This is a genomic window from Providencia rettgeri (genome assembly GCF_001874625.1).
GTDB lineage: Bacteria > Pseudomonadota > Gammaproteobacteria > Enterobacterales > Enterobacteriaceae > Providencia > Providencia huashanensis.
In genome coordinates this window covers 3,747,267-3,804,937 of sequence record NZ_CP017671.1, presented here as the reverse complement: position 1 = coordinate 3,804,937, position 57,671 = coordinate 3,747,267, and the positions used below count along the sequence as shown (strand labels likewise).

Sequence of the window (57,671 nt, the reverse complement as noted above, 5' to 3'; positions counted from 1 at the left end):
GTGACACGATAAAAATCTTTCATCATTCGCTCAACAGGTTGGTTTTTATCACCTTGATAACCCAATAGATTGGCTACACTAAACTGGCGGTCAAATAACAGTCTATTATCATGGCGTTTAACCACTAAGTGTAAGGCGAAGCGAATTTTCCATAAAAAGACTAAACATTCTTTGAGTTCTTGGTGTTCCTCTTCGGTTAAAAAACCAAAACCCACCATTTCATCGACGGTTGTTGCCCCAAAGTGACGCCTACCTACCCATAGTAAGGTATGTATATCCCGCAAGCCACCAGGGCTGCTTTTAATATCAGGTTCTAAGTTGTAGCTAGTGCTATGGTAGCGTTGATGGCGTTCTTGTTGTTCTTCAATTTTAGCGGCAAAAAAGACAGCGGAAGGCCAAAATTCATCACTGAAAATCGTTTTTTGTAACTGTAAAAAGAGGGCGATGTCACCACAAATTAGCCTTGATTCAATTAAATTTGTTGCGGTTGTGAGGTCTGCATTGCCGGCTTCTATACATTCAGATAAAGAACGAACGCTATGACCAATATCAAAGCGAAGATCCCACAATAAAGTAATAAATTGCCCAATTTGAGCTGCTAATGTCTCAGGTAGTGGCTCTTTACTTAACACTAAGATATCAATATCAGAAAGTGGGTGCAGCTCATGACGGCCATAGCCACCAACCGCAATCAGTGACATCCCTGACTGTTTTTCAAATTTAAATGATTGCCAGAGACGAGTCAGTAAAGCATCGAGGTAGTCACTGCGAATATGAACTAGGTCAACGACATCTTTACCTTGGTTGAATGCTTCCTCTAGCCAATGGTCAAAATCATCGACATGTTGCCTTAAGGCACTGAGTTCAAGGTCGTGGGGACCAAATTGGTTTGGTGAGAGATAGGGAGTAGGAAGTGCCGTCATCTTTATCTTTCCGTAGTGATATCGATAGAAAAACTTATATCAGCTTACGGTTTTTTAGTAAAAATGAACAGAAAAAGAACCCCCTAATGTGAGGGGGTCTTCTTGGAATTAGGCGTTAACCAGAACCGCTGAGATAAATGGCTCTTCTTCTTTACGTAATGTTAAGATTTCACAACCGTTATCAGTAACGACTAAAGTGTGTTCATACTGTGCTGACCAACCTCGGTCTTTGGTTTTGACTGTCCAACCATCTTTCATGGTACGGATGCGGTGATCGCCAGTATTAACCATAGGTTCGATGGTAAATGCCATGCCTTTTTGTAGCACCACTCCACTATCATCAGCATCATAATGTAGAACTTGTGGTTCTTCATGGAACCCTTCGCCAATACCATGGCCACAATATTCACGTACAACTGAAAAGTCTTGTTTTTCAACAAACTCTTGGATGGCCTTTCCTAGGGTGCGTAAGCGAATACCCGGTTTAACCAGACGTAGGGCTAAGTACAGGCTATCTAATGTGACTTGGCAAAGACGCTCGCCTTGGATAGTCGGTTTCCCAACAATGAACATTTTAGACGTATCACCGTGGAAACCATTTTTGATCACCGTAACATCGATATTAACGATATCACCATCTTTTAAAATTTTATCTTCACTAGGAATTCCATGACAAATGACATCATTGACGGAAATACAAACGGATTTAGGGAAACCGTGATAGTTAAGACAGGCAGGGATAGCTTGCTGCGTTTCAACGATGTGTTGATGACAGAGGCGGTCCAATTCACCAGTGCTGACGCCCGGCACAACATGTGGCGCAATCATTTCTAACACTTCCGCTGCTAGCCTACCCGCAACACGCATTTTCTGAATATCTTCTTCAGTTTTGATAATAATAGCCATGAGTTTAATCCATTCATGCCACATATATTAATGGCATGTTTAATAAAGGGGGGTGAAAATAGGTTTGGTACCTTTTTTACATCAATAACACTTATGGTAACAGCCACCGCATTTCCTGCCAACTAGCTATCGATAGGAACCGATAGATTAAGTGTTTTTTAGATAGGTGAGTAGGGCGCTGAGGCTATACGAACCTAAGTGTTTTATAGCACAAAATGCACAGTAATGATGAAGATATCTTGAACGGAGAAATAACACCGATAGAAAATAAGATTTTTACTCTACCAGCGTTTTTACCCTGCCCAAATAGCGTCTATAATTGATTAATGGGAATATCATATTTCCCGAGTGAACCGCTTTTTAATCAATCTTCTTTTTTGTCATTTTTGTTAGCGAAAAAAACAACAAAAGTTGGCTTCTAAGTTGGATTTATGGTATAAAGCGCGCCGGCAATCCATATTATTTCTTCTCACTTTTTTGTGCATCAATGAATGCTGCTCAAATGTTGTTAGTCGGATAGAAAATTGGATATGCGATAAACTTAAACTCAATTGTGTAATAACACACACAAATCGACACGTGCTCCGGGGTGCTCTTATGCGTTTAAACGCAGCCATAGAGTCGGTAGCATGGGATTTGTGGAGGCATAACCCCAATTACTTATATACAGAGGTATTAAATGGCAACTGTTTCCATGCGCGATATGTTACAAGCGGGCGTACACTTTGGTCACCAGACTCGTTACTGGAACCCAAAAATGAAACCTTTCATTTTCGGCGCTCGTAACAAAGTTCATATCATCAACCTGGAAAAGACTGTTCCAATGTTCAACGAAGCTTTGGCTGAGTTAACTAAAATTGCTTCTCGTAAAGGCAAAATTCTGTTTGTCGGTACTAAACGTGCTGCAAGCGAAGCCGTTCAAGAAGCTGCTAACAGCTGTGATCAGTATTTCGTTAACCACCGTTGGTTAGGTGGGATGCTGACTAACTGGAAAACTGTTCGTCAGTCAATCAAACGTCTGAAAGATTTAGAAGTTCAGTCGCAAGACGGTACTTTCGATAAACTGACCAAGAAAGAAGCGCTGATGCGTACTCGTGAACTTGGTAAGTTAGAAAACAGCTTAGGCGGTATCAAAGATATGGGCGGTTTACCTGACGCTCTGTTCGTTATCGATGCAGACCACGAACACATTGCTATCAAAGAAGCAAACAATCTGGGTATCCCAGTATTTGCTATCGTAGATACTAACTCTGATCCAGATGGTATCGATTTCGTTATCCCTGGTAACGATGATGCAATCCGTGCAATCAAACTGTATCTGGGCGCTGTAGCAAGCACCGTTCGTGAAGGCCGTTCACAAGATCTGGCTGTTCAAGCAGAAGAAAGCTTAGTAGAAGCTGAATAATAAGGCTTAAGTCCTTATTTATAGGTATTGCTATACAGGTACTGCTATATGTTAGAAGGGGCCTGATAAAGGCCCCTTTTATATATGAATCAGAACTATCCACGTGAGGAAGACTCTCACGGGGAATATCGAGGAATAAATCACATGTCTGGAATTACCGCTGCATTGGTAAAAGAACTGCGTGAACGTACTGGCGCAGGTATGATGGAATGTAAAAAAGCACTTGTTGAAGCTAATGGCGACATCGAATTAGCGATCGATAACATGCGTAAATCAGGTCAAGCAAAAGCGGCTAAAAAAGCAGGTCGTGTTGCAGCTGAAGGTGTTATCCTGACCGAAGTTTTCAACGATGGCAAAACAGGCGCTCTGATCGAGCTGAACTGTGAAACTGACTTCGTTGCTAAAGATGCTGGTTTCTTAGCATTTGGTAAAGAAGTTTTAGCATCTGTTGTTGCGGACAAAAATGCAGATATCGAAGCGCTGAAAGCAAAATTCGAAGAAGCTCGTACAACTTTAGTTGCTAAAATCGGTGAAAATATCAATATCCGTCGTGTTGATATTCTGGAAGGCGCACAAGTAGGTAGCTACCTGCACGGTGCTCGTATTGGTGTTTTAGTCGCTGGCGAAGGCGCAGACGAAGAATTACTAAAACACATTGCTATGCACATCGCTGCAAGCAAACCTGAATATGTGACTCCAGATGATGTACCTGCGGATGTTGTTGCTCATGAGCATCAAATCCAGTTAGACATCGCAATGCAATCTGGTAAACCACGCGAAATCGCTGAAAAAATGGTTACTGGTCGCATGAACAAATTCACTGGCGAAATCTCTTTGACTGGCCAGCCTTTCGTAATGGACCCAAGCAAATCTGTTGGTGACTTACTGAAAGAAAAAGGTGCTACTGTTTCTAACTTCATCCGTTATGAAGTTGGTGAAGGTATCGAAAAAGTTGAAACTGACTTTGCAGCAGAAGTTGCTGCAATGAGCAAGTAAGCAACTTAAGGGCCGCCGATTGGCGGCTCTGTTTTATACACGTTATATTTCAAGCTGTATTAGCCTTGTTTTACGACTGCAAACGGAGAATAACTCCGCCCTCGGAGCCGTTGGCATAACAGCAACATGTAGCTCGAACTATTTAGTGTATAACTGTCGTATTCTAATTTTAAATTTAGGTACGTAGAAAACCATTATTCTACGTGTGTTACCCCAATAAATAATCTGTTAGGACAGAACACCATGGCAACCAATGCAAAACCCGTTTATCAACGTATTCTGCTTAAATTAAGTGGCGAAGCCTTACAAGGTGCAGAAGGTTTTGGTATCGATGCTAGCGTTTTAGATCGTATGGCTCAGGAAATTAAAGAACTCATAGAACTGGGTATACAGGTCGGTGTGGTTATTGGCGGTGGTAACCTGTTTCGTGGTGCTGGTTTGGCACAAGCTGGTATGAACCGTGTTGTCGGCGACCACATGGGGATGTTAGCGACAGTGATGAACGGGCTCGCTATGCGTGATGCGTTACACCGTGCATATGTGAATGCAAGGTTAATGTCTGCAATTCCACTAAACGGTGTCTGTGATAATTATAGCTGGGCTGAAGCAATCAGCTTATTACGCCACGGCCGTGTTGTTATTTTTTCTGCCGGAACAGGGAATCCATTTTTTACAACGGACTCAGCGGCATGTCTACGTGGGATTGAAATTGAAGCGGATGTGGTATTAAAAGCCACTAAAGTTGATGGTGTATATTCAGCAGATCCAGCTAAAGACCCTGAAGCAGTTCTTTATGAAACCCTGAGCTATCAAGATGTTCTGGAACGTGAACTTAAAGTGATGGACTTAGCTGCCTTCACTCTGGCGCGCGATCATAACTTACCTATTCGTGTTTTTAACATGAATAAGCCGGGCGCATTACGCCGTGCCGTAATGGGTGAAAATGAAGGTACCCTGATTTCTCACAATTAATACTCAGAGACATAACCTGAGTTTAAATGTATTATCTAACATAAATTCAGACTATTTAAGCGAGGTCGCATCGCGGCCTTTAATAACCAGTTCTTAAGGGTTGAAAACGTGATTAATGAAATCCAAAAAGATGCTCAAGACCGTATGGAAAAGAGCCTAGAAGCATTTAAAAACCAAATTAGCAAAGTCCGTACAGGCCGTGCATCTCCAAGCCTCTTAGATGGCATCACTGTTGAATATTACGGTTCAGCAACACCTCTACGTCAGTTAGCTAACGTGACGGTTGAGGACTCCCGTACATTAGCAATTTCTGTTTTTGACCGTAGCATGTCACCGGCTATTGAAAAAGCGATTATGGCTTCTGATTTAGGTTTGAACCCTTCATCAGCAGGTACAGTTATCCGTGTTCCACTTCCTCCATTAACGGAAGAACGCCGTAAAGACTTAATCAAAGTGGTTCGTGGTGAAGCAGAACAAGGCCGTATCGCAGTTCGCAACGTTCGCCGTGATGCTAACGATAAAGTCAAAGCTTTACTGAAAGATAAAGAAATTAGTGAAGATGACGAGCGCCGTTCACAGGATGAAATCCAAAAGCTGACTGATAGCTACATCAAGAAAGTTGATGAGTCATTAGCGCAAAAAGAAACGGAATTGATGGAGTTTTAATCCATCTTGATATAAAGCCACCAAAGCATACCGTAAAAAGTATGTGTTAGTGTGGCTTTGTTGTTTTCATATCTATTAAAAAATCCTTTCTAACCTCTAAGCTGATATAATCTCAGTATTGATTTAATACAGAGTAACCAATCACTATGAAACGTCTGACAATCCTAGGTTCCACAGGCTCAATTGGTACAAATACACTTTCTGTTGTTCGCCAAAACCCCGAAAAATTTCAAATTCTTGCTTTAGTCGCAGGGCAAAACGTTGCTGAAATGGCTAAACAATGCCTTGAGTTTAATCCGAAATATGTATCAATGGCGGATGAGTCTTCAGCCAAAGCATTACGGGCTATTTTGACTGAAAATAACAATAAAACGGAAGTGTTGTCAGGAAACCAAGCTGCAATTGAGCTCGCAGGGCTTGACGATGCTGACCAAGTTATGTCAGCGATTACTGGTGTGGCGGGCTTACTTCCTACTTTAGCCGCGATCAGAAAAGGCAAAAGAATATTATTAGCGAATAAAGAGTCTCTGATTACGAGTGGCCGTTTATTCTTTAATGAGATTCGTCAACACAATGCGACAGTTTTTCCTATTGATAGTGAGCATAACGCTATTTTTCAAAGCTTACCTGAAGTTATTCAGCTTAATTTAGGGTTTGCTGATCTATCTGCTTCTGGTATATCAAGTATTGTTTTAACTGGCTCAGGCGGCCCTTTTAGAGATACCCCATTATCTCATTTTGATAACGTGACACCTGATGAAGCCTGCAATCACCCGAATTGGTCGATGGGAAGAAAAATTTCAGTAGATTCGGCGACAATGATGAATAAAGGGCTAGAATATATTGAAGCTTGTTATTTCTTCAATGCGAGTGCTGAGCAGATGGAGGTCATTATTCACCCTCAGTCAGTTATCCATTCAATGGTACGGTATAAAGATGGCAGTGTGATTGCTCAATTGGGTACGCCTGATATGCGCACACCAATTTCATATAGTATGGCTTATCCTCAACGTATAATGTCTGGTGCAGAACCTCTCGATTTTGCCACTCTTTCATCATTAACGTTTGTTCAGCCAGACTATCAACGTTATCCTTGTTTGAAGTTAGCTATAGATGCTTGCCATGAAGGCCAAGCGGCAACAACTGCATTAAATGCAGCAAATGAAGTGGCCGTTGCTGCTTTCCTTAACGGTAAAATTCGTTTTACAGATATAGCAAAAATTAACCACAAAGTACTAGATGCACAAGTTTTTTCTGAACCAGTTTCTATTGATGAGGTCTTAGAAATCGATGAGCAAGCCCGCAAAAATGCGGTAAAAATAATCGCTCAGGCAGTTTAACCTCAGTATGTGATTTATTTAGTTGCTGATAGCCACATTATATCTTTAATATGTGATGTGTTTAAAAAAAGAAAGATAACATAGTATTTTGTAGCGAATTAAGGATGTGTCTTATCAGCAAACTTAATAATAGTGGTTATTATTGGGCTGTATTTTTAAAGCAGTACTCACAAGGATTAACATTTAATGAACTCTAGTGGTGAAAATCTCTCTGATTCGATGATACCTAAGCATGTCGCTATCATTATGGATGGTAATGGGCGATGGGCTAAACAGAGAGGAAAACTCAGAATTACAGGTCATAAGGCAGGTGTTGAATCTGTTCGTAATTCAGTGCGTTTTGCGGTAAAAAATAAAATTAGCTCCCTTACACTGTATGCATTTAGTAGTGAAAACTGGAGACGGCCAGAAAAAGAAGTGAGTTCTTTGATGGAATTATTTGTTTTTGCTCTCGACAATGAAGTTAAAAACCTGCATAAAAACAATGTAAAATTAAAGGTTATCGGTGATGTAAGTCGTTTTAGTGATCGTCTCAAAAAAAGAATCGATAAGGCAGAGGCACTCACGCAAAACAATACAGGTTTGAAACTGAATATTGCCGCAAATTACGGTGGCCGTTGGGATATAACCAACAGTGTGAAACAGGTATTTTCGAAAGTACAAAATGGTGAACTCTCTATTGATGATATCAATGAAGAAACCATTAATAGTGAAATTTGTATGCATGACCAAGAAAATGTCGATTTGGTTATAAGAACAGGAGGGGAGCATCGCATCAGCAACTTCCTGTTATGGCAAGTCGCTTATGCGGAATTTTATTTCACCAACGTTTTGTGGCCAGATTTTGATGAAATGGTGTTTCAGGATGCAGTTGATGCTTTTAGTAAGCGCGAGCGTCGTTATGGTGGAGCTGAATCAGATGATGAACTCGTCAAATAATAGGGGAAAGATGTGCTGAAATACCGTTTACTTACTGCAATAGTATTAATACCAATCGTTATTGCAGCTTTGTTTTTGCTTTCTCCAGCAAATTTTGGTTTTGTCGTGATTGCAGTTTGTGCATTAGGTGCTTGGGAATGGGCGCAGTTCGCAGGCTGGCATTCGCAAGTTAAACGTATAGGGCTAGCTATTGTTTTTGCAATAATATTACTTGCGGTTCAATTAGCTGTTCCTGATATAACATCATTTTCCTCTGAGCCGATGATCCTCTACGGCTTGTGGGCCGGTCTGGCATGGTGGGTTGTCGCAATTCTTTTAGTCGTGACTTATCCTGCATCGGCATCGTGGGGTAAATCGGTCATTGTCCGCTTGCTGTTCGGTGCATTAACTATTATTCCATTTTATTGCGGCATGATGGTACTTAGAACTATTGGTTATCAAAGTGATACATCCTTTGGTGCATGGTGGTTATTGTACGTTATGTTACTTGTTTGGGGGGCTGATTCAGGTGCTTATGCATTTGGCCGCACCATTGGGCGGAATAAAATGGCGCCGAAAGTTTCTCCTGGGAAAACATGGGAAGGTTTAATTGGGGGCTTGATTACCGCAGGGGTGATATCGTGGTTGTTTAGCACATTTGCACCAATCCCTGTGATGCCTGATTATTTGCTAGTGACTTCGATTATTGTTGTTGTAGTATCTGTGTTTGGTGACCTAACAGAAAGTATGTTTAAACGTCAATCAGGTATTAAAGACAGTAGCCACTTAATTCCGGGGCATGGCGGTATTCTTGACCGAATTGATAGCCTGACAGCAGCGATTCCAGTTTTTGCTGGGCTAAATTTGTTAGTTTTTAACGGTTTTGGTCTTTAGGAAGATAAATGGGATTTATTTGGAGCTTAGCGGCGTTTATTATTGCGATTGGTGTGCTGATTACAGTACATGAATTTGGGCACTTTTGGGTTGCTCGCCGTTGTGGTGTTTATGTTGAGCGTTTCTCCATTGGTTTTGGGAAAACGTTATGGCGTAAGGTAGATAAACAGGGTACTGAGTTTGTATTAGCAATGATCCCGCTAGGGGGCTATGTCAAAATGCTTGATGAGCGAGTTGGCGAAGTTTCTCCTGAGCGTCGGCACCAAGCATTTAACAATAAAACGGTTGGGCAGCGGGCTGCCATTGTTAGTGCAGGGCCAATTGCGAACTTTTTACTTGCTATTGTTGTCTACTGGGTAGTATTTATGATTGGTGTTCCTTCGGTGAAACCAATTATTGAGGATGTAAAAAGCGGTTCTATCGCCGCCATAGCAAATTTTGAACCAAAAATGGAACTAAAAGCCATTGATGGTATCGAAACACCTGATTGGAATTCAGTGCGTTTGGCATTGGTCGGTAAAATTGGTGATCGTGAATTAACGGCTCAAGTATTGCCACAGGGCTACAGTGAGCCGATTACAAAAACGGTTGATTTAACCAATTGGCAATTTGATCCAGAAAAACAAGACCCGATACTGTCTATTGGCATTATGCCAGTATCTGTGAGAATTGACCCTGTTATTCAAAAAGTCACTGAAGGTTTGGCTGGTGAACGTGCGGGTTTACAGCCGGGTGATAGAATTGTTAGTGTTAACGGGGAGGCATTGGGTCTTTGGAATCCAGTGACGCGTATTATTCGTAATAACCCTGGAATACCATTGAAACTTGAGGTAGAGCGGTCACAACATTTGATCCCTCTCACTCTAACCCCTGACAGCCAAAATGGTCAGCGTGGTGAAAAAATTGGGTTTGCGGGCGTTGAACTTTCAGTGTTACCGTTAGCGGATGAATATAAAATGGTACAGCAGTATGGGCCATTTTCTGCGTTTTACCAAGCCAGTGATAAAACGTGGCAGTTAATGAAATTAACGGTCAACATGATGGGTAAACTGGTTGTTGGGGATGTCAAACTCAATAACTTAAGCGGTCCGATATCTATCGCAAAAGGTGCGGGGGTATCAGCCGAATCAGGCTTGGTGTATTATTTGATGTTTATTGCGCTTATTAGCGTCAATTTAGGTATCATCAATCTGTTTCCACTGCCTGTTTTAGATGGGGGGCACTTGCTCTTCTTGTTAATTGAAAAAATTAAAGGAAGTCCAGTGTCTGAGCGAGTACAAGACTTTAGTTTTCGGATAGGTGCAATGGCATTGATTCTGTTAATGGGACTTGCACTTTTTAATGATTTCTCTCGCTTCTAATTTTTATAAGCTGGGGACCAGTAAGGAATACGCATAACAACGATGGCGATGAAAAAGTTGCTCATAGCGTCGCTGCTTTTCAGCAGCGCCACTGCATACAGTTCAGACGGATTCGTAGTTAAAGACATTCGTTTCGAAGGTCTACAACGCGTCGCCGTTGGTGCAGCATTATTGAACATGCCAGTTAGGGTCGGTGATTCGGTTGATAACGAAGATATCAGTCGTTCGATTCGTTCCCTATTTTCAACCGGTAACTTCGAAGATGTTAGGGTCCTGCGTGATGGAAACACGCTGATCGTTCAAGTTAAAGAGCGCCCAACTATCGCAAGTATCACTTTTACAGGTAATAAATCTGTCAAAGATGACATGCTTAAGCAGAACTTGGAAGCTTCAAATATCCGTGTTGGTGAGGCGCTTGACCGCACAACAATTGCGAATATTGAAAAAGGCTTAGAAGACTTTTACTACAGTGTAGGTAAATATAACGCGACAGTAAAAGCGGTTGTAACGCCTTTACCACGTAATCGTGTTGACCTAAAATTTGTTTTCTCTGAAGGTGTTTCTGCGCAAATTCAGCAAATTAACATTGTTGGTAACAAAAATTACACGACTGCAGAATTAGTCAATAAACTGCAATTGCGTGATGATGTACCATGGTGGAACCTTGCTGCTGACCAAAAATATCAGAAACAAAAATTGGCGGGTGACTTAGAAACACTTCGCAGTTTTTACCTTGATCGCGGTTACGCTCGTTTCAATATAGATTCAACCCAAGTTAGTCTGACACCAGACAAAAAAGGAATTTATATTACGATTAACATTACCGAAGGCGACCAGTATAAAATTTCTGGTGTTGAGGTTAATGGTAATACAGCAGAACACTTAGCTGAAATCCAAGAGCTAATCACTATCACTCCGGGTGAGCTGTATAACGGTGCGCAAGTGACACGCATGGAAAACCAAATTAAAGAAATGTTTGGTCGCTATGGCTATGCTTATCCTCGGGTTATGACTCAACCTGAAATCAATGATGAAGATAAAACAGTTAAGTTGCATCTCAACATTGATGCTGGTAACCGTTTCTATGTACGTGAAATTCGTTTCCAAGGGAATGATACCAGTAAAGATACTGTTCTGCGCCGTGAAATGCGTCAGATGGAAGGCGCTTGGCTTGGTAATGACCTTGTCGAATTAGGTAAAGAACGCCTCAATCGTACTGGTTTCTTTGAAACTGTTGATGTTGAAACTCAACGTGTACCAGGAAGCCCTGACCAAGTTGACGTTATCTACAAAGTTAAAGAACGTAATACGGGTTCTATGAACTTTGGTATCGGTTTTGGTACTGAGAGTGGTGTAAGTTTCCAAGTCGGTGTAACACAAGATAACTGGTTAGGAACGGGGAATGCGGTTGGTATTAACGCAAGTAAGAATGACTATTCAACAAACGTTGAATTCTCATTTACTGATCCTTACTTCACCGTTAACGGTGTGAGTTTAGGTGGGCGCATTTTCTATAATGATTTTAGTGCGAAAGATGCAGATCTATCAGGCTATAACAACAAAACGTATGGTTTAGATAGTTTCTTAAGTTTCCCATTCAATGAGAATAACTCTTTCCGTGTTGGTGCCGGTTATGTACATAACCGACTTTCTGATATGCGTGCACAAGCTGCGATGTGGGATTACCTTGATTCTATGGGTAAAAACCCACCAGTCACAGAAAATGGGCGTAATAAAGAAAGTTTTGATGCAGATGACTTCACGCTTAACTTAGGTTGGACTTACAACTCGTTAAACCGCGGTTTCTTCCCGACATCAGGTAATAAAACTAACTTGTCTGCTAAAGTGACTATTCCTGGTTCTGATAACGAATACTATAAACTGCGTTTTGATACAGCACAGTATTACCCATTGGATGAAGACGAATCGTGGGTGGTTCTTGGCCGTGCACAAGCGGGTTATGGGGATGGTATCGGTAGTAAGCAAATGCCATTCTATGAAAACTTCTATGCGGGTGGTTCTAGCACCATTCGTGGTTTCCGCTCGAACAATATCGGTCCGAAAGCGGTTTACCTGAAGAAAATTAATGGTAAAGATCAACCTGAACCTGGAAGTCCATCAAGTGATGCGGTCGGTGGTAATGCTATGTACGCAGCATCATTTGAGTTAATTACCCCTACACCATTTATTGACGAGAAATATTCGAATTCTGTTCGTACTTCTTTGTTTGTCGATGCTGGTACGGTATGGGACACAAATTGGAACAGTATTCCCGCTGCTTGGCGTGCAGGTATGCCTGACTATGGTAAAGCAAGTAATGTCCGTGCTTCTGCGGGTATTGCTTTACAATGGATGTCTCCTCTTGGGCCATTGGTATTCTCTTATGCGCAGCCAATTAAGGACTACGAAGGGGATAAATCAGAACAGTTCCAATTTAATATTGGTAGAACGTGGTAATCTACTCTAGTTTCTATCTATGAAGGCTCCCATAATTTTGTGGGAGCAACCAAAATTTCCAGCCATACATATGGGTTAAGGAGTTTAGTGTGAAAAAATTGTTGTGTGCAGCGGGTGTTAGTATTGCTTTAGCAATGTCTGCGGGTGCTTATGCTGAGAAAATCGCTATTGTAAATGTTGGTGAAATTTTCCAAAAAATGCCTGCACGTGAAGCCGTTGCTAAACAGCTTGAGAGTGAGTTCAAAAGTCGCGCAACTGAGTTACAAAATCTAGAGAAAGATTTACAAGCTCGAGTTGATAAATTGCGCCGTGATGGTGCAACTATGAAGAAAACTGAACGTGAAAAACTTGAAGCAGAACTCATGACTAAACGTGACCAGTTCGCTGAAAAAGCTCAAAAATTTGAAGAAGACAACCGTCGTCGTCAAGGTGAAGAGCGTACTAAAATTTTAACACGTATTCAGGATTCTATTAAATCTGTAGCTGCTAAAGAAGGCTATGATGTTGTTATCGATGCAAATGCAGTTGCTTATGCAAAAGATAGCGTAGACATCACCAGTCAGGTTCAAAAACAGGTTAAATAATAGATGTCTTCAATTCGATTGGCTGACCTTGCTCAGCAGTTGAATGCGCAACTACATGGTGATGGCGATATTGTCATCACCAGTATTGCTCCAATGCATTCAGCGAATAATCAACAGATTACTTTTCTATCTGATAGCCGTTATAGTGATAAATTGGCTGATTGCCAAGCTGCAGCGGTTGTTCTCACAGCAAAAGATCTTGCAGCCTGTAAAGTCGCAGCATTGGTTGTGGATAACCCATACCTTGCTTATGCGCACATGGCTCAAATTATGGATACAACTCCGAGCCCAGCTGAAAATATCCATCCCTCCGCAGTGATTGCAGAAGACGCAAAACTCGGTGAGAATGTGGCAATAGGTGCAAATGCCGTTATCGAAAGTGGTGTAATCCTAGGCGATAACGTGGTGATTGGCGCAGGTTGCTTTGTGGGTAAAAACACACGTATAGGTGCAGAGACCCGCTTGTGGGCAAATGTGAGTGTGTACCACAATATTGAAATTGGCGAGCAATGCTTGGTTCAATCCGGAACAGTGATTGGTTCCGATGGGTTCGGCTATGCAAATGATCGTGGTAATTGGGTCAAAATCCCCCAATTAGGCACCGTAATTATTGGTTCACGAGTAGAAATCGGCGCAAATACAACGATTGATCGTGGTGCATTGGATAACACAATAATTGGCAATGGGGTTATCATCGATAATCAGTGTCAAATTGCACACAATGTCATTATTGGTGATAATACAGCAGTTGCTGGTGGTGTCATCATGGCGGGCAGTTTAAAAATTGGCCGTTATTGTATGATTGGTGGTGCCAGTGTAATCAATGGCCATATGGAAATTTGCGATAAGGTAACGGTAACGGGAATGGGTATGGTCATGAGACCAATCACTGAGCCGGGAGTTTACTCTTCAGGTATTCCTTTACAGCCTAATAAAGCTTGGCGTAAAACAGCTGCTTTAGTCTTAAATATCAATGAGATGAATAAACGGCTGAAACATGTTGAGCGTGAATTAGATAGCCAAAATCAAAAAAATCAGTAATCATTTTGTAATTCAGGCTAAAATAGTCATCTGAGTTACGTTTTCCGGCCTGCCAGTTAACCTAATTTATGGTTAAAGCGGGCCGATTCATTAATTAAACCGTATTAATAGACAGGAAGAGTATTTCGATGAGTGATAATCATACTCTGAATATAGAAGAAATTTTAGAACTGCTTCCGCACCGTTATCCATTTCTTTTGGTTGACCGTGTATTAGATTTCGAAGAAGGCAAATCTTTGCGCGCAGTAAAAAATGTCTCATTTAATGAGCCATTTTTCCAAGGCCATTTTCCAGGCAAACCTATTTTTCCTGGCGTGTTAATTTTAGAAGCAATGGCTCAAGCCACAGGTATTCTTGCGTTTAAAAGCGCCGGTAAATTAGAACCTGGTGAACTGTACTATTTTGCTGCGATTGATAATGCACGTTTTAAACGTCCGGTTCTACCTGGAGACCAAATGGTCTTAGAGGTTGAATTCATTAAAGAACGCCGTGGTGTAGCACGTTTTAAAGGTGTTGCAAAAGTTGATGGAGAAGTGGCCTGCGAAGCAGAAATGATGTGCGCCCGTCGTCGTGAGGTCTGATATGATTGACAAAACAGCCTATGTCCATCCCTCATCTATCGTAGAAGATGGGGCTAGTATTGGAGCCAATGTTAGAATTGGCCCTTTTTGTTATATTGGCGCGAATGTTGAAATTGGCGAAGGTACAGAGCTGAAATCCCACGTTGTGGTCAATGGCCATACAAAGATCGGCTGTGATAATGTCATTTTTCAATTCGCATCAATTGGCGAAATAAACCAAGACCTTAAATACCAAGGTGAACCAACACGTGTTGAAATTGGTGATAGAAACCGTATTAGAGAAAGCGTAACTATTCACCGAGGCACTGTCCAAGACGTAGGGCTGACCAAAATCGGTGATGATAACCTGTTAATGGTTAACGTCCATGTTGCTCATGATTGCCTGATTGGCAATCGGTGCATCATTGCCAATAATGGGACATTAGGTGGTCATGTTACATTAGGTGATTACGCCATAATTGGTGGGATGACAGCTGTACATCAGTTTTGTAAAATTGGTGCACATGTTATGGTCGGTGGCTGCTCTGGTGTTGCACAAGATGTCCCTCCTTATGTTATTGCGCAAGGGAATCATGCGACCCCATTTGGTTTAAACCTTGAGGGTTTAAAACGTCGCGGTTTTGAAAAAGACTCGTTGCATGCAATTCGTAATGCATACAAAACGTTATATCGTTCAGGGAAATCGTTAGAGGAAGCTCGTGAAGAAATCGCGGAAGCTGCAAAGCTTAATGAGTACGTTAAAGTATTCAGCGATTTCTTGGAAGATTCTGCGCAATCTAAACGTGGTATTATCCGTTAATCCCTACTTTGGGGTTAACGAGCTTAGGCCTTTATTAAGGAGCGAATTTCGGTGAATAGCAACCGTCCACTTACTATTGGCCTTGTTGCCGGAGAAACTTCTGGTGATATTCTTGGCGCTGGCCTTATACGAGCGCTTAAAGAGCAAGTCCCTAATGCACGTTTTGTCGGTGTTGCAGGGCCGCTTATGCAAGCTGAAGGTTGTGAAGCTTGGTATGAAATGGAAGAGCTTGCTGTGATGGGCGTGGTTGAAGTCCTTGGTCGTTTACCTCGCTTATTATCCATTCGTAAAGATTTAACTCAGCGTTTTACTCAGTTGCAACCTGACGTTTTTGTTGGTATTGATGCGCCTGATTTTAATATCACCTTAGAAGGTCGTTTAAAGTCAAAAGGGGTCAAAACGATCCATTACGTAAGCCCGTCGGTTTGGGCATGGCGCCAAAAACGGGTATTTAAAATCGGTCGTTCCACTGATTTAGTATTAGCATTTTTACCATTTGAAAAAGCGTTTTACGATCGTTTCAATGTCCCTTGTCGCTTTATCGGTCATACAATGGCAGATGCAATCCCATTACATCCAGATAAGCACGCAGCTAGAGTTCGTCTAAATATCCCTGAAAGTGTAAAATGTTTAGCATTATTGCCGGGGAGTCGCCATTCAGAAGTGGAAATGCTCAGCGCAGACTTTCTCAATACAGCTAAAATTTTACAGCAGCGGTTTCCTGACTTGCATGTGGTCGTTCCGTTGGTGAATGAAAAACGCCGTCAGCAATTTGATGCTATCAAGCAAAGTACTGCGCCTGAATTACAGGTTCATATTCTTGATGGTCAAGCACGCGATGCAATGATAGCTGCAGATGCAACTTTATTAGCCTCTGGCACTGCTGCGCTTGAATGTATGCTGACAAAATGCCCAATGGTTGTGGGTTATCGTATGAAACCTTTTACTTTTTGGTTAGCAAAACGCTTAGTAAAAACACCCTATGTTTCTTTGCCTAACTTACTGGCCGAAAAAGAGATAGTAAAAGAATTACTACAAGAAGAGTGTCAACCTGAACAATTAGCACAACAGCTTATTCCATTATTAGATGGCGGAGAGCAGGTTGATAGCTTGAAACAAACCTTTTTGCAATTGCATCAGCGTATTCGTTGTGATGCAGATAAACAAGCTGCTGAGGCAGTACTAGATTTGGTTAAAAATTAATGGAATTTATCTATCCAAAAGCCAATTTGATTGCTGGTGTGGATGAAGTAGGTCGTGGTCCATTAGTCGGGGCTGTGTTAACTGCTGCCGTGATCCTCGATCCTAACAATCCAATTATTGGTCTCGCTGATTCAAAAAAGCTCACGGAAAGAAAACGTGAAAAACTATTTGATGAAATCCAGGAAAAAGCGTTGTGTTGGTGCATTGGTCGTGCAGAACCTGAAGAAATTGATAAAATAAATATTCTGCATGCAACTATGTTAGCCATGCAACGTGCAGTCGCAGGGTTAGCAATTGTTCCTGAGTTTGTTTTGATCGATGGCAATCGTTGCCCTGAATTACCGATGCCAGCACAGGCGGTTGTCAAAGGGGATAGCCTTGTACAGGAAATTAGTGCCGCCTCTATATTGGCGAAGGTTATTAGAGATCGCGAAATGGTCGAACTAGATAAAACCTTCCCTGAATATGGCTTTGCTAAGCACAAAGGTTATCCTACGGCTTACCATTTAGAAAAATTAGCGCAATATGGCGCAACCGAATTCCATCGCAAAAGCTTTGCTCCAGTGAGACGAGCTTTAGATATAACACAGTAGGTAGAAATTCGATGGCATCTCCTCGTTTTATTCATTTGCGTGTCCATAGTGACTATTCCATGATTGATGGGTTAGCTAAAACGGGTCCATTAGTTAAAAAAGTGGCCGCTATGGGAATGCCCGCATTTGCAATCACAGACTTTACTAACCTTTGTGGGTTAGTTAGGTTCTATGGGGCTGCCCATAGTGCAGGGATTAAGCCAATTATTGGTGCAGATTTTTATGTTGAAAGTGAATTATTAGGCGATGAAATTTCACATTTAACTATTTTAGCGCGTAATAATGAAGGCTATCAGAACCTAACCTTGCTGATTTCTGAAGCCTATCAAAAAGGTTATGGGGCAATAGGCCCAACAATCCACCGTGATTGGTTAGCAAAACATAAAGAAGGCCTGATTTTACTTTCAGGTGGGCGCAAAGGAGATGTCGGTCAATTTCTTTTAAGAGGTAATCAGGCGCTTGTCGATGAATGTCTTGAATTTTATGAAACCCATTTCCCAGACAGTTATTATTTAGAGTTAATAAGAACTGGTCGACCGGATGAAGAAAGCTACTTACACGCAGCCGTTGAGCTAGCCACTAAAAAAGGCTTACCTGTTGTTGCTACCAATGACGTTTGTTTTATTGAAAGTAGTGATTTCGATGCTCACGAGATCCGAGTTGCCATCCATGATGGGTTTACACTTGTCGACCCTAAAAGGCCTAAAAATTATAGCCCTCAGCAATATTTACGTTCTGAAGAAGAGATGTGTGAGCTATTTGCTGACATCCCTGAAGCGTTAGAAAACAGTGTAGAGATTGCTAAGCGTTGTAACGTGACCATCCGTCTTGGTGAATATTTCTTACCACAATTCCCTACTGGGGATATGAAAACGGAAGATTTTCTGGTTTTACGCTCAAAAGAAGGGCTTGAAGAGCGCTTAGAATTTCTCTTTCCAGATGAAAAAGTTAGGGCAGAAAAGAGGCCCGAGTATGATGAGCGTTTAGATATTGAGCTAAACGTTATTAACCAAATGGGGTTTCCCGGTTACTTCTTGATCGTAATGGAATTTATCCAGTGGTCAAAAGATAATGGTGTCCCTGTAGGGCCGGGCAGGGGGTCAGGCGCGGGCTCACTTGTCGCTTATGCTTTAAAAATTACTGATCTTGACCCTTTGGAATTTGACTTACTGTTTGAGCGGTTTCTTAACCCTGAACGTGTTTCGATGCCAGACTTTGACGTCGATTTCTGTATGGAAAAACGTGACCAAGTGATTGAACACGTTGCTCATATGTATGGGCGCGATGCTGTTTCGCAAATCATCACTTTCGGTACGATGGCTGCAAAAGCGGTTATCCGAGATGTAGGGCGCGTGCTTGGTCACCCCTATGGTTTTGTTGACAGAATTTCGAAATTAGTGCCACCTGATCCAGGTATGACATTGGAAAAAGCTTTTGAAGCTGAACCCCAATTGCCAGAAATATACGAAGCTGATGAAGAAGTTAAAGCGCTTATTGATATGGCGCGTAAGCTTGAAGGTGTGACCCGAAACGCAGGGAAACATGCGGGTGGTGTCGTTATTGCCCCCACGAAAATTACTGATTTTGCGCCGCTGTATTGTGATGCAGAAGGAAATAACCCTGTTACTCAATTCGATAAAAACGATGTTGAATACGCAGGGTTAGTGAAGTTTGACTTCCTTGGTTTACGCACACTGACAATCATCAACTGGGCGTTGGAAATGATCAACGCACGTCGAGCCAAGAAAAATTTAGATCCGATTGATATCGCAGCGATCCCATTGCATGATCAAAAAAGCTTCGATATGTTACAACGCTCAGAAACCACGGCGGTATTCCAGTTAGAATCCCGTGGAATGAAAGATTTGATCAAGCGGTTACGTCCAGACTGTTTTGAGGATATGATCGCCTTAGTTGCTCTTTTTCGTCCCGGCCCTTTACAATCAGGGATGGTAGATAACTTTATTGACCGTAAGCATGGTCGCGAAGAAATTTCTTACCCTGATGTACAGTGGCAACATGAGTCATTAAAACCTGTTCTAGAACCAACTTATGGCATTATTCTGTACCAAGAACAGGTTATGCAGATTGCGCAAGTTTTGGCTGGTTACACACTTGGCGGTGCAGATATGCTGCGTCGAGCTATGGGGAAAAAGAAACCAGAAGAGATGGCCAAGCAACGGTCCATTTTTGAAGAAGGCGCAATCAAAAATGGTGTTGACGGCGAGCTATCAATGAAAATCTTTGACTTGGTAGAGAAATTTGCCGGTTATGGGTTTAATAAATCTCACTCAGCTGCATATGCATTAGTTTCATATCAAACTTTATGGTTAAAAGCCCATTATCCAGCCGAATTTATGGCCGCAGTAATGACCGCTGATATGGATAATACAGAAAAAGTGGTTGGTTTAGTTGACGAATGTTGGCGAATGGGATTAAAAGTATTGCCACCGGATATCAATAGTGGGCTTTATCATTTCCATGTCAATGACGAGGGTGAGATAGTTTACGGTATTGGCGCGATTAAAGGGGTTGGTGAAGGCCCGATTGAGGCGATTGTTGAAGCTCGTCAACAAGGTGGCTTCTTTAAAGAAATTTTTGATCTCTGTGCCCGTGTTGATATAAAAAAAATTAACCGACGGGTGATGGAAAAACTGATTATGGCGGGGGCCTTTGACCGATTAGGCCCTCATCGTGCGGCATTAATGTCTTCATTAGAAGATGCATTAAAAGCCGCCGATCAACATGCGAAAGCAGAAGCTATTGGCCAAGCTGATATGTTTGGCGTATTAGCGGACGCACCAGAGCAGGTGGAAAGTTCTTACGCTAGCGTACCGAAATGGCCCGAGCAAGTGGTTTTGGATGGTGAAAGGGAAACGCTTGGTTTATATTTAACAGGGCATCCAATAACACGATACTTGAGCGAAATAGAACGCTATACTAACGGTCTTAGATTAAAAGATGTGAACCCAACCCCTCGTGGTCAAGTGACAACTGTGGTAGGTTTAGTACTTTCAGCTAAAGTGATTACAACCAAGCGTGGTAATAGAATAGGTATTTGTACGCTTGATGATCGTTCCGGTCGTCTGGATATTATGCTATTTTCAGATGCACTCGATAAGTACCAGCACCTGCTGGAAAAAGACAATATCCTGATAGCCACCGGTCAGGTCAGCTTTGATGATTTCAATGGTGGTAATAAAATGACAGTGCGTGAGTTAATGGATATTGGTGAAGCAAGGGAAAAATATGCACGAGGGCTTGCAATTTCACTGTCAGACAAACAAATTAACGATCAATTACTGAATCGGCTTCGTAGTACTCTTGAACCTCACCGTTCAGGAACGATCCCGGTTCATTTGTATTACCAGAAGGATGATGCCAGAGCTAAGCTTAAATTTGGCGTTGTTTGGCGTGTGACACCCGTAGATCCCCTTCTGAACGATCTTCGAACTCTGCTGGGTAGTGAGCAGGTAGAATTAGAATTTGACTAAAATAGGAATATTATGAGTCTGGATTTTCTTGATTTTGAACAGCCAATTGCGGAATTAGAGGCGAAAATTGATTCTCTAACAGCGGTTAGCCGTCAAGATAACAACTTAGAAGTCAACCTAGATGAAGAGGTTGCTCGTTTACGTGAAAAGAGTGTTGAACTGACACGTAAAATTTTCTCTGATCTGGGTGCTTGGCAAATTGCTAAACTTGCTCGTCATCCACGTCGTCCTTATACTTTGGATTATATCCCGCGCATTTTTACCGATTTCCAAGAATTAGCGGGCGACCGTGCCTATGCGGATGATAAAGCTATTGTGGGCGGAATGGCACGTTTAGATGGTCGTCCAGTGATGATTATTGGTCACCAAAAAGGGCGTGAAACAAAAGAAAAAATCCGTCGTAATTTTGGTATGCCAGCTCCTGAAGGTTATCGCAAGGCTTTGCGTTTGATGGAATTGGCTGAACGCTTTAATCTACCGATTATTACATTCATTGATACTCCAGGCGCATACCCTGGTGTTGGTGCTGAAGAGCGCGGTCAATCAGAAGCTATTGCTCGTAACTTACGTGAGATGTCACGCCTCTCCGTTCCGGTTATTTGTACCGTTATTGGTGAAGGTGGTTCAGGTGGGGCACTGGCAATCGGTGTTGGCGATAAAGTCAACATGTTGCAATACAGTACTTATTCTGTTATTTCGCCGGAAGGCTGCGCATCCATTCTGTGGAAAAGCGCTGATAAAGCCCCATTAGCGGCTGAGGCGATGGGGATCACCGCACCTCGTCTGAAAGAATTGAAACTAATTGATAATGTTGTGGCTGAACCTTTAGGTGGTGCTCATCGTAATTATGATGAGATTGCAGAGCATTTAAAAGCTCGCCTCACTGAAGACCTTAACGAATTAGAGTTATTAGACGCGGAAGCGTTGAAAAACCGTCGTTACCAACGTTTAATGGAATACGGTTACTGCTAATTGCGAGTCGTTAATTAGTTAAAAAAACGGGAGTTTGCTTTTGCTTGCTCCCGTTTTTTATTTTCTAATATAACCGATAAGTTAAGGTCTAAATTGCCATTCGGTTATCTGCTAAGAAGAACAATAGATAGGAACTAAAGTGAGACAATATAATTACCTAATGTACGCTTTGGCTTGTGTATTGATATGGAGCTTTATTCCTATTGTTTCCCGTTTAGGGCAAGCAGGAATGGATAGTTTTCAGTTTCTATTTTGGTCTAATTTGATATCAGCAATATCTGTCGTGATTGTTGCTTTAGGTTCTGGCTATAAAGTGAGTAAGCTGTTTATTTTACCTAGAAACACGATAAAAAAAGTGTTTATTCTTGGTTTTTTGGATTGTTTGTTCTACTTACTATTGTATTACGGTTATTCCATCGAAAATGGAATTGCAGTCTTAGTTATTCAGTACAGTTGGCCATTAATTATTATTTTGCTGTCAGTGGTATTATTAAAGGATAAGTTAGCGGGTAGGCAAATAGTTGGCATTATTATTGGGTTTATTGCCGTGATAATTACCTTTACCAAGGGGCAAATTACTCAGCTGCATGTAGAAAACCCAACGGCGCTATTATTAGTCTTTAGTGGTGCTTTTTGTTTTGCGCTAATGTCCGTTTTTTCTCGGCAATATTCGATCGACCCTTATATCAGTACAGTATGGCTATTTATCTTCTCCACACTGACCTCGCTTGTGCTACTGCTACTGTTTAGCGAAGTACAGTTACCCTCAAAAGCTGCTTTTTGGCCAACACTGATTAATGGTATTTTAATCAACGGCGTTTCGTATATTCTATGGTTTAAAGCAATGAATACGGGCCATTCGGCAAAAATCGCCTCTGTCGTGTTTTTGTCCCCTGTACTATCGGTGCTGTGGTTGGTATTAATTTTAAGTGATCCGTTTGAAATCGCCTATATCATAGGGGTGTTGCTTGTGATCATTTCAGGTGTTTTATGTGTTGGTATAAAAGGGAAAGTCAGAAATCGTGAATAAGGGTAGGCTAATAGTGCAGCAATCAAATATCATCATTGAGCGTATTTTAAATAAAATACAGGGTTTTGAGCAGCTATTGGTGGGCTTTAGTGGCGGCATTGACTCAACGGTGTTATTGCATGCCCTTTTTCAAATTCGGCAAACTCACCTTCCTACATTGAGTATCCGCGCAATACATATTCATCATGGGCTAAACCATAAAGCGGATGCGTGGGAACAACATTGTGCTCAGTTATGCTCACAGTGGGATATCCCTTTTATTTGCCGACATGTGACGGTTGACCCCAGCCAAAAAGGGGTTGAAGCAGCCGCACGCGATGCGCGGTATCAAGCTTACCGTGAAGAGTTAATGGCAAATGAAATCCTAGTGACGGCACAGCATCTTGATGACCAAGCAGAAACATTTATGTTGGCGCTTAAGAGAGGCAGTGGCCCCGCAGGGTTATCATCTATGCCTGAATCGTTACCATTTCTTGCTTTGAGTGGGGCTACGTGGCTATTGCGCCCGTTACTTTCAACGCCACGTGTTGAGTTAGAAACTTACATGCAGGAAAACCAACTTGCGTGGGTTGAGGACGATAGTAACCAAGATGATCGCTATGATAGGAATTTTCTTCGTCTACATATCATGCCTGCATTAACAGAACGTTGGCCGCACTTTCCGCATGCTGTTGCTCGTAGCGCAGCTTTATGTGCTGAACAAGAAACGTTACTTGATGAATTATTGAAGGAAACGCTAGAAGGCATGATGGATTATCGAGGTGGGCTATTTATTGATGACCTACAAGATTGTTCATTATCAAAGCGTAATGCATTAATCCGCCGTTGGATAGGTTTGCATCAACTCCCGATGCCACCTTTTAACCAATTAGAACGAATTTGGCAAGAAGTTGCTTTAGCTCGACAAGATGCCGACCCAATTTGCCGATTAGGCCAATTTGAAGTTCGTCGGTACCAAGGGGCATTATGGGTTATTAAGCGTATTAATAGTTTAGCGAACAAGCAGTTTCAATGGCATTATCCAAAACCATTTGAATTGCCAGAATCTCTTGGTGTACTTCATGTTATGGCTGGGCAAGGGCAAATACGCCCTCCGTTGCCTCATGAAACAGCAACTATTCGCTTTGGGTTGCAAGGCACATTGAATATCGTGGGTCGCCATCGTTCAAGAAGTAGCAAAAAGCTATGGCAAGAACTGGGGGTTGCTCCGTGGATGCGTGAGCGAGTGCCTCTAGTTTATTATAATGACCAGCTTATCACGGCTGTAGGTTGTTTTATTACGCCTGAAGGGCTGGCTGATGAGACACAATTAGGGATAGCGATTGATTGGCAGCAAGGCAGTGTATTTAAGGCGCTGTTATAAAGAGAAACCCCTTATGACTGTGATTATCATAAGGGGGGATAGAAGGACTCAATAATGTGAGTATTAGTGAGAGTGGTCGACAACAATTGTGCCGATTTCTGGATGACTGAAGGAGTTTATGCAATCCAGTCGTAGTTCCTTGGTTCCTTCATGCGTTTCAACAATCAGGTACTCGACTTTTTTTCGCAGGAGCAAATCACTGGCCTGCCCTTCAATATTCTCGCCGTCATTAAGTTTTATCTGTAACTTTAATTGACGTTGGCATGCAATTTCTAGATATTCGTAATCATCACAATTGATAGGTTGATATTCAGTATCTGTAGACATATTCCCTCACCACTGTGTTAGTGGCGGTTATTGCCGCCTTGAACATGTTGTATCAAGCAAAAAAGCGCTTGCTACGATAATAGCACAGTAAATTTAATAACTATAATCGTAGCTAGAGGAAAAAGACAATTCTTATTCATTAAATTAATTCATAACGTATTTTATCAGTAATGTCCGAATTTTCTTATCCCTGCCGTTTTTTTAAGTTTTGAAATGTTATGATTGAGAAATCGGTTAACGAATAAAAATGTATGATTTTAAGGGTATTATAATGAAAAAATCACTAATGTTAGTATTAATGGCTGTTGGGGCTGTCACGTTAGCTGGCTGTCAGACAGTTGCAAAAAATACAGAATCATCACCAGTAGATAATGTTTACACAGGTGTACTACCTTGTGCAGACTGTTCTGGTATTGAAGCAACCTTATTAGTTAACCAAGATGGCAGCTATGTTGAGCAATTGATCTATTTAGGAACAAAGGATGGCGATAGTGCTTTCCATGATTCAGGTAAATGGGCTATTGAAGATAACAAATTACGCACAACTAACCCAAAAGGTGAGAATACTTATTTCTCTCAAGCTGCGGATGGGAAGTCGGTTACTTTACTTGATTTAGAAGGTAATCCGATTGAATCGCAAATGAATTATACGTTAGAGAAAGTTAAGCCAAGCAAAAAAATAGGTCAGTACCGTTATATGGCGGACGCTGCTGTGTTCACTGAATGTGAAAGTGGGCGCCAATATTCAGCATCAGGTATTGAATTAGAAAAAGCATATAGTGAAACAGGTATTGATGGTGGAACACCGGTGTATGTTGAGTTAGAAGGTTATTATACTGTTCGTCCATCAATGGAAGATGGTCAATTTGATCCTGCATTAGTTCCTACAGGTAACATCAATTTCGATAAATCTGCTTCTTGTAACTAATCTTAGTACATCCATTTCTATTAAAGGCTCAATAGTTATATTGAGCCTTTTTCTTTTATTAACTATCTAAAATATCAGCCAAAATCCCTTCGATTTATCAATATATTCACCAGCCTTTGCTTTTTTGATATCAATATAACTTTTTTATTAACGCAAAATATTTGTATAAATGTGAGGGGGGTCATAACGATTAGTCAATGAGAGACAATTCTTGATGACATTGAAATATCGAAAACTAGGGGAAGTACGTATACTTCATTCAACTAGAAAGAATTTTTATTTTTAGTTTGTAGTGTTAGTAAATGCTGTAAGTCTGCAAAAAAACTTATAAATTACAGCGGTAATTAAAAGATAGAACGAATCTAAGGATAAGGAATGAAGAAAAAAAATATCTATTTATTTTGTTCTGCGGGGATGTCTACCTCACTGCTAGTTAACAAAATGAGGCAACAGGCAGAGAAATATGATGTACCAGTCAACATTGAAGCTTTCCCTGAAAGCTTAGCAGCAGAAAAAGGTGTCGATGCTGATTTGGTATTACTTGGGCCGCAAATTGCTTGGATGCAATCTGATATTCAAAAATTATTGCCGAACAAACCCGTTGAGGTGATTGACTCACTTTTGTACGGCAAGGTTGATGGATTAGGAGTGTTAAAAGCGGCCGTGGCAATCATTAAAAACCAAACAGCAGGTTAATATTAGAGCGCTACTAACTACCTCTATTACATAATAACTCCATCGATATTGGTGCTAATACGATCTTTAGCTAATTAAGAATGGAGCATACTCAAAAAATTGAGGGTATTTTTATGAGTCTTGTTATCACTTCGCTTGAAAAGGTACTCCTTCCATTCGCGGTTCGATTGGGAAAGCAGCCTCATGTTAATGCAATAAAGAATGGTTTTATTAGAATAATGCCTCTAACACTCGTTGGGGCTATGTTTGTACTAATTAATAATGTTTTTCTTAGTTTTGATACAGGGTCGTTTTTTTATTCTTTAGGTGTTCGATTAGAACCTTCAACAATCGAAACATTAAACGGTTTTAAAGTGATAGGGGGAAATGTTTATAATGGGACACTAGGTATTATGTCTCTAATGGCCCCTTTCTTTATTGCCATGGCATTAGCAGAAGAACGCAAAGTTGACCCGCTAGCCGCAGGGTTACTTGCTATAGCTTCTTTTATGACAGTAACACCTTATGATGTAAATGGTGCCTATGCCGTTGGGGCGAATTGGTTGGGTGGAGCAAATATCATTTCAGGGATTATTTTAGGATTAGTCGTCGCTGAAATGTTCACTTTTATTGTCCGCCGTAATTGGGTTATCAAATTACCAGATAGCGTTCCGCCATCAGTTTCACGTTCGTTTTCTGCACTTATTCCTGGTTTTATTATCTTATCTATTATGGGAATAGTGTCATGGGCGCTAACGGGGATTAGCACTAATTTTCATCAAATTATCATGGATAGTGTTTCAACGCCTTTAGCATCGATGGGAAATGTGGTTGGATGGGCTTATGTGGTCTTTACGTCGCTGCTGTGGTTTTTTGGTATCCATGGTTCATTAGCATTAACGGCGTTAGATAGCGGTATTATGACGCCTTGGGCATTAGAAAACGTTTCTTTATATGCAGAGTATGGCTCAGTTGACGCAGCAATTGCAGCTGGTAAATCCTTCCATATGTGGGCGAAGCCTATGCTTGACTCCTATGTGTTTTTAGGTGGAACAGGGGCGACATTAGGTCTGATTATTGCAATTTTTATTGCTTCACGTCGTGCTGATCATCGCCAAGTTGCTAAGTTAGCTTTACCTGCAGGTATCTTCCAAATTAATGAGCCTATTATTTTTGGTTTACCGATCATTATGAATCCTGTGATGTTTATCCCCTTTATTTTGATTCAGCCATTATTGGCAGGAATAATGGTGGCAGCATATTCTTTAGGGATCATCCCACCGGTGACAAATATTGCTCCGTGGACGATGCCAACAGGTTTGGCTGCTTTCTTTAACACCAATGGAAGTATTGCTGCCTTATTACTTGCCTTATTCAACCTTGGTGTTGCTGTTCTTGTTTATCTACCGTTTGTGGTCATTTCGAATAAAGCCCAAAACACGATAGATGAAGAAGAAAGTGAAGAAGATATTGCGAATGCACTGAAGTTTTAAAATATGGAGGAGCTTGCTCCTCCCATTTAAGTCGAGATAAAAATATGTTTGAACTTGATGATATCCAAGAAGACGCAAGCAATGAACTAGAAGAAGTTGTCATGGGGTTAATTATTAATGCGGGGCAAGCTCGAAGTTTAGCCTACACTGCGCTGAAAAAAGCCAAAGCGGGTGATTTCGTGACAGCGAAAAGTTTAATGGAGCAGTCTCATGCTTCATTAAATGAAGCTCATAAAGTACAAACTCAATTGATTGAAAGTGATATGGGAGAAGGGAGAATCAAAGTGAGTTTAGTTCTTGTTCATGCTCAAGATCACTTAATGAATGCTATGTTAGCCCGTGAATTAATTACAGAATTAATTGAGTTACATGAAAAAATAAATCATTAGAGAGAGGCTCATGATGCAGACACTGATGAATAGAACCGACACTAATGCTGAGATTAAATTGGTTCAAGAAAGTGAACTTTTTAATAATAAAACCTTTCATGTCTTTATTTATAATAAAGTTGAGAGTGCAAGTGGACTGCATCAACACGATTATTATGAATATATGATTGTTCTAACTGGTCGTTGTTATCAAATTATAAATGGAAAAAAAGTTTTATTAGAGCGTGGGGATTTTGTATTTCTACCAATTGGCTCCTACCATGAAAGTGCTTATGACTTTGGTCCTACACGGATATTAAATGTGGGTATCAGTAAATCATTTTTCGATAAGCATTATTTGCCATTATTACCAAATTGCTTTGTTGCATCACAAAGCTACCAATTAAAAAATGAATTTATGGCTTATATCGAATCGGTAATCGCATCATTGAACTTCCGCGATAGTGAATTTAATGAATTTATTGAATTAGTTACATTTAACGTAGTTAATCGGTTACGCCATTTTCGTGAGAAAAGCATGCGGGATGATGCCCCCCAATGGTTAAAAAGTACATTGGAAGAAATGCATGATATCGCGATGTTTAGTGAAAGTGCGTTGCAAAATATGATAACAATTACTGGCAAATCACAAGAGTATTTAACTCGCGCAACAAAACGATATTATGGCAAAACGCCGATGCAAATTATTAATGATATAAGAATTAATTTTGCTAAAAAACAGCTTGAAATAACTAATTATTCAATTACCGATATTGCATTTGAATCAGGGTATAGTAGCCCCAGTTTATTTGTGAAAAAATTTAAAGAGTTAACATCATTAACACCAAGTGATTATAGAAAAAATCTATTTAGTGTTGAGCAAAAAATGGTGGGTTAATTTTTTATTTAAGTTAATTTTTCTTTTAAGAAAACTCAAGCATAACCATCTTTTGATAAAGATGGTGTGCTTTTCTATATTCATTTTATAAGGTTCAATGAGGTTAATATGACTCAGAAATTAAAAGTTGTCACTATTGGCGGTGGTAGTAGCTATACACCTGAATTGTTAGAAGGTTTTATTAAGCGGTATCACGAATTACCTATTACGGAATTATGGTTAGTTGATGTTGAAGAAGGGAAAGAAAAGTTAGATATTATTTTTAACTTATGTGAGCGTATGGTTAAACATGCAGGAGTCCCTTTAAAATTATATAAAACATTAGATCGAAGAGAAGCATTAATAGATGCTGATTTTGTTACGACTCAATTAAGGGTTGGTCAATTAAAAGCGCGTGAGCTGGATGAGTCAATTCCGTTAAAACATGGTTATTTAGGGCAAGAAACTAACGGTGCTGGTGGGTTATTTAAAGGGTTACGTACCATTCCTGTTATTTTCGATATTATTAAAGATGTTGAAGAGATTTGCCCAAATGCATGGGTGATTAATTTTACCAACCCAGCAGGTATGGTGACAGAAGCAGTATATCGTCATACTGATTTTAAACGCTTCATTGGTGTCTGTAATATTCCAATAGGTATGAAAATGTTTATTACAGATGTTTTGCAACTATCTGAAAAAGATGAGTTATCAATAGATCTATTTGGTTTAAACCATATGGTTTTTATCAAAGATGTTATTGTAAATGGTGTATCACGCTTTGATGAACTATTAGAAGGAATTGCCGCAGGGACATTAAGCGCAAATTCAGTAAAAAACATTACTGACCTAGCCTTTGAAGAAGGGTTAATTAGAGGCTTAAATCTAATCCCTTGCTCGTATTTATTATACTATTTTAAACCTAAAGAAATGTTAGCAATAGAGCTTGGCGAATATTATAAAGGTGGGGCTCGAGCACAAATTGTGCAAAAAGTTGAGCATCAACTTTTCGAGCTTTATAAAAACCCATCCCTCGATGTTAAACCTAAGGAATTAGAGCTGCGGGGGGGAGCATATTATTCGGATGCTGCCTGTGAAGTGATAAATGCAATCTACAATGATAAAAAGACAGAGCACTATGTAAATATCCCACACCATGGCCATATTGATAATATTCCAAGCGATTGGACTGTAGAAATGACCTGTATACTTGGACGTGATGGTGCTATGCCTCATCCAAGAATTACGCATTTCGATGATAAGGTACTAGGGTTAATTTATACATTGAAAAATTTTGAAATAGCAACAAGTAGAGCTGCAACCAATGGTGATTTTAATGATGTCTTATTGGCTATGAATCTAAATCCATTAATTCACTCTGATAAAGATGCTCGTTTAATTTCAAAAGAATTGTTAATTGCTCATAAAAAATACCTGCCTAACTTTGATGAAGTGATAAAAAAATTAGAGCAGGAAAGTAAATAGGGCGATTATATACAGGGTTAAGGGAAATACTATGTCTTCATTACTTATTGTTAATGCTGATGATTTTGGATTATGTCGCGCTGTAAACTATGGGATCATTGAATCCCATCGAAATGGAGTTGTTCATTCAACTACGGCTATGATGAATATGCCTGCGATATCGGATGCCGCAAAATTAAGTCATGATTACCCTAATTTAGCGGTAGGTATGCATTTTGTTTTAACCGCGGGCAAACCTTTTTCATCGATGCCATCTTTGTGTCGTGATGGTTTGCTTGGTAAATGGTTGTGGGATATAGACACAAATGAATTGCCATTAAATGAAATTGAAGAAGAGCTAAATCAGCAATACCAGAAATTTATTGAGGTTTTCGGTCGAAAGCCAAGTCACATAGATAGCCATCACCATGTGCATATGATAGAAGGGGTCTTTCCTATCATTGTTAACTTTGCACAGGAAAAAGGTATTGCATTGCGAGTTGATCGTCAATTAGAAAAAAATTGGCCGCCTTTGTCATATCAAGTTGCTAGCACTGATTCTTTTAGTAGTGAGTTTTATGGTGATAAAATTAGTGAGTCATTATTTTTGCAGATTTTAGACGAAGCGAAACTACATGGAAATCGCTCCATTGAGATAATGAGTCATCCTGCATTTATTGATAATGCTTTATTAAAAAGCAATTATGCCTATCCACGGTTGAATGAATTAGAAGTGCTGACCTCAGAGAATTTAAAGATGCGGATCTTAGAGCGTGGCTTTAAAATTGGTTCATATCGAGATATTTAAAAAAAGCCCCCAATAGTTGGAGAACCAATGGCTGGGGGCTTTTTATTGTTTTGGTTATTTAACTAAACGAGCTGCTAACTTTTCTTTTAAGAAGCTAACCACATTGTCTAGACCAACCAAGTCTTTGTCATCACTGCGACGAGATTTGTATTCAACTTGGTTATTATCTAAATTACGATCACCAATAACAATGGTGTATGGCACACCAATTAATTCCATATCGGCAAACATCACACCAGGGCGCTCTTTACGGTCATCAAAAATAACATCAATACCGTTGGCTTTTAAATCAGCATACAGTTTTTCTGCAACTTCTTTAACGCGGTAAGATTTATGCATATTCATTGGCAAAATTGCAACTTGGAATGGTGCAATCGCATCCGGCCAAATGATCCCACGCTCATCGTGGCTTTGTTCAATAGCTGCTGCAACGATACGAGTTACACCAATACCATAACAACCCATTGTCACGATTTGATTATGGCCTTCTTCATTTTGGACAGAAGCTTTCATCGCTTCAGAGTATTTAGTCCCTAATTGGAAAATATGACCGACCTCGATACCACGTTTAATTTGTAGTACCCCTTTACCATCTGGGCTTGGGTCACCATTAACGACATTACGCAGATCAAAAGTGTCAGGAGTCGGTAGATCACGTTCCCAGTTAATACCGAAATAGTGTTTACCATCAATATTCGCACCCGCGCCAAAGTCGCTCATTATTGCAACACTACGGTCGATAACGATAGGTAATGGCATATTAACAGGGCCTAAAGAACCCGGACCTGCATTTACCGCATTTCTAATTTCTTCTTCAGAAGCGAACTCAAGTGGGCTCGCAACTAAGGGGTGTTTTTCCGCTTTAATTTCATTAAGCTCATGATCACCACGGATTAACAACGCGACCAATGTATGACCAGAATCTTTTTTGGCGTGAACAATTAATGTTTTAACTGTCTTTTCAATAGGTAAATGGAATTGTTCGACCAGCTCAGCAATAGTTTTTGCATTTGGAGTATCGACTAAACGCATTTCTTCTGTTGCTGCTCCACGTGGTGCCGTAGGTGCAACTGCTTCAGCAAATTCAATGTTTGCAGCAAAATCAGATTCCGTTGAGAAAACAACGTCGTCTTCACCACTTTTCGCAAGTACTTGGAATTCGTGAGAAGCGCTACCACCAATTGAGCCGGTATCCGCTTGGACTGCACGGAAGTCAAAGCCAATGCGAGTGAAAATTTTGCTATACGCGTCGTACATCGCATCGTAAGTTTCTTGTAACGATTCTTGATTGATGTGGAACGAATATGCATCTTTCATGATAAATTCACGTGAACGCATGACACCAAAGCGTGGGCGAACTTCGTCACGGAATTTAGTTTGAATTTGGAATAAATTCAAAGGCAGTTGTTTATAAGAGGTGATTTCATTACGTATTAAATCAGTAATGACTTCTTCATGAGTTGGGCCTAGAACGAAAGGCCGTTCACCACGGTCAACAAAACGTAGCAATTCAGGACCATACTGTTCCCAACGCCCACTTTCTTGCCATAAATCTGCCGGTTGAACTACGGGTAAAGATACCTCGATAGCACCTGCATTTTCCATTTCTTCACGAACAATGGTTTCTACTTTTCGTAGTACACGCACGCCAGTGGGTAACCAGTCATACAGACCAGAAGCAAGTTTACGGATCATTCCTGCACGCAGCATCAGCTGATGGCTGATAACTTCTGCATCCGCAGGGGTCTCTTTTAGAGTTGAGAGCAGATATTTGCTAGTACGCATTGTATAGGTTCCATTAGAACAACAAATTATGATAAGTCGTTTGCTTACCAAGGTATATAGAGAGCTAGTCTACCAGTGACTGACATTTGCCAAAAGGGGTTAACGCGTTTTTTCATACGGTTCAATAGCGAATACTTCAGTCACACCACGAATTACTCGCCAGCGAATATTAAAATCTAATAAATGGACAGCGTAGTCACGAATTTCAGTAGATTGTTTTTTATAAGCAGGACGAGGGTCTTGCATTAGTACTTGTTCAATAAATTGTTTCAATTTAGGGTATTGTCTTTGATAGAGATTTAATTCCTGTTGGGCTTGTACAGTAAATATAACCTGCATATCGTCTGTAGGCGCCTCTTGTGCGTATCCTGCAATGGCTTCTGGTAACGCTTCAGCGAAGGGCAAATAAGGCTTAATATCAATCACTGGCGTACCATCAAGTAAATCAAGGCTACCTAGGTCAAGGATAACTTGATTATCTTTTTCCGTTATCCCTTTTAATTCAACAAGTGACATACCGATAGGGTTTGGTCTAAAAGTTGAACGCGTCGCAAAAACCCCCATTTTCTGGTTGCCACCAAGGCGCGGCGGACGAACTAAAGGCTTCCAACCGCCTTCCATCGTTTGATGAAAAATAAATAAAACCCAAATATGGCTAAATTGCTTGAGCCCTCGAACAGTGTTTGGGTCATTATAAGGCGGGTGTAAATGTAGGCGTCCTACACCGCCTAGAACGAGTCCAGGCTGGCGCGGGATGGCAAACTTTTCTTTATAAGGTGATTCAATATGGCCAATAACATTAAATTGAAAAGATTGCATTGATTTATTATTCAACAATTTGTAATGCACTGCCTTCACAAATGGTTGCCTGATAACAGCCCGGTGAGGTCATTGTTTGGCATTGATGTAAAAGCACTGCATCGGCGGCAATATAAGCAGCTTGGGTTAACATGCTGTTTTTTGCTGTGTTTAGATTTGCCGGAGGGCTTTGAACACTTTCACGGCAAGATTCCCCAGAAACAACACCTAAGTCTTTGAAAGGCATGCCTAACAGCTCTTCAGGGCTATTCATTAATTTGACATTTGCGGTGTCTGGTTCTGTGACACGAGGTACAGGTTTAGACAATTTCATACTAGTGAAACCTTTGTTTTGCCCTGGACTTGTGTATTGGTTAATTCCACACCCGGCTAGCGTAAAAGCCACCAAGGTGAGCAATAACAGTCTCATAAGTTATACCTTTCTTATATGGTTACTAAAATTAAGTTGCTATGTTTTGTAGTCTATAAATTGCAAAAAATACTAGATGGCATTACGCCACCTAGTATTTTAATCGTTTTTTTAATAATAAAAAAGATTACCAGCCTTTAACTGCACCACCATCAAAGACTTCATTAGCTTTGTTAGATACTTCATCCGATTGATATGCTTGGATAAATTTCTTCACATTTTCGTTATCTTTATTATCTTCACGGGCAACAATAACATTCACATATGGAGAATCTTTGTCTTCAACGAATAAACCATCTTTTGCTGGTGTTAATTTTGGTGTTGCGCTACTTGCCCAAGTGGTATTGATAATGGCTAGAGCAATTTTTTGGTCATCCAAAGCTCGTGGTAATTGAGGTGCTTCTAATTCAACAAATTTCAGGTTTTTTGGGTTCTCAACCACATCCAGAACAGTAGGCATTAAACCTGTGCCCTCTTTTAATTTGATCAAACCTTGCTGTTGTAACAATAGTAGAGAGCGGCCTAAGTTAGTCGGGTCATTAGGTAGCGCAATTTGTGAACCATCGGCTAATTCATCAACTGATTTAATTTTTTTAGAATAAGCTGCAATTGGGTAAATAAAAGTATTGCCCACAGGAACTAATTTATAGTTACGATCTTTAATTTGTTGATCAAGGTACGGTTTGTGTTGAAATGCGTTAGCATCAATATCGCCTTTGCTTAATGCTTCATTAGGTAAAACGAAGTCATTAAATGAAACTAATTCAACATTTAAGCCATACTTTTCTTTAGCAACTTTTTGTGCAACCTCAGCAACTTCTAATTCTTTGCCCATGATCACACCAACTTTAATGCTGTTGGCATCTTTTTCTTTCTCACCACAACCTGTGAGAACTAGAGTGCCTAATAGCGCGCCGACAACTGCGATAGATTTTAATTTAATAGACATTGATATACCCCTTTAAAACGGACTTTATAAGCACCCTAACGGCGCAGCTATTTTACTTACTATCGATGTGATACTTTTTTCATTAAGTATTCACCAGTGTATTGAATGATGAAAACTAAAATGATTAACAAAACAAGTACGGTATTCATCACTAATGGATTGTAGGTGTAATACCCATATTGCATTGCAATTTGCCCTAAACCACCAGAACCCACAGCACCGCCCATTGCTGAGTAGCCGACTAACATAATTAATGTGATAGTTGCTGCGTTGATAATCCCCGGTAATGATTCAGGTAACAATATTTTACGAATAATCTGTAGCGGTGTTGCCCCCATAGCCCTTGAAGCTTCAATCAAACCACTTGGTACTTCTAATAATGTATTTTCAACCATACGAGCAATAAAGGGAATTGCGCCAACTGTCAATGGAACAATAGCGCCTTCAATACCAATGGCCGAACCAACCAAGAATTTAGTGAATGGGCTAATCCATACTAATAGAATGATAAACGGGATTGAACGAAATACGTTCACTACCGCTGAAATTACACTATAAAGAGCTGTATTTTCCATCACTTGCCCACGGCGAGTGACATAAAGTAAAACACCTGTCGGTACACCTAATAAAAAACCGAGGATCGCTGATACGAAAGTCATAATGATAGTATCAATCGTTCCTGTTATAAGTAGTGAAATCATTCCCTCAGACATAACCCAAAACCTCTACTTTGACATGGTGTTCTTTTAAAAATGTAATTGTGGACTCTACTCCACCATTGATGCCATGTAGTTCAGCTAACATTACACCAAACTTAACGCCGCCTGCGTAGTCGATTTGGGAGCTCAATATATTAATATCTATATCGAACTTGCGTACAGCCATGGAAATTAAAGGAGCATCAACAGATTGCCCTGTAAATTCTAATTTCACTAATGGCGATAAATTACTGCCTGATTCAGCTTTTAAACGAGCTTTATAGTCATCTGGAATATCAATCACTAATGTTGACTGAATAAATGCTTGGGCAACCGGTGTTTTCGGATGAGAAAACACTTCACTGACTTTATCTTTCTCGATTAACTGACCACCGCTGATGACTGCAACTTGGTCACAGATGCGTTTTACCACATCCATTTCATGGGTAATTAATAAGATAGTTAATCCTAAACGACGATTAATATCCTTTAATAACTCAAGGATAGAGCGTGTTGTCGCAGGGTCTAATGCACTGGTCGCTTCATCACACAATAGAACTTTGGGTGAGTTTGCTAAGGCTCGCGCAATAGCAACGCGTTGTTTTTGCCCTCCAGAAAGATTAGCAGGATAACTATCTTTCTTGTCGGTTAAACCAACCAGTTCGAGTAATTCATTAACGCGCTCATTAATTTTTTCCTTAGGCGTATTATCAAGCTCTAAAGGAAGCGCCACATTATCAAAAACAGTACGTGAAGATAATAAGTTAAAATGTTGGAAAATCATGCCGATGCCACGGCGTGCTCTCGTCAACGTTTTTTCTGTCATTGCTGTTAAATCTTGCCCATCAACGACGACTTGGCCTGAAGTAGGGCGTTCGAGCATGTTTACGCAACGTATAAGTGTACTTTTACCTGCACCTGATGCGCCTATTACGCCATATATCTGACCAGCAGGAACATGCAAGCTAATGTCAGTCAGCGCTTGAATGTTACGGTTTCCTTGCTGGAAAACCTTATTAATATTTGAGAGCTTTATCATTTATATTTTCTAACTTTTATCTGAATTGTTTTTTTAGATAGTGTATCTAATATTGTTGGATGTTAAGGCGTCTAGACGTCTAAGTCAATAAAGATTGTTCTATTTATTCTATTCTCATTTCTTTTCTTTTCATGAGATACTAAAAAGATATTAAATTTGAGGAGCAAATCGGTGAGTAACGGGACCCCCGCAGTCTTTTTAGACAGAGATGGAACAATCAATATCGATCATGGCTATGTTCATAAAATCGATGACTTTGAATTTATCGAAGGCTCGATTGAAGCGATGTTAGAATTAAAAAAAATGGGTTATGCATTAGTCATTGTAACTAATCAATCTGGCATAGGTCGTGGTATTTATACCGAGAACCAGTTTATGCAGCTAACAGAGTGGATGGATTGGTCGTTAGCCGACCGCGGTGTTGACTTAGATGGTATCTATTTTTGCCCTCATCATATCGATGCGAAAATTGAAGAGTATCGCCAAGACTGCAACTGCCGCAAACCAAAGCCAGGGATGTTACTAGATGCGCAATCATTCTTAAATATAGATATGGCTGCTTCTATTATGGTTGGCGACAAACTCGCGGATATACTAGCGGGAAAAGCGGCTAAAGTTGGTACCACTGTGTTAGTGAAAAGTGGTGAGCAGGTCACTGATGAGGCTATGGAGAATGCAGATATTGTCATTAATAGTATTGCTGAGTTACCAGAAGCCCTAAAAAGAATCAAAAAATAGTCGTTTTGAGTGTTAAGTAAGCAGTCAGAAAAAAAATGCAAAAAAAGGGTTGCCAGATTTTTCTGACTCCCTATAATGCGCCACCACTGACCGGGAACAAGACAACGCAAAGCGCGATGAACACTGAAACGGCAGCGAGAGATTCTGAAAAGAAAAAGCAAAAAATTGCTTGACTCTCACAGAGGAAAACGTATTATACGGCTCCTCGCGACAACGACCTCGAAGTCGAAAATCAAACAGATTTAGTCGCAACGCTCTTTAACAATTTATCAGACAATCTGTGTGGGCACTCACAGGACACTATCAAAAAAATATTTGATTTTAAGTCTTGAAGAGTGACTAACACGTTAATTCATATATATGAAATAAGGTAGTAACGCTTATTTTGGAAGGATAACGCGAAGGCAAGCAGAGATAACCCGAGACAGTACTTAGGTACGGCGAGGGGAAGCGATGTGAAGCCGACAACGTTAGCCGAACAAAAGAACGTTACGGTCAGTAAGACATTCTTTGAGCATCAAGCTACTTTTAATTGAAGAGTTTGATCATGGCTCAGATTGAACGCTGGCGGCAGGCCTAACACATGCAAGTCGAGCGGTAACAGGGGAAGCTTGCTTCCCGCTGACGAGCGGCGGACGGGTGAGTAATGTATGGGGATCTGCCCGATAGAGGGGGATAACCACTGGAAACGGTGGCTAATACCGCATAATCTCTTAGGAGCAAAGCAGGGGAACTTCGGTCCTTGCGCTATCGGATGAACCCATATGGGATTAGCTAGTAGGTGGGGTAATGGCTCACCTAGGCGACGATCCCTAGCTGGTCTGAGAGGATGATCAGCCACACTGGGACTGAGACACGGCCCAGACTCCTACGGGAGGCAGCAGTGGGGAATATTGCACAATGGGCGCAAGCCTGATGCAGCCATGCCGCGTGTATGAAGAAGGCCTTAGGGTTGTAAAGTACTTTCAGTCGGGAGGAAGGCGTTGATGCTAATATCATCAACGATTGACGTTACCGACAGAAGAAGCACCGGCTAACTCCGTGCCAGCAGCCGCGGTAATACGGAGGGTGCAAGCGTTAATCGGAATTACTGGGCGTAAAGCGCACGCAGGCGGTTGATTAAGTTAGATGTGAAATCCCCGGGCTTAACCTGGGAATGGCATCTAAGACTGGTCAGCTAGAGTCTTGTAGAGGGGGGTAGAATTCCATGTGTAGCGGTGAAATGCGTAGAGATGTGGAGGAATACCGGTGGCGAAGGCGGCCCCCTGGACAAAGACTGACGCTCAGGTGCGAAAGCGTGGGGAGCAAACAGGATTAGATACCCTGGTAGTCCACGCTGTAAACGATGTCGATTTGAAGGTTGTTCCCTTGAGGAGTGGCTTTCGGAGCTAACGCGTTAAATCGACCGCCTGGGGAGTACGGCCGCAAGGTTAAAACTCAAATGAATTGACGGGGGCCCGCACAAGCGGTGGAGCATGTGGTTTAATTCGATGCAACGCGAAGAACCTTACCTACTCTTGACATCCAGAGAATTTAGCAGAGATACTTTAGTGCCTTCGGGAACTCTGAGACAGGTGCTGCATGGCTGTCGTCAGCTCGTGTTGTGAAATGTTGGGTTAAGTCCCGCAACGAGCGCAACCCTTATCCTTTGTTGCCAGCGATTCGGTCGGGAACTCAAAGGAGACTGCCGGTGATAAACCGGAGGAAGGTGGGGATGACGTCAAGTCATCATGGCCCTTACGAGTAGGGCTACACACGTGCTACAATGGCGTATACAAAGAGAAGCGACCTCGCGAGAGCAAGCGGAACTCATAAAGTACGTCGTAGTCCGGATTGGAGTCTGCAACTCGACTCCATGAAGTCGGAATCGCTAGTAATCGTAGATCAGAATGCTACGGTGAATACGTTCCCGGGCCTTGTACACACCGCCCGTCACACCATGGGAGTGGGTTGCAAAAGAAGTAGGTAGCTTAACCTTCGGGAGGGCGCTTACCACTTTGTGATTCATGACTGGGGTGAAGTCGTAACAAGGTAACCGTAGGGGAACCTGCGGTTGGATCACCTCCTTACCATTGAAGTGTTTTTGTGAAGTGCTCACACAGATTGTCTGATGAAATAGAGTAGCAGTATCAATAGGCTTGTAGCTCAGGTGGTTAGAGCGCACCCCTGATAAGGGTGAGGTCGGTGGTTCAAGTCCACTCAGGCCTACCAAATTTTGTTTATTCGTTGTTGCAGATTAGCTCGTTTACCCAAAAGTAAACTTCGCCAATCCGCGCCTAGACTAAACAAAATTGGTAACTTTAAGCATACTAAAAGCGAGAAGTATAAATTTTATTATTTATCATTGATACTGAAATTACCTTTATGGGGCTATAGCTCAGCTGGGAGAGCGCCTGCCTTGCACGCAGGAGGTCAGCGGTTCGATCCCGCTTAGCTCCACCATAAATTTTTCTGATTATTCAGAATAGATTAGTCAAATAGTCTATTGCGAATAATTATGCTCTTTAACAATCTGGAACAAGCTGAAAATTGAAAACAACGCACATTGTTTATCGCTTAAACAATGTGAGAGTCTCTCAAAAATCTCAACTTGAAGTGTTTTTCAAACACACAAGCGAGTGGCATGAGCGAGCAGTGTGAAATTCAAGGCGGCTAGCGCGCAGCAAGCGCAGCGTACAATAGTACGTGAGCATTGCGAGCACTACCCAACGAAGAAGTTCACCACGCACAGCCATGACGTTAAGTGTCGTCTGATAAGAAGACACCTTCGGGTTGTGAGGTTAAGCGACTAAGCGTACACGGTGGATGCCTAGGCAATCAGAGGCGATGAAGGACGTGCTAATCTGCGATAAGCGTCGGTAAGGTGATATGAACCGTTATACCCGACGATTTCCGAATGGGGAAACCCAGTGCAATTCGTTGCACTATCGTTTGATGAATACATAGTCAAACGAAGCGAACCGGGGGAACTGAAACATCTCAGTACCCCGAGGAAAAGAAATCAACCGAGATTCCCCTAGTAGCGGCGAGCGAACGGGGAGCAGCCCAGAGTCTTAATCAGCATTAGTATCAGGAGAACGGTCTGGAAAGTCCGGCAGTAAAGGGTGATAGCCCCGTATCTGAAGATATTAGTGTTGTGAACTCGACGAGTAGGGCGGGACACGTGTTATCCTGTCTGAATATGGGGGGACCATCCTCCAAGGCTAAATACTCCTGATTGACCGATAGTGAACCAGTACCGTGAGGGAAAGGCGAAAAGAACCCCGGCGAGGGGAGTGAAATAGAACCTGAAACCGTGTACGTACAAGCAGTGGGAGCCTTGATTTATCAGGGTGACTGCGTACCTTTTGTATAATGGGTCAGCGACTTATATTCTGTAGCAAGGTTAACCGTATAGGGGAGCCGTAGGGAAACCGAGTCTTAACTGGGCGAATGAGTTGCAGGGTATAGACCCGAAACCCGGTGATCTAGCCATGGGCAGGTTGAAGGTTGGGTAACACTAACTGGAGGACCGAACCGACTAATGTTGAAAAATTAGCGGATGACTTGTGGCTGGGGGTGAAAGGCCAATCAAACCGGGAGATAGCTGGTTCTCCCCGAAAGCTATTTAGGTAGCGCCTCGTGAACTCATCTTCGGGGGTAGAGCACTGTTTCGACTAGGGGGTCATCCCGACTTACCAACTCGATGCAAACTACGAATACCGAAGAATGTTATCACGGGAGACACACGGCGGGTGCTAACGTTCGTCGTGAAGAGGGAAACAACCCAGACCGCCAGCTAAGGTCCCAAAGTCATAGTTAAGTGGGAAACGAAGTGGGAAGGCTCAGACAGCCAGGATGTTGGCTTAGAAGCAGCCATCATTTAAAGAAAGCGTAATAGCTCACTGGTCGAGTCGGCCTGCGCGGAAGATGTAACGGGGCTAAACTATGCACCGAAGCTGCGGCAGCGATATGTAAATATTGTTGGGTAGGGGAGCGTTCTGTAAGCCTGTGAAGGTGTACTGTGAGGTATGCTGGAGGTATCAGAAGTGCGAATGCTGACATAAGTAACGATAATGCGGGTGAAAAACCCGCACGCCGGAAGACCAAGGGTTCCTGTCCAACGTTAATCGGGGCAGGGTGAGTCGACCCCTAAGGCGAGGCAGAAATGCGTAGTCGATGGGAAACGGGTTAATATTCCCGTACTGGTGATAATTGCGATGGGGGGACGGAGAAGGCTAGGCTGGCCGGGCGACGGTTGTCCCGGTTTAAGGATGTAGGCAGGTGAATTAGGCAAATCCGGTTCACTATATGCTGAGGTCTGATGACGAGTCACTACGGTGGCGAAGTAGCTCATGCCCCGCTTCCAGGAAAAGCCTCTAAGCTCTAGATTATCATTAATCGTACCCCAAACCGACACAGGTGGTCAGGTAGAGAATACTCAGGCGCTTGAGAGAACTCGGGTGAAGGAACTAGGCAAAATGGTGCCGTAACTTCGGGAGAAGGCACGCTGGCGCTAGGTGAAGTGGTTTACCCATGGAGCTGAAGCCAGTCGCAGATACCAGCTGGCTGCAACTGTTTATTAAAAACACAGCACTGTGCAAACACGAAAGTGGACGTATACGGTGTGACGCCTGCCCGGTGCTGGAAGGTTAATTGATGGGGTTATCCGTAAGGAGAAGCTCTTGATCGAAGCCCCAGTAAACGGCGGCCGTAACTATAACGGTCCTAAGGTAGCGAAATTCCTTGTCGGGTAAGTTCCGACCTGCACGAATGGCGTAATGATGGCCAGGCTGTCTCCACCCGAGACTCAGTGAAATTGAACTCGCTGTGAAGATGCAGTGTACCCGCGGCAAGACGGAAAGACCCCGTGAACCTTTACTATAGCTTGACACTGAACATTGAGCCTTGATGTGTAGGATAGGTGGGAGGCTTTGAAGTGTGGACGCCAGTCTGCATGGAGCCAACCTTGAAATACCACCCTTTAATGTTTGATGTTCTAACGTTGCCCCGTTATCCGGGGTGCGGACAGTGTCTGGTGGGTAGTTTGACTGGGGCGGTCTCCTCCCAAAGAGTAACGGAGGAGCACGAAGGTTGGCTAAGCATGGTCGGACATCATGCGGTTAGTGCAAAGGCATAAGCCAGCTTGACTGCGAGAGTGACGGCTCGAGCAGGTACGAAAGTAGGTCTTAGTGATCCGGTGGTTCTGAATGGAAGGGCCATCGCTCAACGGATAAAAGGTACTCCGGGGATAACAGGCTGATACCGCCCAAGAGTTCATATCGACGGCGGTGTTTGGCACCTCGATGTCGGCTCATCACATCCTGGGGCTGAAGTAGGTCCCAAGGGTACGGCTGTTCGCCGTTTAAAGTGGTACGCGAGCTGGGTTTAGAACGTCGTGAGACAGTTCGGTCCCTATCTGCCGTGGGCGTTGGAAGATTGAAAGGGGCTGCTCCTAGTACGAGAGGACCGGAGTGGACGCACCACTGGTGTTCGGGTTGTCATGCCAATGGCATTGCCCGGTAGCTAAGTGCGGAAGAGATAACCGCTGAAAGCATCTAAGCGGGAAACTTGCCTTGAGATGAGTCTTCCCTGACCCTTTAAGGGTCCTAAAGGAACGTTTAAGACTAAGACGTTGATAGGTTGGGTGTGTAAGCATAGCGATATGTTGAGCTAACCAATACTAATGAACCGTGAGGCTTAACCTGACAACACCGAAGGTGTTTTAGAGATTGAGAGATGACGTTGATTCAATGAGCGTGAGAAGCCGAGAGGCGAGGGACATGGCAGCTTGTTCAAGATTATAGTTCTGGTTTAGTGACGAAATGTACTAAACGAGAACAAACCGAATTTGTCTGGCGGCAATAGCGCGGTGGTCCCACCTGACCCCATGCCGAACTCAGCAGTGAAACGCCGTAGCGCCGATGGTAGTGTGGGGTCTCCCCATGTGAGAGTAGGGAACTGCCAGACATTAAATTAGTGAGAAAGCCACCCATTGGGTGGCTTTTTTGCGTTTGGGGAAACCGAAATCACGCAATTTAGGGAGAGAGGCCTACATCGTGTGTTTATCGTTAAAGGTGATAAAGTAATCAGTAGTCCACTGAGGGATTGAGCTAGTAGGCGGTGTAGCCTGATTGCGATAAGTATTATTGTTTAGTCTCGAGTTGACCCCTCGCAATAGTACAAACTACAAATTTGATAAGATAAGATGCGCCTGATTTGATATACTGGTAGGCGATATCTTATCAAGCTGTAATAGGGTATTGATTATTTCATTGCAATGTAGGGATATGAGACGTGGCGAAAAGAACTTATTCTGTTCGATATATTGCAGGTGAACCTGCAAAACGTATTCAACCTACACCTGTACATATGTTAGGGGAATCCCTTCCAATTGGTATGCCGTTATTTGCTGCTGGGGAAACCTTAGATGTCGTTACTTGGAACATATATAAACAGCAGCGTCCAAATTGGAAAATAATGCTACGTGAGTTAGTGGTCGATAGAAAACTAATCTTACTGCAAGAAGCTCAAATGTCCCCAGAGTTAATTTCTTTTGCTGCTTCACATCAATTGATCGCTGACCAAGTCCCTGCTTTACCTTTTTCTCCTCATCCTGCGGGTGTAATGACATTGGCAACATCACATCCAATTTATTGCTGCCCATTGAGGGAGAAAGAGCCTTTATTACGTTTAGCAAAATCAGCTTTGATTACGGTTTATCCATTACCGAATGGTAAGCAATTGATGGTAGCGAATGTGCACGCAATTAATTTTAGTTTTGGGGTAGATGTCTACACTAAGCAACTAAATAAGCTTGGAACGCATATTAGTAAGCATATGGGGCCGGTACTCCTTGCTGGTGATTTTAACGCATGGAGTCGTCAGCGAATTAATGCACTAAAACGCTTTATTCGTTCTGTTGGCTTAAAAGAAGTTACCTATAATTTAGATTTACGGACAAAAGCTTTTGGTCGGCCATTAGATTTTATGTTTTATAGAGGTTTGAAGCTTAAAGAAAGTCGAGTGTTACAAACAGATGCTTCTGACCATAATCCAATCATCACTCAATTTGATTTGCTTAAGTAAGATCTTTTTAAGAGTTTCCCACCTTATTTATCTCTGAAACTATTGTAGATTTTATTATCAACTATAGCTGGAGATAGTTCATTGAAGCGATTATTACCTATAGCCTTATTATTTTGTGCATACCATGTTATGGGAAAAAATAATATCGAGCTAGCGAAACAAGCAGAACTACTACCCCGTTTGGTTATTTATGATCCGGCTTATCGTCAGATTGAATATCCTAATGGTGATGTCCCTGAAAATTATGGGGTGTGTTCTGATGTGATTATCCGTAGTTATCGGAAGATCGGAATTGATTTACAAAAATTATTACATGAAGATATTAAAACTAATTTTAATCAATATCCAAGTCAGCGTATTTGGGGTTTACGCAAGCCAGATAGAAATATTGATCATCGACGAGTCCCTAATTTAGAACGTTTTTTTACACGAAAAGCTACTGTAAAACAAATTACCAATAATGGCCAAGATTACTTTCCAGGTGATATTGTTTCGTGGCGTTTAGATGATGGTCGACCGCATATTGGAATTGTGACCACTATTAAGCTACCTGATAGCCAACGGTATTTGGTAATGCATAACATTGGTTATGGGCAGGTGGCAGAAGACGTGCTATTTAAGTGGAAGATTGTAGGGCACTACTCGTATTAGCATCTTTTTATCAAATGGTTAGTGACACTGATGACTGTTTATTTAAATAAACAGTCAATTAATAACATTTGAATTTATCGGATAAAATTATTTAATATATGAAAGTAATTAGTTTTTCTTGTTGTTTTTTCAATTATATGCAATTTATTGTATAAGTTATTATTGGAATTAAACTATATTTATTAAGTGTAAAGCACGGTGATAAGCGATTTATTTGTCGAGTTGTTTTATTTCTTAAGGATTAAATGCCATGAAAAATATAGTTATTGTGGGTGGTGGTACAGGTGGTACCATGCTAGCTAATATTTTAGCTAGAAAACTTAATAAAGAAATTTTTTCGAAAAAAATAAAAATAACCTTAATAACAGATAACCCTATACACTATTATAAGCCGGCATTTATGTATGTGGCTTTCAATATGTTTTTTAAAGATGAGTTAAGTCGTCCAGAGCGTGAATTATTGAGGCCTGAAATTGAATTAGTTATTGATAAAGTAGATTCATTTAATTTTAAAGATAAAGAATTATATTCGATAAATAATAAAAAATACCATTATGATTATTTAGTGGTTGCGACAGGTTGTGTACCTAAACCTGAACGAATTGAAGGGCTAAAAGATATTGGTAATCACTTTTATGCCTATGATGCTTCTCGTAAATTAGCAGACCAACTTAGTAAAATTGAAAAAGGTCGTATTTTTATTACAGTTTCTTTTCCTGAAACGCCGAATGTACCTCACCAGTGTGGCATTGCTCCTATGGAGACAACACTGATGATTGATGAGTTCTTACGTAAACGCCGGGTTAGGGATAATATTGAAATAGTTTATACCTACCCAACCGTGTCACAATTATTACGTAACTGTTTATTTATGCAACAGCCTGTTTGTGAAGTTATTCCAGAAATATTTACTATTAAAAATATTCAAGCACAGAGGGGATTTACATTAAATAAAGTCGATCCCGATAAAAAAATTGCATACTCAAAAGAAGGGGATGAACAGCCTTTTGATTTATTGATTAGTACGCCGCCAATCACCGCAGTAGAAGCAGTAATTAATACAGGATTAAGTGAACACAATAATGGTGAGGGATGGTTACCTACAGACCATGAAACTATGCAAGTATATGGTATAGACGGTGTTTATGTTATAGGGGATACCGTTGATTTACCGATTAGTAAAGCAGGAGGCAGTTGCCATAACCAAGCTGCAATTATTGCAGATAACATTTGTGGTGAATTAATTTATGGTTATCCGGCGGCTATATATGATGGACGAGTTCAGGCAGTTGCTCAAATGGGGTTAACAGCAGGAATGCCTTTGCAATATGATTATAAACACGATGTTATTCCGACTCCTCCAACTAAATTAGGAGGGTTACTGAGAAATGGCTTCAATAGGGGTATCTATTGGGCAGCTATTCGTGGCTTAGTTTAATGAGGAATTTAAAATGTCGAATAATGAAACTCAAAGTAAGCTTGTTGAGCTACTTAGCTCAGAATCAGGTAATCATCTTGCTGAAAAATTAGCACCATTATTACAATTAAATCGCTTAGATAATATTGTTGATTTACTGTCATTAGTTTCTGACCTTATTGATATCTTAGATAACAGTACAGTAGAAAGATTGTCAAATTCATTTGAAGATACTTTGGTTCCTGTATGGGAATTAGGTACAGCATATAACATGGCTAAAATGGAAGGTGTATATGATAGTAAAAACCCAAATTTTCGTTCAGTGTATGCTTTATTAAAAGATCCTGACACATTACGTGGAATTAGTACGGTTTTACGGACTTTGCAAATTGTCGGATCTCGATTATCTCAATCCCAAGGAGGGTGATTTTTAGGAGGTGGTATGAGTTTAGATATAAAAAGTTCTTTTGATACACGGGCAATTCATAGCCATTATGATGCAAACCAACATTTAGGTTCATTAGCAGCACCCATTTATCAAACATCAACTTATGTATTTAAAAGTGTGGAAGAGGGAGGTGCCTATTTTAGTGGTGAAAAAGAGGGGTATATTTATACTCGGATTAATAACCCGACGCTAACTTTACTAGAAAATAGGATCGCTTCTCTTGAGGAGGCAGAGGCTGCTGTTGTGTTCTCTTCAGGTATGGGGGCGATTACAGCGACTTTTTGGACATTGTTAAACCCTGGTGATGAACTACTAGTGGACTTAACCGTTTACGGTTGTACCTATGCTTTTTTTCATCATGGATTAGCTCGATTTGGTGTAAAAGTGCGTCATATTGATATGAGCGATCCAAATAATGTGGCTAAAGCGATCACTGATAAAACTCGGATAATATTTTTCGAATCACCGGCTAACCCAAATATGCGCTTAGTTGATATTGCAGCCGTGAGTGAAATTGCTCATCGAAAAAAAGTATTGGTGGCTGTCGATAATACATACTGTACGCCTTATATCCAAAAGCCAATTACACTTGGTGCTGATATTGTTATTCATTCTTTGACTAAATATATGAATGGTCATGGGGATGCAATGGGTGGGGCAATAGCGACTTCCGCAGAGTATGCGAAACAAGTAAGGTTAGTTGGATTGAAAGACATGACGGGGGCATGCTTATCTCCTCATGATGCGAATTTAATTCTTAGAGGGGTGAAAACGCTACCTGTTCGCATGGAACGGATTGTTCAAAATACGCATAAAATTGCTGAATATTTGCAGTCTCATCCGCAGATAAAGTCAATAATGTATCCAGGATTACCGAACTTTGAACAATACCAATTAGCTCAAAGACAAATGAAGTTAGCTGGGGGGATTATTGCCTGCGAGTTAAAAGGCGGAATCGAAGCCGGCAAACTGTTTTTGAACCGCCTCAAGCTATTTTCAAGAGCGGTGAGTTTGGGAGATTGTGAGTCATTAGCTCAACACCCTGCTAGCATGACCCACTCGACCTATACTCGAGAAGAAAGGTTGAAATATGGTATTAGCGATGGGTTGATTCGGCTTTCTATTGGTTTAGAAAACGTGGATGAGTTAATAGACGATATTCGTCAAGCTATTGAGCCATAATAAAAAATAGCCCTATATGGAATAAATATAGGGCTATTATATTTTTAGGTTAGCGCTTTTGGTAAGAACGCATAATAAAGAAAGCAATACTGAGTAAAGCAACCCAAACAAAGCCGACGATTAATGCGACCTGAGTATCTTTAAAGAAGCCTAGCAATGCGATAACAAACACCATGAATGCAATAGTGAGAGCAGGGCCTACAGGCCAGAACGGTACTGGAAATTTTAGTTGTTTTACTTCTTCTTGGCTCATTTTTCGGCGCATAGCAACATGAGATAGTAAGATCATGAGCCATACCCAGACGGTCGCGAAGGTTGCAATAGATGCAATAATCACGAAGATTTTTTCTGGTAATAGGTAGTTAAGGTAAACGCCCAATAACATTACGACAGACATAACCAGTACAGTTACCCATGGAACACCACTTTTTGTTAGTTTGGTAAAGACTTTTGGCGCTTGCCCATCTTGAGCCATGCCGTACATCATGCGGCCAGCACCAAAAATATCACTGTTAATCGCAGAAATTGCGGCGGTGATAACGACAATATTCAAGATATTGGCTGCTGATTGAATACCTAAGCTATCGAAAATTTGTACAAATGGACTACCGTTTTGGCCGATTTGATTCCATGGGTAAATACACATCAGGATAAATAGTGTTAAACCATAAAATAGTAATATGCGAATAGGTACAGCATTGATGGCTTTAGGAATGGTTTTTTCTGGATTCTGGGCTTCACTTGCGGTAATACCAATGACTTCAATACCGCCAAACGCAAACATGACGATAGCTAAAGAGGCGATGACCCCCTCAATGCCGTTTGGCATGAAACCACCGTGTTCCCACAGATTTTGTAGCCCAACTTCGTGGTTGGTTTCTTGACCAAAACCATAGAACATTAAGAATGCACCACCAACTATCATACCAATGATGGCACTGACTTTTATGATAGAAAGCCAGAATTCCATTTCGCCAAAGATTTTGACATGACATAAATTGAGCGCACTAATAAATAGTACGATACTTAATACCCATACCCACTGGTCGACATGTGGGAACCAGAACCCCATGTACATCCCGAAGGCGGTAATATCAGCTAAGCAGACAACCAGCATTTCAAATACATAGTTCCAGCCAGTGAGAAAGCCAGCTAGAGGGCCCATATAATGACTTGCATAGTGAGAGAAAGAGCCTGGGACGGGGTTATGCACCGCCATTTCACCGAGGGCACGCATTACCATAAACACGGCTGCACCGCCTAACATATAGGCAAGTAATACTGCAGGCCCAGCAGCCTGAATGGCTGATGCTGAGCCGTAAAACAGCCCTGTACCAATCGCTGAGCCTAAGGCCATAAAGCGAATGTGCCGAACACTCAGCCCCTTTCTGAGTTGATTTTGTTCACTACTTTGCATGTCTTTTCCTGTCATTGACTTTGTTTTAATATATTGTACCGAATATAGTTTCGGTTTCGTTGATTTAATTGATGTACTTTCCTGAACGCAAGGTGATTACATTATCACAAAGTGCATTGCCCGTGAGATAGATATCTGCAATATAATATGCGCTAAATGGATTATTCTAGGAGCAGTATGAAGTACCCAATTAATGAAATCTTCCAAACAATACAGGGGGAAGGTGTTTTCACTGGTGTCCCAGCAGTATTTATTCGTTTGCAGGGCTGCCCTGTTGGTTGCAGTTGGTGTGACACTAAACAAACTTGGGATAAGGAACCTGCAAAAGAAACCACTTTGGGCGATATTGCATTGAAAACACAAGATAGTGATTGGTGGGCGATGTCTGATGCGGATGGGTTGGTCCAATTGATGCAAAAAAGTGGTTTTACCGCGAAACATATTGTGATCACGGGCGGAGAACCTTGTATTTATGATTTAACATCATTGACCGAGGCTTTGGAGAAGCAAGGGTATCAATGCCAAATTGAAACGAGTGGGACTTACCCAGTTCAATGCACAGAAGAGACTTGGGTGACGGTATCACCAAAAGTAGGTATGAAAGGCGGATTGAAAGTACTTAGCCAAGCGGTGGATAGGGCTAATGAAATTAAGCACCCAGTTGCGCGAGAAAAAGATATTGAAGCGCTTGAAAGAATTTTAGCATTACGTACTGTGGATGCTCCACCTATCGTTGCATTACAACCGATTAGCCAAAAGGCGACAGCAACGAAATTGTGTATTGACACTTGTATACAGCGTAATTGGCGTTTATCGATTCAAACGCATAAGTATTTGGATATTCAATAATAAAAAAATAACGATGACTTTGCATCGACCCCCAATAGTTGAAAAACAATCATTGGGGGCTTTAACATTATCTAAATGGTTGGTTTAACGGCACTTCAGGATCGGGCTCGTGAGTAATACGGTTACGTAAGTCACGACGAATAATCTCAATAGACCAAAACCAAATTAAATGGCCAAATATTTCTGAAACATTCTCGTACCATGGGAGGTCGAAAAGTGGAGGGGTGAGCCCCATAAGAGGGAATGAAATCATATGGACAAATAATTGCGCCAGTGCACCCGCTAATAACCCTTGCCATAGCTTAATTTTAGGGAATATTTCAGCAACAATGCAATATCCGACAGCAAACACGATAGAAAATAGGATGTGAGTAACACCCACTGAATTAAACACGTGCCCTGCAAAGGTGTAAACCGCAGAATTAGGGTCTGCAATTCCTAACCAATCTCTTAAGAAAATATAAGGTGGATTTAGAAAATTACGTGAGCAGTCAATTTGTTCTGCTGCGCGGATCAGAGTTTCAGGCGAGCAAGCCGCGTTGAACATATCTGTTGGGCTTCTTGGCGGTAATGGAACTTCAGCGCCCCATTTGACAAACGATGAGACAATACCTGCGATTAAACCGATAAATGCTGCTAATCCATAACGTCTTCTGGATTTGGGTGTTTGTTGAAATAGATTCATTTTCCCTGCCTTATTAAAAGTAAATAATGGTAAATAATAGATCAGGTTATAATTTGATGCACTATGTCAAATTAAAGTTTTTATATTCTTTATGCCAGAAAACTTAAAATAGCCGTCAATGGCCTCTTTTTATTTATATTGTTGCAAAAATGTAAACTTTTCAGTGACTTCATTTTTTGCGAAGATAGAAAATGCCCGTGGTTGCTTCACTTCTTGCTTATACTTTAGCGGCAACTCTTCTTATCTTAATCTTAGGTCTTGATACCAGATTAACCACTGCCACTTGATAGCGGTTGGAAAGCTTTTCATATGGTGTGTTAGGGAGTGCTTTATCTGAGGGGGATTATTATTTACTGTATAATTAGCGATAAGTCGAAGAGAAGGATATAGAGATTTTTGCCCCTCATTTATTTTCAAAACCGATTAGGCTTGCCACTAAACCAGCAGCCTGAGGGGCTTGTATCCCTATATAAATGAATTTTATTTTTACCCAGCTATCAAAATAGTTACGGGAAATACTATTACCTTTTTAGAACTTGTATTTTTAAGCCTGCCCGCGATAAACGCAGCCTGCATTGCAAGTTTCTTTAACGGTGACTGCACTTAATAAAGGTAAATGTGGTTTAGTTTGTTGCCAGATCCATTGTGCTAATACTTCACTTGTTGGGTTTTCTAGCCCTTTGATCTCATTTAAATAATGATGGTCTAGTTGTTCCCAAATAGGCTTAAATACCGCTTTCACATCAGCAAAATCAATAATCCAACCACTCTGTTTATCAACTTCCCCAGTAATTTCTAAACGCACCATGAAAGAATGCCCATGCAGACGACCACACTTATGACCAGCGGGGACATGGGGAAGTTTGTGTGCAGCTTCGAACGTAAAATCCTTATAGATTGTTGTGCTCATATATCATTCCTTATTGTTAATAAACAGCGCATTGTACTGTATTTTTAGCTAAAAATGTCTTTATTTGCCAAATTATTACTAACCGCTTTTATGGATATGATCCATCTGCTAATTGCTTTAGGCTTTTTAGTTATTATTTATGGCTATAGTTTCTTATCCCGCTATTGATGGTTGTTATAACCTAATCGCATACCCTACTTATTCTAAGTACAGCGGTATTTTTTGCTTTACTAGTTTAATTATTTAGGTAAATGAGCGAACAGTCTGTTGTGGGTATTTTCTGGGTGAGTGACATAGCATTGTTTTTTAAAATTCAAAAATGAACTACGCTGGGGTTACAGGATAATGACAAAAAAACAGCCGCCATTAGCGGCGCTGCCAATATCTGTTGAGCAATTAACACGTTTGCAGACAGTTGTTGATGATTTTTCATCACATCAACTCGCTTGGCTTTCCGGTTATTTATGGGGGATGGTAAATCAAAATGCCCCTGTTGACATGTCAATGAGTGCGCCAGTCGCTGCGCAGGAAACCGTTACGATTATTTCAGCCTCACAAACGGGTAATGCACGCCGCCTATCAGAGCAACTCAGAGAACGTTTAATTAGCGAAAAAATTAACGTGAATCTAGTGAATGCGGGTGACTATAAGTTTAAGCAAATAAACCAAGAGAAAGTGCTGGTTGTTGTGGCATCAACTCAAGGGGAAGGGGAGCCAGCAGAAGAAGCTGTCGCATTATATAAATACCTTTATTCGAAAAAAGCACCGAATTTGGCACAAACCAGTTATGCCGTTTTTGCTTTAGGCGATTCATCGTATGAAAAATTTTGCCAAGCGGGCAAAGACTTTGATTCCCAATTGGCATTATTAGGCGCAACGTCATTGATTGAGAGAGTCGATGCAGATGTCGAATATCAATCCATTGCAGATGAATGGGTTGAAAACCTCACTCAAATCTTAAAGGCACGAGTTCCGGCACAAACTGATAGTCAATTATTAACAGCTCAAGCGGGAAGTGTGAATGAAATTCACTCATCGCCTTATACCAAAACAGCACCTTTAACCGCCACGTTACTCAGTAATCAAAAAATTACAGGGCGGGATTCACAAAAAGATGTTCGTCATATTGAAATTGATTTAGGTGACTCTGGTTTACGTTATCTACCGGGGGATTCACTGGGGGTGTGGTTTGATAATGACCCCGAATTAGTTGATGAGCTGGTGGCTTTACTTTGGTTACAAGGGGATGAAGAGGTCTTTATTGGCTCGCAGCGGCACTCTTTACGTGATGCACTGATTTATCAATTAGAACTGACACAAAATACTCACGTAATTGTCGAGAAATATGCACAACTATCTAAAGATGATGAGTTGCTGTCATTAATTAGCGATAAACAAGCTATTTTGCAATACGCGCAAACGACGCCGATCGTTGATATGGTGCGCCAAGCCGCAGCGCAGCCAAGTGCTCAAGAATTTGTTGATTTACTACGCCCACTAACGCCTCGATTGTACTCAATTTCCTCATCTCAAGCGGAATCAGAAGACGAAGTACATGCTACCGTTGGTGTTGTTCGTTATGACATCGATGGGCGTCCTCGCACTGGTGGGGCGTCGGGTTTTTTAGCAGATAGACTCAAAGAAGGGGATGAACTGCGCATTTTCATTGAGCACAATGATAACTTCCGCCTACCTGCTGACCCAACAACACCTGTGATTATGATTGGTCCTGGAACAGGCATCGCCCCATTCCGTGCTTTTTTACAGCAACGGGATAACGACGGTGCAACAGGTAAAAACTGGTTGTTTTTTGGTAACCCTCACTTTGTTGATGACTTTCTCTATCAAGTTGAATGGCAGCGTTATGTTAAAGACGGTTTATTAACCCAAATTTCATTAGCTTGGTCGCGAGATCAGAAAGAAAAAGTTTACGTGCAGGACAAACTTCGTGAACAAGGCGAAGCTGTTTGGCAATGGTTACAAGAAGGTGCACACCTGTATGTCTGCGGTGATGCAAATCGTATGGCAAAAGATGTAGAGCAGGCATTATTGGATATCATCGGTCAATACGGCAACATGGATAGTGAGGAGGCCGATGAATTTTTAAGTGAGCTGCGCGTAATGCGCCGTTATCAGAGGGATGTTTATTAATGAGCAATGAACAACAACAAAAACCCTTAATCGTCGAAGGCAAACTTGCTGACAGCGAACGCATGAAGCAAGACAGTAACTATTTGCGCGGTACCATTAAGGAAGATTTGAAAAACGGCTTAACTGGTGGTTTTAATGGGGACAACTTTTTATTGATCCGTTTCCATGGCATGTACCAACAAGATGACCGTGATATTCGAGCAGAGCGTGCAGAACAAAAACTTGAGCCACGTCATGCAATGATGTTGCGTTGCCGCTTACCGGGGGGAATTATCACCCCAAAACAATGGTTAGATATTGATAAGTTTGCTACTGAGCACACGCTGTATGGCAGTGTGCGCATAACTAACCGGCAAACATTTCAGTTCCACGGCATCCTTAAAGGGGATGTGAAACCTGCACACCAAATGTTAAGCCATGTCGGCTTGGACGCATTAGCAACGGCAAATGACGTTAACCGTAATGTGCTATGCACATCTAACCCAGTGCAATCGGAGTTACATCAGCAAGCCTATGAATGGGCAAAGAAAATTTCTGAGCACCTTTTACCTAGAACCAGCGCATATGCTGAAATTTGGCTAGATAAAGAAAAAATTGTGACAACCGATGAAGAACCTATTTTAGGGCAAACTTATTTACCAAGAAAGTTTAAAACATCGGTGGTTATTCCTCCTCTCAATGATGTGGATTTACATGCTAATGATATGAATTTTATCGCTATTGCTGAAAATGATGAGCTCATTGGTTTTAATGTGTTGGTTGGTGGTGGTTTAGCTATGACTCATGGTGATACTGCGACCTTTCCACGTTTAGCCAGTGAATTTGGTTTTATTCCATTAGATAAAACATTGGCCATTGCAGAAGCGATAGTGACAACTCAGCGTGATTGGGGGAATCGGACTGACCGTAAAAACGCGAAAACTAAATATACTTTAGAGCGAGTGGGGGTCGATACCTTTAAGGCGGAAGTTGAAAGGCGCTCCGGCGTGGATTTCGAACCAATCCGACCTTATCAATTCACGGAACGCGGTGACAAAATTGGTTGGCTTAAAGGGGTTGATAATCGTTGGCACTTAACGTTGTTTATTGAAAATGGCCGGTTGATTGATTTAGCGGATAAACCATTAAAAACTGGGGTTGCGGAAATAGCGCGTATTCACCAAGGTGATTTTCGTTTAACAGCGAACCAAAATCTGATCGTTGCTGGTGTGCCTGAAAGTGAAAAAGAGGCGATTGAAGCGATAGCGAAAGCCCATGGGTTAATGAGTGATGCAATCACGCCACAGCGTGAAAATTCAATGGCTTGTGTTTCTTTTCCAACTTGCCCGTTAGCGATGGCTGAAGCGGAACGTTTTCTCCCTGAGTTTGTTAGCCACGTTGAAAATATTATGGCATCACATCAAGTGGCTGATGAGCATATCGTTTTGCGCGTTACAGGCTGCCCAAACGGATGTGGTCGAGCAATGCTGGCGGAAGTGGGGTTAGTTGGAAAAGCGCTTGATAGGTATAATTTACACTTGGGTGGTAACCGTATTGGAACGCGAATTCCACGCATGTACCGCGAAAATATCAGCAGTGCTGAAATTTTGGCTATTTTGGATGAATTAATTGGTAATTGGTCGAAAAACCGCTTAACTCAAGAAGGTTTTGGAGACTTTTTAGTCCGCACTGACGTTGTAAAGCCAGTTGTAAATTCTGCTGTCGATTTTTATGAGGTTCAGGAGGCAGTATGAGTCAGCTTCAACTAGCGGCAGTATTAAGTTTAGATAAAGCTCAGCAAACGGCGTATTTATCTGACTTCAACGTGCAGTTAGAAAAAATGAGTGCAATACAGCGTATTGAATGGGCGCTTGAACATTTGCCAGCAGAATTTGTGTTGTCTTCCAGTTTTGGAATACAAGCAGCGTTAACGCTGCATATGGTGACACAAATTGTACCTGATATCCCTGTCATTTTAACGGATACAGGCTATTTGTTTCCCGAGACCTATCAATTTATTGAGCACCTAAGCAGTACACTAAATTTGAACTTACAAGTATATCGAGCTCAGCGAACCCCTGCGTGGCAAGAAGCGATTTATGGGCAGCTTTGGACGCAAGGTATTGAAGGGATTGAACGTTATAATCAACTTAATAAAGTTGAACCGATGGAAAGAGCATTACATGAATTACAGGCTCAGAGTTGGTTTTCCGGGTTAAGGCGTGAGCAATCAACGAGCCGAGCCAATTTATCAGTGTTGGGGGTTGGTAAAGGCATTTTTAAAATCCTACCTGTCATTGATTGGAATAATAAGCAAGTTTATGAATACTTAATAAAGTATAAGTTACCTTACCATCCATTATGGGAAAAGGGATATCTATCAGTCGGTGATACCCATACAACCCGTAAATGGGAGGAAGGGATGAGTGAGGAAGACACTCGTTTCTTTGGTTTAAAGCGTGAGTGTGGGCTTCATGAAAACTAAATACTCGTCATACTCGTCATAATTCAAGCTGTCGCGTTGTTGGCTGCGTGCATTCGCACTAGTCACATACTTATGTATGCTCCTAGCGACTCATTTACTTGCCGCCTAGCGACAACATGAATTATTTAGAGTATGGGTTGGTCATAATTCAAGCGGTAAGGTTGTTGGCTGCGTGCATTCGCACTAGTCACATACTTATGTATGCTCCTAGCGGCTCATTTACTTGCCGCCTAGCGACAACATGAATTATTTAGAGTATGGGTTGGTCATAATTCAAGCGGTAAGGTTGTTGGCTGCGTGCATTCGCACTAGTCACATACTTATGTATGCTCCTAGCGGCTCATTTACTTGCCGCCTAGCGACAACATGAATTATTTAGAGTATGGGTTGGTCATAATTCAAGCGGTAGGGTTGTTGGCTGCGTGCATTCGCACTAGTCACATACTTATGTATGCTCCTAGCGGCTCATTTACTTGCCGCCTAGCGACAACATGAATTATTTAGAGTATGGGTTGGTCATAATTCAAGCGGTAGGGTTGTTGGCTGCGTGCATT

General features: G+C 41.3%; 49 protein-coding genes, 2 tRNA genes and 3 rRNA genes (1 of these 54 only partly in view). 42 read left to right on the top strand and 12 right to left on the bottom strand.

The genetic code is table 11. The features are described 5' to 3' along the window. On the bottom strand, positions 1-923 hold the 5' portion of the coding sequence (glnD, locus tag RB151_RS17620; protein WP_042848989.1) for a bifunctional uridylyltransferase/uridylyl-removing protein GlnD. The gene continues 1,714 nt to the left of window position 1, outside the view; 923 of the gene's 2,637 nt are visible here — the first part of the coding sequence; the start codon lies at positions 921-923; the stop codon falls past the left edge of the window. Between the two features lie 108 nt (positions 924-1,031). Next, a complete protein-coding gene (gene map, locus RB151_RS17615) occupies positions 1,032-1,829 on the bottom strand; it encodes a type I methionyl aminopeptidase (RefSeq protein ID WP_042848988.1) in 798 nt (265 codons plus the stop codon). A gap of 679 nt (positions 1,830-2,508) precedes the next feature. On the opposite strand from map, the gene rpsB reads away from it, so the two are divergent. The 19 genes from rpsB to tilS all read left to right on the top strand — a co-directional run bounded on the left by rpsB (position 2,509) and on the right by tilS (position 24,498). Next, positions 2,509-3,234, top strand: a complete 726-nt coding sequence (gene rpsB, locus RB151_RS17610) for a 30S ribosomal protein S2 (RefSeq protein ID WP_004257504.1) — start codon at positions 2,509-2,511, stop codon at positions 3,232-3,234. Between the two features lie 144 nt (positions 3,235-3,378). Further along, on the top strand, positions 3,379-4,230 hold the full coding sequence (tsf, locus tag RB151_RS17605) for a translation elongation factor Ts (RefSeq protein WP_042848987.1): 852 nt from the start codon (positions 3,379-3,381) through the stop codon (positions 4,228-4,230). Positions 4,231-4,473: 243 nt separating this feature from the next. After that, positions 4,474-5,202 (top strand): UMP kinase, encoded by a 729-nt coding sequence (pyrH, locus tag RB151_RS17600; RefSeq protein WP_042848986.1) that lies wholly within the window; start codon positions 4,474-4,476, stop codon positions 5,200-5,202. A gap of 108 nt (positions 5,203-5,310) precedes the next feature. Beyond that, the gene (gene frr / locus RB151_RS17595; protein WP_042848985.1) at positions 5,311-5,868 is read left to right on the top strand and encodes a ribosome recycling factor; all 558 of its coding nucleotides are present in this window, start codon (positions 5,311-5,313) and stop codon (positions 5,866-5,868) included. Positions 5,869-6,014: 146 nt separating this feature from the next. Beyond that, positions 6,015-7,208 (top strand): 1-deoxy-D-xylulose-5-phosphate reductoisomerase, encoded by a 1,194-nt coding sequence (gene ispC, locus RB151_RS17590; protein ID WP_042848984.1) that lies wholly within the window; start codon positions 6,015-6,017, stop codon positions 7,206-7,208. A gap of 186 nt (positions 7,209-7,394) precedes the next feature. Next, positions 7,395-8,147 (top strand): polyprenyl diphosphate synthase, encoded by a 753-nt coding sequence (gene uppS / locus RB151_RS17585; protein WP_042848983.1) that lies wholly within the window; start codon positions 7,395-7,397, stop codon positions 8,145-8,147. Positions 8,148-8,159: 12 nt separating this feature from the next. Then, positions 8,160-9,020 carry a phosphatidate cytidylyltransferase gene (gene cdsA, locus RB151_RS17580; RefSeq protein WP_042848982.1) on the top strand — a complete coding sequence of 287 codons (861 nt, stop codon included), beginning with the start codon at positions 8,160-8,162 and terminating at the stop codon, positions 9,018-9,020. A gap of 8 nt (positions 9,021-9,028) precedes the next feature. After that, entirely contained in the window at positions 9,029-10,381 is a 1,353-nt protein-coding gene (rseP, locus tag RB151_RS17575; protein ID WP_042848981.1) for a sigma E protease regulator RseP, read from the top strand. A gap of 42 nt (positions 10,382-10,423) precedes the next feature. Beyond that, positions 10,424-12,838 (top strand): outer membrane protein assembly factor BamA, encoded by a 2,415-nt coding sequence (gene bamA / locus RB151_RS17570; protein WP_042848980.1) that lies wholly within the window; start codon positions 10,424-10,426, stop codon positions 12,836-12,838. Between the two features lie 89 nt (positions 12,839-12,927). Beyond that, positions 12,928-13,422: a molecular chaperone Skp gene (gene skp / locus RB151_RS17565; RefSeq protein WP_042848979.1), complete on the top strand. Its 495-nt coding sequence runs from the start codon at positions 12,928-12,930 to the stop codon at positions 13,420-13,422. A 3-nt stretch (positions 13,423-13,425) separates the two neighbouring features. Beyond that, positions 13,426-14,463 carry a UDP-3-O-(3-hydroxymyristoyl)glucosamine N-acyltransferase gene (lpxD, locus tag RB151_RS17560; RefSeq protein ID WP_042848978.1) on the top strand — a complete coding sequence of 346 codons (1,038 nt, stop codon included), beginning with the start codon at positions 13,426-13,428 and terminating at the stop codon, positions 14,461-14,463. 128 nt (positions 14,464-14,591) lie between these two features. Then, on the top strand, positions 14,592-15,044 hold the full coding sequence (gene fabZ / locus RB151_RS17555) for a 3-hydroxyacyl-ACP dehydratase FabZ (protein WP_042848977.1): 453 nt from the start codon (positions 14,592-14,594) through the stop codon (positions 15,042-15,044). A 1-nt stretch (position 15,045) separates the two neighbouring features. Further along, positions 15,046-15,843: an acyl-ACP--UDP-N-acetylglucosamine O-acyltransferase gene (lpxA, locus tag RB151_RS17550; RefSeq protein ID WP_042848976.1), complete on the top strand. Its 798-nt coding sequence runs from the start codon at positions 15,046-15,048 to the stop codon at positions 15,841-15,843. Between the two features lie 45 nt (positions 15,844-15,888). Further along, positions 15,889-17,046: a lipid-A-disaccharide synthase gene (gene lpxB, locus RB151_RS17545; protein WP_071548570.1), complete on the top strand. Its 1,158-nt coding sequence runs from the start codon at positions 15,889-15,891 to the stop codon at positions 17,044-17,046. Then, entirely contained in the window at positions 17,046-17,639 is a 594-nt protein-coding gene (gene rnhB, locus RB151_RS17540; RefSeq protein WP_071548569.1) for a ribonuclease HII, read from the top strand. The genes lpxB and rnhB overlap by 1 nt, the downstream gene beginning before the upstream one ends. 11 nt (positions 17,640-17,650) lie before the next feature. Beyond that, entirely contained in the window at positions 17,651-21,133 is a 3,483-nt protein-coding gene (dnaE, locus tag RB151_RS17535; protein WP_042848973.1) for a DNA polymerase III subunit alpha, read from the top strand. A 12-nt stretch (positions 21,134-21,145) separates the two neighbouring features. Then, the gene (gene accA / locus RB151_RS17530) at positions 21,146-22,105 is read left to right on the top strand and encodes an acetyl-CoA carboxylase carboxyl transferase subunit alpha (RefSeq protein ID WP_042848972.1); all 960 of its coding nucleotides are present in this window, start codon (positions 21,146-21,148) and stop codon (positions 22,103-22,105) included. 139 nt (positions 22,106-22,244) lie between these two features. Beyond that, a complete protein-coding gene (locus RB151_RS17525) occupies positions 22,245-23,135 on the top strand; it encodes a DMT family transporter (RefSeq protein WP_042848971.1) in 891 nt (296 codons plus the stop codon). A 13-nt stretch (positions 23,136-23,148) separates the two neighbouring features. Then, positions 23,149-24,498, top strand: a complete 1,350-nt coding sequence (tilS, locus tag RB151_RS17520) for a tRNA lysidine(34) synthetase TilS (RefSeq protein WP_048606322.1) — start codon at positions 23,149-23,151, stop codon at positions 24,496-24,498. Positions 24,499-24,561: 63 nt separating this feature from the next. Here tilS and rof read toward each other — a convergent pair whose 3' ends face one another. Then, entirely contained in the window at positions 24,562-24,825 is a 264-nt protein-coding gene (gene rof / locus RB151_RS17515) for a Rho-binding antiterminator (protein ID WP_042848970.1), read from the bottom strand. Between the two features lie 271 nt (positions 24,826-25,096). On the opposite strand from rof, the gene nlpE reads away from it, so the two are divergent. The 7 genes from nlpE to chbG all read left to right on the top strand — a co-directional run bounded on the left by nlpE (position 25,097) and on the right by chbG (position 31,438). Continuing rightward, a complete protein-coding gene (nlpE, locus tag RB151_RS17510) occupies positions 25,097-25,753 on the top strand; it encodes an envelope stress response activation lipoprotein NlpE (RefSeq protein WP_071548568.1) in 657 nt (218 codons plus the stop codon). Between the two features lie 375 nt (positions 25,754-26,128). After that, the gene (locus RB151_RS17505; RefSeq protein WP_042848968.1) at positions 26,129-26,449 is read left to right on the top strand and encodes a PTS sugar transporter subunit IIB; all 321 of its coding nucleotides are present in this window, start codon (positions 26,129-26,131) and stop codon (positions 26,447-26,449) included. Positions 26,450-26,562: 113 nt separating this feature from the next. Next, positions 26,563-27,921: a PTS N,N'-diacetylchitobiose transporter subunit IIC gene (chbC, locus tag RB151_RS17500; protein WP_042849009.1), complete on the top strand. Its 1,359-nt coding sequence runs from the start codon at positions 26,563-26,565 to the stop codon at positions 27,919-27,921. 44 nt (positions 27,922-27,965) lie between these two features. Next, complete coding sequence (chbA, locus tag RB151_RS17495) at positions 27,966-28,310, top strand: PTS N,N'-diacetylchitobiose transporter subunit IIA (RefSeq protein ID WP_071548567.1); 345 nt, start codon at positions 27,966-27,968, stop codon at positions 28,308-28,310. A gap of 10 nt (positions 28,311-28,320) precedes the next feature. After that, entirely contained in the window at positions 28,321-29,187 is an 867-nt protein-coding gene (gene chbR, locus RB151_RS17490) for a transcriptional regulator ChbR (RefSeq protein WP_081363971.1), read from the top strand. A gap of 108 nt (positions 29,188-29,295) precedes the next feature. Then, complete coding sequence (locus tag RB151_RS17485) at positions 29,296-30,651, top strand: 6-phospho-beta-glucosidase (RefSeq protein WP_042848966.1); 1,356 nt, start codon at positions 29,296-29,298, stop codon at positions 30,649-30,651. Positions 30,652-30,682: 31 nt separating this feature from the next. Next, positions 30,683-31,438 (top strand): chitin disaccharide deacetylase, encoded by a 756-nt coding sequence (chbG, locus tag RB151_RS17480; protein ID WP_048606326.1) that lies wholly within the window; start codon positions 30,683-30,685, stop codon positions 31,436-31,438. Positions 31,439-31,492: 54 nt separating this feature from the next. Here chbG and proS read toward each other — a convergent pair whose 3' ends face one another. The 6 genes from proS to metN all read right to left on the bottom strand — a co-directional run bounded on the left by proS (position 31,493) and on the right by metN (position 37,137). After that, complete coding sequence (gene proS, locus RB151_RS17475; RefSeq protein ID WP_071548566.1) at positions 31,493-33,223, bottom strand: proline--tRNA ligase; 1,731 nt, start codon at positions 33,221-33,223, stop codon at positions 31,493-31,495. A 99-nt stretch (positions 33,224-33,322) separates the two neighbouring features. Further along, positions 33,323-34,042, bottom strand: coding sequence for a tRNA (N6-threonylcarbamoyladenosine(37)-N6)-methyltransferase TrmO (gene tsaA, locus RB151_RS17470; RefSeq protein WP_042848962.1), 720 nt, complete (start codon positions 34,040-34,042; stop codon positions 33,323-33,325). A gap of 7 nt (positions 34,043-34,049) precedes the next feature. Beyond that, complete coding sequence (gene rcsF / locus RB151_RS17465; RefSeq protein WP_042848961.1) at positions 34,050-34,451, bottom strand: Rcs stress response system protein RcsF; 402 nt, start codon at positions 34,449-34,451, stop codon at positions 34,050-34,052. Positions 34,452-34,578: 127 nt separating this feature from the next. After that, positions 34,579-35,400, bottom strand: coding sequence for a MetQ/NlpA family lipoprotein (locus tag RB151_RS17460; protein WP_042848960.1), 822 nt, complete (start codon positions 35,398-35,400; stop codon positions 34,579-34,581). A gap of 59 nt (positions 35,401-35,459) precedes the next feature. Then, complete coding sequence (metI, locus tag RB151_RS17455; RefSeq protein ID WP_042848959.1) at positions 35,460-36,113, bottom strand: methionine ABC transporter permease MetI; 654 nt, start codon at positions 36,111-36,113, stop codon at positions 35,460-35,462. Further along, positions 36,106-37,137: a methionine ABC transporter ATP-binding protein MetN gene (gene metN / locus RB151_RS17450; protein ID WP_071548565.1), complete on the bottom strand. Its 1,032-nt coding sequence runs from the start codon at positions 37,135-37,137 to the stop codon at positions 36,106-36,108. Before metN ends, metI begins: the two co-directional genes overlap by 8 nt. Before the next feature lie 171 nt (positions 37,138-37,308). On the opposite strand from metN, the gene gmhB reads away from it, so the two are divergent. From gmhB to megL, 12 genes are all read left to right on the top strand, one after another. Then, entirely contained in the window at positions 37,309-37,875 is a 567-nt protein-coding gene (gmhB, locus tag RB151_RS17445) for a D-glycero-beta-D-manno-heptose 1,7-bisphosphate 7-phosphatase (RefSeq protein ID WP_071548564.1), read from the top strand. A 35-nt stretch (positions 37,876-37,910) separates the two neighbouring features. Then, positions 37,911-38,048, top strand: a complete 138-nt coding sequence (locus RB151_RS24455; protein ID WP_216712901.1) for a hypothetical protein — start codon at positions 37,911-37,913, stop codon at positions 38,046-38,048. A gap of 356 nt (positions 38,049-38,404) precedes the next feature. Next, positions 38,405-39,944: ribosomal RNA gene (locus RB151_RS17440) — 16S ribosomal RNA — on the top strand. A 65-nt stretch (positions 39,945-40,009) separates the two neighbouring features. Then, a tRNA-Ile gene (locus RB151_RS17435) sits at positions 40,010-40,086 on the top strand. Positions 40,087-40,241: 155 nt separating this feature from the next. Further along, a tRNA-Ala gene (locus RB151_RS17430) sits at positions 40,242-40,317 on the top strand. A 336-nt stretch (positions 40,318-40,653) separates the two neighbouring features. Continuing rightward, positions 40,654-43,562: ribosomal RNA gene (locus tag RB151_RS17425) — 23S ribosomal RNA — on the top strand. Positions 43,563-43,708: 146 nt separating this feature from the next. Next, a 5S ribosomal RNA gene (gene rrf, locus RB151_RS17420) occupies positions 43,709-43,824 on the top strand. Together the 16S, 23S and 5S rRNA genes with 2 tRNA genes alongside form the textbook arrangement of a ribosomal RNA operon. A 327-nt stretch (positions 43,825-44,151) precedes the next feature. Continuing rightward, positions 44,152-44,943, top strand: coding sequence for an endonuclease/exonuclease/phosphatase family protein (locus tag RB151_RS17415; protein WP_042848949.1), 792 nt, complete (start codon positions 44,152-44,154; stop codon positions 44,941-44,943). A gap of 129 nt (positions 44,944-45,072) precedes the next feature. Then, entirely contained in the window at positions 45,073-45,594 is a 522-nt protein-coding gene (locus tag RB151_RS17410; protein WP_094301239.1) for a DUF1287 domain-containing protein, read from the top strand. A 250-nt stretch (positions 45,595-45,844) separates the two neighbouring features. After that, on the top strand, positions 45,845-47,032 hold the full coding sequence (locus tag RB151_RS17405; RefSeq protein WP_042848947.1) for an NAD(P)/FAD-dependent oxidoreductase: 1,188 nt from the start codon (positions 45,845-45,847) through the stop codon (positions 47,030-47,032). 13 nt (positions 47,033-47,045) lie between these two features. Next, the gene (locus RB151_RS24450) at positions 47,046-47,438 is read left to right on the top strand and encodes a hypothetical protein (RefSeq protein ID WP_048608213.1); all 393 of its coding nucleotides are present in this window, start codon (positions 47,046-47,048) and stop codon (positions 47,436-47,438) included. Between the two features lie 15 nt (positions 47,439-47,453). Beyond that, on the top strand, positions 47,454-48,641 hold the full coding sequence (gene megL / locus RB151_RS17395) for a methionine gamma-lyase (RefSeq protein ID WP_071548563.1): 1,188 nt from the start codon (positions 47,454-47,456) through the stop codon (positions 48,639-48,641). A gap of 49 nt (positions 48,642-48,690) precedes the next feature. On the opposite strand, the gene RB151_RS17390 is transcribed toward megL, so the two are convergent. Beyond that, positions 48,691-50,058 (bottom strand): amino acid permease, encoded by a 1,368-nt coding sequence (locus tag RB151_RS17390; protein ID WP_042848944.1) that lies wholly within the window; start codon positions 50,056-50,058, stop codon positions 48,691-48,693. Between the two features lie 177 nt (positions 50,059-50,235). On the opposite strand from RB151_RS17390, the gene queE reads away from it, so the two are divergent. Continuing rightward, positions 50,236-50,907, top strand: coding sequence for a 7-carboxy-7-deazaguanine synthase QueE (gene queE, locus RB151_RS17385; protein ID WP_042848943.1), 672 nt, complete (start codon positions 50,236-50,238; stop codon positions 50,905-50,907). 67 nt (positions 50,908-50,974) lie between these two features. Here queE and RB151_RS17380 read toward each other — a convergent pair whose 3' ends face one another. Next, a complete protein-coding gene (locus RB151_RS17380; protein WP_042848942.1) occupies positions 50,975-51,592 on the bottom strand; it encodes a YagU family protein in 618 nt (205 codons plus the stop codon). A gap of 544 nt (positions 51,593-52,136) precedes the next feature. After that, positions 52,137-52,502, bottom strand: coding sequence for a 6-carboxytetrahydropterin synthase QueD (gene queD / locus RB151_RS17375; protein WP_042848941.1), 366 nt, complete (start codon positions 52,500-52,502; stop codon positions 52,137-52,139). A 345-nt stretch (positions 52,503-52,847) separates the two neighbouring features. On the opposite strand from queD, the gene cysJ reads away from it, so the two are divergent. Genes cysJ through RB151_RS17360 form a run of 3 tightly spaced genes read left to right on the top strand, consistent with a single transcriptional unit; the run spans position 52,848 to position 57,117 of the window. After that, positions 52,848-54,653 carry an NADPH-dependent assimilatory sulfite reductase flavoprotein subunit gene (gene cysJ / locus RB151_RS17370; protein ID WP_071548562.1) on the top strand — a complete coding sequence of 602 codons (1,806 nt, stop codon included), beginning with the start codon at positions 52,848-52,850 and terminating at the stop codon, positions 54,651-54,653. Beyond that, a complete protein-coding gene (gene cysI, locus RB151_RS17365; protein WP_048608207.1) occupies positions 54,653-56,386 on the top strand; it encodes an assimilatory sulfite reductase (NADPH) hemoprotein subunit in 1,734 nt (577 codons plus the stop codon). Before cysJ ends, cysI begins: the two co-directional genes overlap by 1 nt. After that, positions 56,383-57,117, top strand: coding sequence for a phosphoadenylyl-sulfate reductase (locus tag RB151_RS17360; protein WP_048608205.1), 735 nt, complete (start codon positions 56,383-56,385; stop codon positions 57,115-57,117). Before cysI ends, RB151_RS17360 begins: the two co-directional genes overlap by 4 nt. Positions 57,118-57,671 lie beyond the last annotated feature (554 nt).

Bases quoted from the DNA above. Each gene is read 5' to 3' on its own strand.
- map (WP_042848988.1), bottom strand. From the start codon at position 1,829: ATGGCTATTATTATCAAAACTGAAGAAGATATTCAGAAAATGCGTGTT.
- rpsB (WP_004257504.1), top strand. From the start codon at position 2,509: ATGGCAACTGTTTCCATGCGCGATATGTTACAAGCGGGCGTACACTTT.
- tsf (WP_042848987.1), top strand. From the start codon at position 3,379: ATGTCTGGAATTACCGCTGCATTGGTAAAAGAACTGCGTGAACGTACT.
- pyrH (WP_042848986.1), top strand. From the start codon at position 4,474: ATGGCAACCAATGCAAAACCCGTTTATCAACGTATTCTGCTTAAATTA.
- ispC (WP_042848984.1), top strand. From the start codon at position 6,015: ATGAAACGTCTGACAATCCTAGGTTCCACAGGCTCAATTGGTACAAAT.
- uppS (WP_042848983.1), top strand. From the start codon at position 7,395: ATGAACTCTAGTGGTGAAAATCTCTCTGATTCGATGATACCTAAGCAT.
- rseP (WP_042848981.1), top strand. From the start codon at position 9,029: ATGGGATTTATTTGGAGCTTAGCGGCGTTTATTATTGCGATTGGTGTG.
- bamA (WP_042848980.1), top strand. From the start codon at position 10,424: ATGGCGATGAAAAAGTTGCTCATAGCGTCGCTGCTTTTCAGCAGCGCC.
- lpxD (WP_042848978.1), top strand. From the start codon at position 13,426: ATGTCTTCAATTCGATTGGCTGACCTTGCTCAGCAGTTGAATGCGCAA.
- fabZ (WP_042848977.1), top strand. From the start codon at position 14,592: ATGAGTGATAATCATACTCTGAATATAGAAGAAATTTTAGAACTGCTT.
- lpxA (WP_042848976.1), top strand. From the start codon at position 15,046: ATGATTGACAAAACAGCCTATGTCCATCCCTCATCTATCGTAGAAGAT.
- rnhB (WP_071548569.1), top strand. From the start codon at position 17,046: ATGGAATTTATCTATCCAAAAGCCAATTTGATTGCTGGTGTGGATGAA.
- dnaE (WP_042848973.1), top strand. From the start codon at position 17,651: ATGGCATCTCCTCGTTTTATTCATTTGCGTGTCCATAGTGACTATTCC.
- accA (WP_042848972.1), top strand. From the start codon at position 21,146: ATGAGTCTGGATTTTCTTGATTTTGAACAGCCAATTGCGGAATTAGAG.
- rof (WP_042848970.1), bottom strand. From the start codon at position 24,825: ATGTCTACAGATACTGAATATCAACCTATCAATTGTGATGATTACGAA.
- nlpE (WP_071548568.1), top strand. From the start codon at position 25,097: ATGAAAAAATCACTAATGTTAGTATTAATGGCTGTTGGGGCTGTCACG.
- RB151_RS17505 (WP_042848968.1), top strand. From the start codon at position 26,129: ATGAAGAAAAAAAATATCTATTTATTTTGTTCTGCGGGGATGTCTACC.
- chbC (WP_042849009.1), top strand. From the start codon at position 26,563: ATGAGTCTTGTTATCACTTCGCTTGAAAAGGTACTCCTTCCATTCGCG.
- chbA (WP_071548567.1), top strand. From the start codon at position 27,966: ATGTTTGAACTTGATGATATCCAAGAAGACGCAAGCAATGAACTAGAA.
- chbR (WP_081363971.1), top strand. From the start codon at position 28,321: ATGATGCAGACACTGATGAATAGAACCGACACTAATGCTGAGATTAAA.
- RB151_RS17485 (WP_042848966.1), top strand. From the start codon at position 29,296: ATGACTCAGAAATTAAAAGTTGTCACTATTGGCGGTGGTAGTAGCTAT.
- chbG (WP_048606326.1), top strand. From the start codon at position 30,683: ATGTCTTCATTACTTATTGTTAATGCTGATGATTTTGGATTATGTCGC.
- proS (WP_071548566.1), bottom strand. From the start codon at position 33,223: ATGCGTACTAGCAAATATCTGCTCTCAACTCTAAAAGAGACCCCTGCG.
- tsaA (WP_042848962.1), bottom strand. From the start codon at position 34,042: ATGCAATCTTTTCAATTTAATGTTATTGGCCATATTGAATCACCTTAT.
- rcsF (WP_042848961.1), bottom strand. From the start codon at position 34,451: ATGAGACTGTTATTGCTCACCTTGGTGGCTTTTACGCTAGCCGGGTGT.
- RB151_RS17460 (WP_042848960.1), bottom strand. From the start codon at position 35,400: ATGTCTATTAAATTAAAATCTATCGCAGTTGTCGGCGCGCTATTAGGC.
- metI (WP_042848959.1), bottom strand. From the start codon at position 36,113: ATGTCTGAGGGAATGATTTCACTACTTATAACAGGAACGATTGATACT.
- metN (WP_071548565.1), bottom strand. From the start codon at position 37,137: ATGATAAAGCTCTCAAATATTAATAAGGTTTTCCAGCAAGGAAACCGT.
- RB151_RS24455 (WP_216712901.1), top strand. From the start codon at position 37,911: ATGCAAAAAAAGGGTTGCCAGATTTTTCTGACTCCCTATAATGCGCCA.
- RB151_RS17410 (WP_094301239.1), top strand. From the start codon at position 45,073: ATGGGAAAAAATAATATCGAGCTAGCGAAACAAGCAGAACTACTACCC.
- RB151_RS17405 (WP_042848947.1), top strand. From the start codon at position 45,845: ATGAAAAATATAGTTATTGTGGGTGGTGGTACAGGTGGTACCATGCTA.
- RB151_RS24450 (WP_048608213.1), top strand. From the start codon at position 47,046: ATGTCGAATAATGAAACTCAAAGTAAGCTTGTTGAGCTACTTAGCTCA.
- megL (WP_071548563.1), top strand. From the start codon at position 47,454: ATGAGTTTAGATATAAAAAGTTCTTTTGATACACGGGCAATTCATAGC.
- RB151_RS17390 (WP_042848944.1), bottom strand. From the start codon at position 50,058: ATGCAAAGTAGTGAACAAAATCAACTCAGAAAGGGGCTGAGTGTTCGG.
- queE (WP_042848943.1), top strand. From the start codon at position 50,236: ATGAAGTACCCAATTAATGAAATCTTCCAAACAATACAGGGGGAAGGT.
- RB151_RS17380 (WP_042848942.1), bottom strand. From the start codon at position 51,592: ATGAATCTATTTCAACAAACACCCAAATCCAGAAGACGTTATGGATTA.
- queD (WP_042848941.1), bottom strand. From the start codon at position 52,502: ATGAGCACAACAATCTATAAGGATTTTACGTTCGAAGCTGCACACAAA.
- cysJ (WP_071548562.1), top strand. From the start codon at position 52,848: ATGACAAAAAAACAGCCGCCATTAGCGGCGCTGCCAATATCTGTTGAG.
- cysI (WP_048608207.1), top strand. From the start codon at position 54,653: ATGAGCAATGAACAACAACAAAAACCCTTAATCGTCGAAGGCAAACTT.
- RB151_RS17360 (WP_048608205.1), top strand. From the start codon at position 56,383: ATGAGTCAGCTTCAACTAGCGGCAGTATTAAGTTTAGATAAAGCTCAG.